Source organism: Nonomuraea montanisoli, from assembly GCF_013363975.1.
Lineage (GTDB): Bacteria > Actinomycetota > Actinomycetes > Streptosporangiales > Streptosporangiaceae > Nonomuraea > Nonomuraea montanisoli.
On the sequence record NZ_JABWGN010000005.1, the window covers coordinates 282,516 to 338,694 of the forward strand.

Annotated in this window: 55 protein-coding genes, 1 pseudogene and 2 riboswitches (1 of these 58 running past the window's edge); of the genes and pseudogenes, 21 read left to right on the forward strand and 35 right to left on the reverse strand. The window is 70.8% G+C overall.

The features are described from left to right. Positions 1-135: 135 nt before the first annotated feature. Positions 136-888 (forward strand): GntR family transcriptional regulator, encoded by a 753-nt coding sequence (locus tag HTZ77_RS13925; RefSeq protein ID WP_328808579.1) that lies wholly within the window; start codon positions 136-138, stop codon positions 886-888. Between the two features lie 122 nt (positions 889-1,010). Then, positions 1,011-1,271, forward strand: coding sequence for a hypothetical protein (locus tag HTZ77_RS13930; protein ID WP_175589973.1), 261 nt, complete (start codon positions 1,011-1,013; stop codon positions 1,269-1,271). Between the two features lie 193 nt (positions 1,272-1,464). Here the strand turns inward: HTZ77_RS13930 and HTZ77_RS13935 are convergent, their stop codons facing one another. Next, positions 1,465-2,838, reverse strand: coding sequence for a coiled-coil domain-containing protein (locus HTZ77_RS13935; RefSeq protein ID WP_175589974.1), 1,374 nt, complete (start codon positions 2,836-2,838; stop codon positions 1,465-1,467). Between the two features lie 146 nt (positions 2,839-2,984). Here HTZ77_RS13935 and HTZ77_RS13940 point away from each other — a divergent pair, with 146 nt between their 5' ends. Then, the gene (locus tag HTZ77_RS13940) at positions 2,985-3,506 is read left to right on the forward strand and encodes a gamma carbonic anhydrase family protein (RefSeq protein ID WP_328808580.1); all 522 of its coding nucleotides are present in this window, start codon (positions 2,985-2,987) and stop codon (positions 3,504-3,506) included. Here the strand turns inward: HTZ77_RS13940 and HTZ77_RS13945 are convergent. After that, a complete protein-coding gene (locus tag HTZ77_RS13945; RefSeq protein WP_175589976.1) occupies positions 3,478-4,380 on the reverse strand; it encodes a hypothetical protein in 903 nt (300 codons plus the stop codon). The two genes, HTZ77_RS13940 and HTZ77_RS13945, sit on opposite strands and share 29 nt — an antisense overlap. A 63-nt stretch (positions 4,381-4,443) precedes the next feature. Between HTZ77_RS13945 and HTZ77_RS13950 the strand changes: the two genes are divergently transcribed. Together HTZ77_RS13950 and HTZ77_RS13955 are read left to right on the forward strand one after the other, a co-directional pair. Continuing rightward, on the forward strand, positions 4,444-7,425 hold the full coding sequence (locus HTZ77_RS13950; RefSeq protein WP_175589977.1) for a hypothetical protein: 2,982 nt from the start codon (positions 4,444-4,446) through the stop codon (positions 7,423-7,425). Between the two features lie 213 nt (positions 7,426-7,638). Further along, complete coding sequence (locus tag HTZ77_RS13955) at positions 7,639-7,800, forward strand: hypothetical protein (RefSeq protein ID WP_175589978.1); 162 nt, start codon at positions 7,639-7,641, stop codon at positions 7,798-7,800. Positions 7,801-7,936: 136 nt separating this feature from the next. Here the strand turns inward: HTZ77_RS13955 and HTZ77_RS13960 are convergent, their stop codons facing one another. The 6 genes from HTZ77_RS13960 to HTZ77_RS13985 all read right to left on the reverse strand — a co-directional run bounded on the left by HTZ77_RS13960 (position 7,937) and on the right by HTZ77_RS13985 (position 13,914). Then, positions 7,937-8,218: a metal-sensitive transcriptional regulator gene (locus HTZ77_RS13960; RefSeq protein ID WP_175589979.1), complete on the reverse strand. Its 282-nt coding sequence runs from the start codon at positions 8,216-8,218 to the stop codon at positions 7,937-7,939. 30 nt (positions 8,219-8,248) lie between these two features. Beyond that, complete coding sequence (locus HTZ77_RS13965) at positions 8,249-9,322, reverse strand: glycosyltransferase (protein WP_175589980.1); 1,074 nt, start codon at positions 9,320-9,322, stop codon at positions 8,249-8,251. Further along, positions 9,319-10,116, reverse strand: coding sequence for a hypothetical protein (locus HTZ77_RS13970; RefSeq protein ID WP_175589981.1), 798 nt, complete (start codon positions 10,114-10,116; stop codon positions 9,319-9,321). The genes HTZ77_RS13965 and HTZ77_RS13970 overlap by 4 nt, the downstream gene beginning before the upstream one ends. 148 nt (positions 10,117-10,264) lie before the next feature. Next, positions 10,265-12,367 (reverse strand): (Fe-S)-binding protein, encoded by a 2,103-nt coding sequence (locus tag HTZ77_RS13975; RefSeq protein ID WP_175589982.1) that lies wholly within the window; start codon positions 12,365-12,367, stop codon positions 10,265-10,267. 159 nt (positions 12,368-12,526) lie between these two features. After that, positions 12,527-13,108, reverse strand: a complete 582-nt coding sequence (locus tag HTZ77_RS13980) for a TetR/AcrR family transcriptional regulator (RefSeq protein WP_175589983.1) — start codon at positions 13,106-13,108, stop codon at positions 12,527-12,529. Then, positions 13,105-13,914, reverse strand: a complete 810-nt coding sequence (locus HTZ77_RS13985) for a sugar phosphate isomerase/epimerase family protein (protein WP_175589984.1) — start codon at positions 13,912-13,914, stop codon at positions 13,105-13,107. The genes HTZ77_RS13980 and HTZ77_RS13985 overlap by 4 nt, the downstream gene beginning before the upstream one ends. A 55-nt stretch (positions 13,915-13,969) precedes the next feature. On the opposite strand from HTZ77_RS13985, the gene HTZ77_RS13990 reads away from it, so the two are divergent. The 5 genes from HTZ77_RS13990 to disA all read left to right on the forward strand — a co-directional run bounded on the left by HTZ77_RS13990 (position 13,970) and on the right by disA (position 18,011). Further along, positions 13,970-14,668, forward strand: a complete 699-nt coding sequence (locus tag HTZ77_RS13990; RefSeq protein WP_175589985.1) for a class I SAM-dependent methyltransferase — start codon at positions 13,970-13,972, stop codon at positions 14,666-14,668. Positions 14,669-14,711: 43 nt separating this feature from the next. After that, complete coding sequence (locus HTZ77_RS13995; protein ID WP_175589986.1) at positions 14,712-15,092, forward strand: MerR family transcriptional regulator; 381 nt, start codon at positions 14,712-14,714, stop codon at positions 15,090-15,092. Beyond that, positions 15,089-15,394: a thioredoxin gene (gene trxA / locus HTZ77_RS14000; protein WP_175589987.1), complete on the forward strand. Its 306-nt coding sequence runs from the start codon at positions 15,089-15,091 to the stop codon at positions 15,392-15,394. Before HTZ77_RS13995 ends, trxA begins: the two co-directional genes overlap by 4 nt. An 86-nt stretch (positions 15,395-15,480) precedes the next feature. Then, the gene (radA, locus tag HTZ77_RS14005; RefSeq protein ID WP_175589988.1) at positions 15,481-16,887 is read left to right on the forward strand and encodes a DNA repair protein RadA; all 1,407 of its coding nucleotides are present in this window, start codon (positions 15,481-15,483) and stop codon (positions 16,885-16,887) included. A 41-nt stretch (positions 16,888-16,928) separates the two neighbouring features. Beyond that, entirely contained in the window at positions 16,929-18,011 is a 1,083-nt protein-coding gene (gene disA / locus HTZ77_RS14010; protein ID WP_328808581.1) for a DNA integrity scanning diadenylate cyclase DisA, read from the forward strand. Positions 18,012-18,079: 68 nt separating this feature from the next. Here disA and HTZ77_RS14015 read toward each other — a convergent pair whose 3' ends face one another. Next, the gene (locus HTZ77_RS14015) at positions 18,080-18,784 is read right to left on the reverse strand and encodes a hypothetical protein (RefSeq protein ID WP_175589989.1); all 705 of its coding nucleotides are present in this window, start codon (positions 18,782-18,784) and stop codon (positions 18,080-18,082) included. A 78-nt stretch (positions 18,785-18,862) separates the two neighbouring features. On the opposite strand from HTZ77_RS14015, the gene HTZ77_RS14020 reads away from it, so the two are divergent. Beyond that, a complete protein-coding gene (locus HTZ77_RS14020; RefSeq protein WP_175589990.1) occupies positions 18,863-19,738 on the forward strand; it encodes an A/G-specific adenine glycosylase in 876 nt (291 codons plus the stop codon). Positions 19,739-19,781: 43 nt separating this feature from the next. Here the strand turns inward: HTZ77_RS14020 and HTZ77_RS14025 are convergent, their stop codons facing one another. Continuing rightward, positions 19,782-20,198 (reverse strand): cupin domain-containing protein, encoded by a 417-nt coding sequence (locus HTZ77_RS14025; RefSeq protein ID WP_175589991.1) that lies wholly within the window; start codon positions 20,196-20,198, stop codon positions 19,782-19,784. Between the two features lie 58 nt (positions 20,199-20,256). Here HTZ77_RS14025 and HTZ77_RS14030 point away from each other — a divergent pair, with 58 nt between their 5' ends. Beyond that, positions 20,257-20,721: a MarR family winged helix-turn-helix transcriptional regulator gene (locus HTZ77_RS14030; protein WP_175589992.1), complete on the forward strand. Its 465-nt coding sequence runs from the start codon at positions 20,257-20,259 to the stop codon at positions 20,719-20,721. Between the two features lie 407 nt (positions 20,722-21,128). Here the strand turns inward: HTZ77_RS14030 and HTZ77_RS14035 are convergent, their stop codons facing one another. From HTZ77_RS14035 to HTZ77_RS14065, 7 genes are all read right to left on the reverse strand, one after another. Further along, entirely contained in the window at positions 21,129-22,067 is a 939-nt protein-coding gene (locus HTZ77_RS14035) for a sugar phosphate isomerase/epimerase family protein (RefSeq protein WP_175589993.1), read from the reverse strand. Positions 22,068-22,476: 409 nt separating this feature from the next. Further along, a complete protein-coding gene (locus tag HTZ77_RS14040) occupies positions 22,477-24,981 on the reverse strand; it encodes an ATP-dependent Clp protease ATP-binding subunit (RefSeq protein WP_175589994.1) in 2,505 nt (834 codons plus the stop codon). Between the two features lie 804 nt (positions 24,982-25,785). Continuing rightward, positions 25,786-26,118: a histone-like nucleoid-structuring protein Lsr2 gene (locus tag HTZ77_RS14045; protein WP_175589995.1), complete on the reverse strand. Its 333-nt coding sequence runs from the start codon at positions 26,116-26,118 to the stop codon at positions 25,786-25,788. 115 nt (positions 26,119-26,233) lie between these two features. After that, entirely contained in the window at positions 26,234-26,380 is a 147-nt protein-coding gene (locus HTZ77_RS14050; protein WP_175589996.1) for a hypothetical protein, read from the reverse strand. Between the two features lie 261 nt (positions 26,381-26,641). Next, the gene (locus HTZ77_RS14055; RefSeq protein WP_175589997.1) at positions 26,642-27,124 is read right to left on the reverse strand and encodes an RDD family protein; all 483 of its coding nucleotides are present in this window, start codon (positions 27,122-27,124) and stop codon (positions 26,642-26,644) included. Positions 27,125-27,227: 103 nt separating this feature from the next. Then, complete coding sequence (locus tag HTZ77_RS48180) at positions 27,228-28,655, reverse strand: RDD family protein (protein WP_175589998.1); 1,428 nt, start codon at positions 28,653-28,655, stop codon at positions 27,228-27,230. Positions 28,656-28,740: 85 nt separating this feature from the next. Then, on the reverse strand, positions 28,741-29,310 hold the full coding sequence (locus tag HTZ77_RS14065; RefSeq protein ID WP_175589999.1) for an amino-acid N-acetyltransferase: 570 nt from the start codon (positions 29,308-29,310) through the stop codon (positions 28,741-28,743). A gap of 266 nt (positions 29,311-29,576) precedes the next feature. Next, positions 29,577-29,733, forward strand: a riboswitch (cyclic di-AMP (ydaO/yuaA leader). Positions 29,734-29,738: 5 nt separating this feature from the next. Between HTZ77_RS14065 and HTZ77_RS48185 the strand changes: the two genes are divergently transcribed. Next, the gene (locus tag HTZ77_RS48185) at positions 29,739-30,779 is read left to right on the forward strand and encodes a C40 family peptidase (protein WP_328808582.1); all 1,041 of its coding nucleotides are present in this window, start codon (positions 29,739-29,741) and stop codon (positions 30,777-30,779) included. Between the two features lie 27 nt (positions 30,780-30,806). Here the strand turns inward: HTZ77_RS48185 and HTZ77_RS14075 are convergent, their stop codons facing one another. Together HTZ77_RS14075 and lysX are read right to left on the reverse strand one after the other, a co-directional pair. Further along, positions 30,807-31,019: a LuxR C-terminal-related transcriptional regulator gene (locus HTZ77_RS14075; RefSeq protein WP_175590000.1), complete on the reverse strand. Its 213-nt coding sequence runs from the start codon at positions 31,017-31,019 to the stop codon at positions 30,807-30,809. 401 nt (positions 31,020-31,420) lie between these two features. Beyond that, complete coding sequence (gene lysX / locus HTZ77_RS14080; RefSeq protein WP_328808583.1) at positions 31,421-32,902, reverse strand: bifunctional lysylphosphatidylglycerol synthetase/lysine--tRNA ligase LysX; 1,482 nt, start codon at positions 32,900-32,902, stop codon at positions 31,421-31,423. 159 nt (positions 32,903-33,061) lie between these two features. On the opposite strand from lysX, the gene HTZ77_RS14085 reads away from it, so the two are divergent. Further along, positions 33,062-33,544, forward strand: coding sequence for a hypothetical protein (locus tag HTZ77_RS14085; RefSeq protein ID WP_175590001.1), 483 nt, complete (start codon positions 33,062-33,064; stop codon positions 33,542-33,544). Positions 33,545-33,640: 96 nt separating this feature from the next. Here the strand turns inward: HTZ77_RS14085 and HTZ77_RS14090 are convergent, their stop codons facing one another. From HTZ77_RS14090 to HTZ77_RS14105, 4 genes are all read right to left on the reverse strand, one after another. Next, positions 33,641-34,423 (reverse strand): type III pantothenate kinase, encoded by a 783-nt coding sequence (locus HTZ77_RS14090; RefSeq protein ID WP_175590002.1) that lies wholly within the window; start codon positions 34,421-34,423, stop codon positions 33,641-33,643. 4 nt (positions 34,424-34,427) lie between these two features. After that, positions 34,428-37,025, reverse strand: coding sequence for an L-aspartate oxidase (locus HTZ77_RS14095; RefSeq protein WP_175590003.1), 2,598 nt, complete (start codon positions 37,023-37,025; stop codon positions 34,428-34,430). A gap of 349 nt (positions 37,026-37,374) precedes the next feature. Then, positions 37,375-38,238 carry a pantoate--beta-alanine ligase gene (panC, locus tag HTZ77_RS14100; RefSeq protein WP_175590004.1) on the reverse strand — a complete coding sequence of 288 codons (864 nt, stop codon included), beginning with the start codon at positions 38,236-38,238 and terminating at the stop codon, positions 37,375-37,377. Further along, a complete protein-coding gene (locus HTZ77_RS14105) occupies positions 38,229-39,119 on the reverse strand; it encodes a Rossmann-like and DUF2520 domain-containing protein (protein ID WP_175590005.1) in 891 nt (296 codons plus the stop codon). The genes panC and HTZ77_RS14105 overlap by 10 nt, the downstream gene beginning before the upstream one ends. A gap of 634 nt (positions 39,120-39,753) precedes the next feature. On the opposite strand from HTZ77_RS14105, the pseudogene HTZ77_RS14110 reads away from it, so the two are divergent. Both HTZ77_RS14110 and HTZ77_RS14115 read left to right on the forward strand, forming a co-directional pair. Continuing rightward, positions 39,754-40,948 (forward strand): annotated as a pseudogene (locus HTZ77_RS14110) (RNA-guided endonuclease InsQ/TnpB family protein); the annotation flags it as partial. After that, complete coding sequence (locus HTZ77_RS14115; RefSeq protein ID WP_175590007.1) at positions 40,922-41,947, forward strand: SAM-dependent methyltransferase; 1,026 nt, start codon at positions 40,922-40,924, stop codon at positions 41,945-41,947. The pseudogene HTZ77_RS14110 and the gene HTZ77_RS14115, both read left to right, overlap by 27 nt. A 20-nt stretch (positions 41,948-41,967) precedes the next feature. Here HTZ77_RS14115 and HTZ77_RS14120 read toward each other — a convergent pair whose 3' ends face one another. Continuing rightward, positions 41,968-43,161: a cytochrome P450 gene (locus HTZ77_RS14120; RefSeq protein ID WP_175590008.1), complete on the reverse strand. Its 1,194-nt coding sequence runs from the start codon at positions 43,159-43,161 to the stop codon at positions 41,968-41,970. After that, positions 43,161-43,910: a TerC family protein gene (locus HTZ77_RS14125; RefSeq protein WP_175590009.1), complete on the reverse strand. Its 750-nt coding sequence runs from the start codon at positions 43,908-43,910 to the stop codon at positions 43,161-43,163. Before HTZ77_RS14125 ends, HTZ77_RS14120 begins: the two co-directional genes overlap by 1 nt. 119 nt (positions 43,911-44,029) lie before the next feature. Continuing rightward, positions 44,030-44,145, forward strand: a riboswitch (SAM riboswitch). Positions 44,146-44,189: 44 nt separating this feature from the next. Here HTZ77_RS14125 and HTZ77_RS14130 point away from each other — a divergent pair. Further along, complete coding sequence (locus HTZ77_RS14130) at positions 44,190-45,503, forward strand: aminotransferase class V-fold PLP-dependent enzyme (RefSeq protein ID WP_235994662.1); 1,314 nt, start codon at positions 44,190-44,192, stop codon at positions 45,501-45,503. Between the two features lie 28 nt (positions 45,504-45,531). Here HTZ77_RS14130 and HTZ77_RS45225 read toward each other — a convergent pair whose 3' ends face one another. Next, positions 45,532-46,338: a DoxX family protein gene (locus HTZ77_RS45225; RefSeq protein ID WP_205302611.1), complete on the reverse strand. Its 807-nt coding sequence runs from the start codon at positions 46,336-46,338 to the stop codon at positions 45,532-45,534. 145 nt (positions 46,339-46,483) lie between these two features. Between HTZ77_RS45225 and HTZ77_RS14140 the strand changes: the two genes are divergently transcribed. From HTZ77_RS14140 to HTZ77_RS14155, 4 genes are read left to right on the forward strand one after another with little or no spacing between them, the layout of a single operon-like run. Beyond that, on the forward strand, positions 46,484-47,629 hold the full coding sequence (locus HTZ77_RS14140; RefSeq protein WP_175590010.1) for an NADH-quinone oxidoreductase subunit D: 1,146 nt from the start codon (positions 46,484-46,486) through the stop codon (positions 47,627-47,629). Then, positions 47,626-48,750, forward strand: a complete 1,125-nt coding sequence (locus tag HTZ77_RS14145; protein ID WP_205302612.1) for an acyltransferase family protein — start codon at positions 47,626-47,628, stop codon at positions 48,748-48,750. The genes HTZ77_RS14140 and HTZ77_RS14145 overlap by 4 nt, the downstream gene beginning before the upstream one ends. Before the next feature lie 22 nt (positions 48,751-48,772). Then, positions 48,773-48,970, forward strand: coding sequence for a hypothetical protein (locus tag HTZ77_RS14150; RefSeq protein WP_175590011.1), 198 nt, complete (start codon positions 48,773-48,775; stop codon positions 48,968-48,970). Further along, positions 48,967-49,284 carry a type II toxin-antitoxin system PemK/MazF family toxin gene (locus HTZ77_RS14155; RefSeq protein ID WP_175590012.1) on the forward strand — a complete coding sequence of 106 codons (318 nt, stop codon included), beginning with the start codon at positions 48,967-48,969 and terminating at the stop codon, positions 49,282-49,284. The genes HTZ77_RS14150 and HTZ77_RS14155 overlap by 4 nt, the downstream gene beginning before the upstream one ends. A gap of 9 nt (positions 49,285-49,293) precedes the next feature. Here the strand turns inward: HTZ77_RS14155 and HTZ77_RS14160 are convergent, their stop codons facing one another. The 9 genes from HTZ77_RS14160 to tilS all read right to left on the reverse strand — a co-directional run. Continuing rightward, positions 49,294-49,728, reverse strand: coding sequence for a DUF3180 domain-containing protein (locus HTZ77_RS14160; RefSeq protein WP_328808584.1), 435 nt, complete (start codon positions 49,726-49,728; stop codon positions 49,294-49,296). 17 nt (positions 49,729-49,745) lie between these two features. Continuing rightward, entirely contained in the window at positions 49,746-50,249 is a 504-nt protein-coding gene (folK, locus tag HTZ77_RS14165) for a 2-amino-4-hydroxy-6-hydroxymethyldihydropteridine diphosphokinase (RefSeq protein ID WP_175590014.1), read from the reverse strand. Continuing rightward, complete coding sequence (gene folB, locus HTZ77_RS14170; RefSeq protein WP_175590015.1) at positions 50,246-50,611, reverse strand: dihydroneopterin aldolase; 366 nt, start codon at positions 50,609-50,611, stop codon at positions 50,246-50,248. Before folB ends, folK begins: the two co-directional genes overlap by 4 nt. Next, entirely contained in the window at positions 50,601-51,047 is a 447-nt protein-coding gene (locus HTZ77_RS14175) for a nuclear transport factor 2 family protein (protein ID WP_175590016.1), read from the reverse strand. Before HTZ77_RS14175 ends, folB begins: the two co-directional genes overlap by 11 nt. Then, a complete protein-coding gene (gene folP, locus HTZ77_RS14180; RefSeq protein ID WP_175590017.1) occupies positions 51,044-51,850 on the reverse strand; it encodes a dihydropteroate synthase in 807 nt (268 codons plus the stop codon). Before folP ends, HTZ77_RS14175 begins: the two co-directional genes overlap by 4 nt. 381 nt (positions 51,851-52,231) lie before the next feature. Then, positions 52,232-52,813, reverse strand: coding sequence for a GTP cyclohydrolase I FolE (gene folE / locus HTZ77_RS14185; protein ID WP_175590018.1), 582 nt, complete (start codon positions 52,811-52,813; stop codon positions 52,232-52,234). Then, on the reverse strand, positions 52,810-54,804 hold the full coding sequence (gene ftsH, locus HTZ77_RS14190) for an ATP-dependent zinc metalloprotease FtsH (RefSeq protein ID WP_175590019.1): 1,995 nt from the start codon (positions 54,802-54,804) through the stop codon (positions 52,810-52,812). The genes folE and ftsH overlap by 4 nt, the downstream gene beginning before the upstream one ends. Before the next feature lie 243 nt (positions 54,805-55,047). Then, positions 55,048-55,599, reverse strand: coding sequence for a hypoxanthine phosphoribosyltransferase (hpt, locus tag HTZ77_RS14195; RefSeq protein ID WP_328808585.1), 552 nt, complete (start codon positions 55,597-55,599; stop codon positions 55,048-55,050). Positions 55,600-55,609: 10 nt separating this feature from the next. Further along, on the reverse strand, positions 55,610-56,179 hold the 3' portion of the coding sequence (gene tilS, locus HTZ77_RS14200) for a tRNA lysidine(34) synthetase TilS (RefSeq protein ID WP_175590020.1). It continues 528 nt past the right edge of the window; only the last 570 of its 1,098 coding nucleotides appear in the window; the start codon falls outside the window, past its right edge; it ends in the stop codon at positions 55,610-55,612.

A 56,179-nucleotide genomic window follows, 5' to 3' on the forward strand; every position in this document is an offset into this window, starting at 1 on the left:
TTTCCGGTTCGCCACATGGGCACGTTTCGCTCAAAAGAAGCACGCGACCAACCTGCGTATCTGTGCGATCGTGGACAAGACGGGGCAAGTTCTCTGGAGACGCCAAACCCGGTTGGTGACAGAGGGTGGTCAAACGTGTTTGAATCCCCGGTACCCCACGATCCTCCGATCTATCGACGCATCGCCGACGGCCTCCGCGCCCGGATCCTGTCCGGCGAACTGCGCGACGGGGACCGGCTACCGGGCGAGAACGCGCTGATGGCCGACTACTCGATCGCCCGCGCCACGGCACGCCAGGCGCTGGCCGTCCTCATCAACGAAGGTCTTGCCGTCCCCAAACGAGGGTCGGGGGTCTACGTGCGCCTGTTCAAGCCGATACGCAGGCACGGCTCGCGCCGTCTGGCGCGGGACCAGTGGGGTGAGGGACGCGCCATCTGGGACGCCGACACGCGCGGCCGGCCGTTCACCGTGGACGAGGTGGAGGTGCTGCGCGAGGAGGTGCCCGAGGACGTGGCCGACATCCTGGACAGCCGCGAGGCGTGGATCAGGCGGCGGCGCTACTCCGTGGACGGGCGGCCGGTGCAGCTCGCCACCTCGTACTTCCCGGCGCGGGCGGTCGAGGGCAGCGCCATCACGTCGCCGGACACCGGGCCGGGCGGCGTCTACGCCAGGCTGCGCGACCTCGGGCTAGCGCCGGCGCACTTCACCGAGGAGATCCGGGCCCGCATGCCCGCGCCGAGGGAGACCGAGCTGCTGGGACTGCCGGGCGGCACACCGGTGATCGTGATCGCCCGCACCGCGTACACGGCGGGCGGCATGCCCGTCGAGTACAACGAGATGGTGCTGGACTCGGCGGCCTACGTACTTCAGTACGACTTCGACGCCTAGGTCAAGCGAGGTTGTCAAGCGGGTAGGTTGACCTGTCCTTTGCGATCATAGATTTCTCTAGAGAAGTCGCGCACCCTTCAAGGAGATGGAACCTCGCAGGGGGCCCCGGAAGGATGACCCGAATGTCCTTTGACCGGCACCTCGCCGACATCGCCCGGGAGTTTCCCCAGTGGACCATCTGGCGAAGCGACGCGGGCCGCTGGTGGGCGACACGTCACCAACCGCTCAGCGACGCGCAGCGCGACGCCGGATGCGCGATGACCATCGACGCGGACGACCCGGAGGATCTGCGCGAGCGGCTCCGGGAGCAGGAGATCAGGGCCGGCGATCCGGCCGCCGCGGCCGGGGACCCGGAGCGGCGCGCCGGGCCCGCGCCGTCCTAGCGCGCGCCACCGGCCGCACCAGGCCGACGGCGGGCGCGTACGAGCAGCCCGGTGCCGGGTCCAGCGTCTCGGCGGCCCCGGCACCGGGCCACCAACGGGGCCATGTGCGCGGAAGCCTCCGACCCGATCGGGGGCGGAGGCTTCCGCTCTGTGGGCCGCGTCCTCACGGCGGTCGAAGCCGTGGGCGGCGGCGTTACTGGTGCAGGTCCGACAGGCGGCCCAGGTTGACGTCGGTGTCGTCGGACACCCTGGGGGCGTTCGGCGTTCCCTGCCGCGGCGCGTCGTCCTGGACGATGATGCGGACGTCGTCCTGGTCCGCGGGCTCCTGCGGGGCGCCGGACGCCTCCCGGCCCTCGAAGGCCCGCTGGTCGAACGGCCGCTCGCCGTGCTCCTCCGCCTGGCCCTGAGCCCGCGGCGCGGCCTGGGCCTCCCGCGGGGCGTGGCCGACCGGCGCGGTGCGCGCCTCGCGCGCGACCCGCTCAGCGGGCGCGGCGGGCGCGGCGTGATCGGCAGGCGCGGCGTGATCGGCGGACGAGGCGTGGTCGTTGGGCGCGACGTGGTCGTTGGGCGCGGCGTGGTCGCCGGGGACGCCGTGGTCACCGGAGGCGGGCCGGCCGTCGGACGCCGGGTGGCCGTCGGACGCGGGCTGCTCGGACGGCGCAGCGGCTCCCTGGCCCCCCACGGCGCGCTCACCCGCGTGACCCTCGCGGACGTCACCGGCGGCCGGCTCGCGCGGTGACGTGGCCTGCTCCAGCACCAGCGGCCCGGCCGCGCTCTCGTTCCGCATCAGGTCGCCCAGCACCGAGCCGATCTCGCTGAGCCGGCGCACGACCTCGGTGTGGGTGTTGGTCAGGTACTCGACCCGGCGGCCGGCGTGCTCGTCCAGCGCGGCCACGCGCCGGTTGGCCTCCTCCAGCGCCGACTCGGCCTCGTTCCGGGCCGCGGTGAGGACGCGGTCGGCCTCGGCGCTCGCCGACTCCAGCAGCCGGGCCGACTCCTGCTCGGCCCCGGTGACCAGTCGCTCGGCCTCGGTGCGGGCGGCACGCAGTGTCTCGTCGGCCTCTGCGCGGGCGGTGGTGAGCTGCTCCTCGGCGTCGGAGCCCGCCTGCGCCAGCATGCCCTCGGCCGCCGCCGTGGCCTCGGCCACCCGGCGCTCGGCCTCGGCCTGCGCCGAGGTCAGGATCTCGTCGGCGGTCGCGCGGGCCGAGGACACGAGCCGCTCGGCCTCCGTCGAGGCCGCCTCGCGCAGCCGGGCGGCCTCGGTCTCGGCGTCGGCCCGTTTGGCCGCCGCCTCCTCCTCGCCGAGCTTGAGGATCTGCGCCAGCCTGGGGCTGAGGTCCTCGTAGTTCTGCGGCGCCTCGACCATGCGCCGCCGGGCCTCGGCCAGCTCGACCCGGCCCTGCTCGGCCTGCTCGATCGCCCTGGCCAGCCGTTCCTCGAGATCCCGTATCTGGTTGCGGGTCCGCGTCATGTAGTCGTGAACCTGACGGCGGTTGTAACCGCGCATCACGACTTCGAAGGTGTCCTCTTGCATCAGATCGGGGATGGACTCGTGCTGGTTTGTCATGGGGGTACCTAAAGGTTTGCGTGAGCCGGGGGATAACTGCGGGTTGTGAGGGTCTGGCAGCGAGACGTCAGGAAACGACTCTCCTGCCATCTGCCCACGTCCGCAAGCGGAACGCCTGACGTGGAGCGGGAATTACGATGGGCCGGGTGTACATCGCAGCGCTGGACGGCGGGGCCGTCCCCGACATTCACCCCGAGGCGTACATAGCGCCCGGCGCGGTCGTGGTCGGCAGGGTGCGCGTGGGACGCGCGTCCAGTATTTGGTACGGCTCGGTCCTCCGCGGCGACGACGAGCGGATCGAGATCGGCGAGGAGTGCAACGTCCAGGACCTGTGCTGCCTGCACGCCGACCCGGGTGAGCCGGCGATCCTGGAGCCACGGGTGAGCCTGGGCCACAAGGCCATGGTGCACGGCGCGTACGTGGAGCGCGGCGCGCTGATCGGCATCGGCGCGATCGTGCTCGGCGGCGCCCGCGTCGGCGCCGGCACCCTGGTGGCGGCGGGCGCCGTCATCGGGCCCGGCAAGCGCATCCCGGCCGGTGTGCTCGTCGCCGGCGTGCCGGGCCGGATCGTCCGCGAGCTCACCGACGACGACCGCGCCTCCTTCGCCCGCACGCCCGACAACTACATGGCCAAGGCGGTCAGGCACCGGCAGGCGTCAACGTCTTGATCAGCGCCGCGTCCGACACCGAGGCGGTGTTGAGCGGGTCGGCGTACTCCGGGAGCTCCGGGCGCAGGAAACGGACGAAGTCGACGGTCAGCTTGAGGTCGGGCAGCCCCTTGACCTGCTTGGCGTTGCCCTTCGTCGCGTCCTTCTTCAGCGTCGCGTAGCTGTCCCAGTCGGTGTACGCCGTGACGCCCCACTGGAGCACCTCGGGCAACTGCGACGGCCAGCGCTGGGCGACCTTCCAGGAGCCGCCCTGCTCCCGGTACAACGCCGCGACGAGCCGGCCGGCCCTGGCCAGCACGAGATCGACCCAGCCGCCCTTGACCGCGATCTCCAGCGGCTTGGAGCTGCCGTTCAGCGTGTACTTCGCCTCGACCTGGCCGCTCTTCTCGGCGGTGCCCGTGGTCACGGACACCCAGGTCGGCTTGCCGTACGAGGCCGGCACCCGGGCCATCAGCCCGCCGAGCGAGAACTTCCGCCTCGGCTTGGCGCCCTTCTTGCCCTCGACCTTCACCCGGGCGTACATCACGATGTCGCCGGCCAGTTCCTGGTACACGAACGGCCCGCGGAAGCCGTCGAACCACGTCGACGTCCGGGGCTCCAGGTAGAGCGAGCCCTTCGCCGTGGTGTTCACGTCGAGCTTGGCGATGCGGTCGACGTCCTTCTCGGTGTCGCTCAGCTTGGCCCAGGCGGCCAGATCGGTGGCCGCGGCGAACTCGGTGGACGCCCCGCCGACCTCGCCGCCGGGGGTCGGCGGTAAGGCTCTGGCCACGTCCAGCACGCCCGCGGCGGTCGGCGAGGGCTGCGCCGCGGTGGTCGACCCGCACCCGGCGAGCCCGATCGCCACCGCCACCATTCCTGCCACTTTCGCCTTCATAGTCGGACATTCTGCCGTGTAAAGGCGGTTGTTGATCCCCAAGCGGCAAGTACGATGGCCGCCGTGCGCCCCTGGGATGCGTTCGCCGCCGTCGAAGCGGACGTCCGCGCGATGGTCGCTGACCCGCGCTGGCAGGACCTTCCCGTACCCGTACGCGCCCAGGCGATCGCGTCGCGGACGCTGGTGACGCCCGACGGCGACCGGTGGCTGTTCGGCGCGCACGCGCGCTGGCACCTGCACGATCCGGCCGACGGCCGCTGGCACCCGGCCCCGCCGCCCAGGGGCGCGCGGGTGCGGCCGGCCGAGCACGCCGCCGCGGTGCTGCCCGCCCGGGTGATCCCCCGCGGGCCGGACTTCGCCGCCGAGCCGGGCTCGACGCAGGCGTTCGTCGGCCCGGACGTGCCCGACCACCTCACGGAGCAGATCCGGGTGCTCGTACGGGCCGCGGGGCGCCGCTCGGAGCTGGACTTCCCGCTGACGGCGTTCGGCGAGATCTTCGCCGGCGACGTGCCGAGCACGGTCGCGGCCGTGTGGGGGGTGGTGATGTGGTGCGCGTACGCGCCGGCCTTCGACGGCAACGAGCGGCTGCTGACCATCTTCGGCGAGTACCTGCGCCGCCCCCTGCCCGGCGACGAGTGGGTGCGCTGGCTGCCCGCGCCGCCGCTGCTGGACCTCGTCCGGCTCGTCGCCGAGCGGCAACGGGCCGGCCGCCCCCGCGAGTCGCTCCGGCTGACGGCGATCATGGCCGACGCGGCGCACATCCTGCTGTCCGACACGCGCTTCCGGCCGCGCGCGCTGGCGCTGCTCACGATGGTCGAGCCGGCGCTGTCGCAGCCGGGGCTCGACGAGCGGGCCGCGCGGCGCGACGACGAGTCCGTACGGCAGGCGTGGCTCGAACGCTGCCCCGCCCGGCTGGCCCGGGCCCTCCTGCCCGAGACCGACCCGGAGACGCACTTCGCGCACACGGTGTACGACCTGATGGACGCGCTCTCCTTCACCCGCGACCCGGCACGGGCCGCCGCCACGCTGCTGGCCGACCTGTCCGACTCGCGCGGGCTGCTGCCGGGACGGCTGGACCACCGGCTGCGGCACGCGTACGAGGAGTTGGCCCGCGCGGGGCTGACGGGCACGTCGGCGGCCGAGACGACGCATCCCGGCGGGTTCGAGGTGCTGGGGCCGTCCCAGCCGCTTCCGGGGCCTCCGGGGGCTCTGGGCGCGCGCACGGGGGCCTGGGCCCCACCGCGCCCGCCGGACGCCACGGGAGCCTGGGCCCCGCCACGCCCGCCGGACGCCACGGGCGCCTGGTCGCAGGGCGGCCCCACGGGCTCGCCGGGCGCTCCCATCGGGTCGCCGGACGGTCCGACAGGGTCACCGGACGGTCCGACAGGCGCGTGGTCCCCGGCCGACTCCACGGGCGCCTGGACACCCCCGGACACGACAGGCTCCCGGAGGGCAGGCGACTCCCAGAGCGGAGAAGGCGGCCGCGGAGCGGGCGATGGCCGCGGCACGGTCTCGCCAGCGGAACCAGGTGAGGCCACGGGCGTCTGGACGCCCCCGGACGCGACGGGAGTCCGGGCGGCGGGAGGCGGCCGGGGTGAGGCGCCTGCTGTGCCTGGTGAGGCGCCTGCGAGGCCCGGTGCGGCGCCTGCGGGGCTCGATGAGGCTACGGGCGCCTGGACGTCGGCGGACGACGCCGACAGCACCGGCGCGTGGACCCCGGGCGGGCCCGCGGCGACTCCCGGGCTTCCCGGCGGGCCCGCTGCGACTCCCGGGCTCCCCGGCGGGCCCGCGTCAGATTCCGGGCTCCCCGGCACAGGCGCCCGGGAGCGTCACACGGAGCCCCCGAGGCATCGCCCCGGATCCCCCGAGCCCTACACGGGCTTCCCCGGACCGCAAACGGGCACCTCCCAGCGCCACTCCGGCTCTCCCGAGCGCCACCCCGGCTCTCCCGAGCGCCACACGGGATCTCCCGAGCGCCACACGGGCTCCTCCGGGCCGCGCACGGGCCCCGGCCCCGGGTTCCCTGCGCCCTACATGGGCTCCACCGAGCGCCACCCCGAGCCGCACACCGGCTCCTCCGAGCCCCACGTGGGTTCCTCCTGGCGTCACATGGGCGGGCCGGAGCCTGCGGGCGGGCCGGGTCAGGGGGGCGGGCTCGTGCACACAGGGCCGGACGCCCTCGACCGGTCGGGCCACCCGGCTCATCCTGGCGCGGACGACCGCGGCGCCCGGCACACCGGCGACCGCGACGCCCAAGAGGCCGGTGAGCGCGGCATCGAGAAGGCCCACGAGAGCGACGCCCGGGAGAGCCGTGAGCGCGCCCTCCGGCAGGACCGTGAGCACGCCTTCCGGCAGGACCACGACCGCGCCCCCCGGGAAGACCATGAGCACGCCCTCCGGGAGGACCGTGAGCGTGTCTCCCGGGAGGACCGTGAGCGTGGTGGGTCCGGTCTCTTCCGGCGCTCCGGCGAGCACGGGCGTTCCGGCGTCCCCCAGACCGAGAACACCGGCCGGACGGGAAACGGCGACGCGGGAGGACTCGCCGTCCCCGGAAGCACCGGCCAAGGAAGCACGGGCCAAGGAAGCACCGGCCAAGGAAGCACCGGCCAGGGAAGCGCTGCCCCCGGAAGCGCCGGCCCAAAACAGGGCGCCGGCGCACCGAACACCGACTCACGGAACACCGACGCACCGAACACCGGCGCACGGAACAGCGAGACCGGCGGGATCGGGCGGGCGCGGAGCGCGGCCGGGCGCCTCCCCCAGATCGTGAGGGGCGCCCCCGACGGCGAGGGGACGCGGTCAGGGCGGCTGGCGGCGGCGGTGGCGAGGCGGGTGCTGTCGCGGAGGCCGCGACAGCCCGTCACGTCCGGCTTCGAGATCGAGCCGCCCGACCGGGCGACGGCGGCGGCCGTGCTGGGCGCCGCGTACGCCGCCGGGCTGGCGTGGCAGGCCGTGTCGGGGGCGAGGGTGCCGGAGCGGGGGTTCGCGGGCCAGGCCGCGCTGGTGCGAAGGATCGTCCACGAGCGCGACGATCTTCCCTCCTAACCCACTAATACCGTTATTTCACTCTTACCCCGCCTATATCGTTCCAAGACCCCAAGTCCCCCCATTTAGCTGAATTGTGATCTCTGATTGGGGAAATGACCCCCGTGGGGCCCCGGCGGCGCGCAAAGGAATGACTCCGATGGGCCATGTCGCCCGAAGGGCCCCGGCCGTAACCTCTTAGAGGGTGTGGGCTGCGGAAGGAAGGACGACGCGGTGGGGCACGACGACCTGGACTCTCGGGTCCACGACCGTGTCGCGTTGGACGAGATTGCGCTCTACGCCGAGGTGCTTACCGCTGTTGCCATCAGCGAGCGGCGGCTGACCTTGGACGAGCTCGACGACGCGCTCGGATTGCGGACTTCAGCGAGTCGCTGAAGAACCATCACCATGACGTGGTCCCGGACTCCTGAGGGGTCCGGGACGGTGGTGTGGAGGGTGGCTCACCTCCCACGACATGACTAGTCAGTTCGCCGGCCGCCCTCCTACCAACGGACGACCACCCAACGATCGACTACGACTTCACGAGGCGGGCGATCGCCGCCGACGCCTCCTTGACCTTCGCCTCGGCCTCCGGACCGCCGCTGTTGATCGCCTCGGTCACGCAGTGCGCCAGATGGTCCTCCAGGAGGCCCAGCGCGACCGCCTGCAGCGCGCGCGTCGCCGCCGAGACCTGGGTGAGCACGTCGATGCAGTACGCGTCGTCGTCCACCATCCGCTGCAGGCCCCTGATCTGCCCCTCGATGCGCCGGAGCCGCGTCAGATAGGCCTGCTTGTCACCGGTGTAGCCGTGCATGGTCACCACGATACCCGCATCCGGTATGAGTCATCTGAGGTCCGCGATCAGCTTCTCCCACTGCGGCCCGACCTCGACGGCCGAGTGGCGCAGCGCGGTGTCGAGCGCCCCGGCGGCCAGCGACCGCCGCCTGCGCTCGTCGTCGATGAGCGCGAGCAGCGCCGCCGAGAACATCTCCAGTTCGACGTCGCCGTCGCCCTCCGGCACCAGCACCCCGTTGTAGCCCGTGGCCACGAACTCCGTGGGCCCCCGCGAGCCCTCGAAGGCCACCACGGGAACCCCGCACCCCATGGCCTCCAGCACGGTCATGCCGAGGTCGCCGTTGCGCGCGGTGTTGACCACGATCGACGCCTTGGCGAACTCCCCCGCGAGATCGGGGGTCATGCCCATGAAGTAGACGTGGTTGTGCAGGTCGAGGTCGCGCACCAGCGCGCGCAGCCGCCGCTCCTCGGCGCCGCCGCCGTACAGCCGCAGCCGCCAGTCGGGCCGCTTGTCGGCCACGGTGGCGAACGCCCTGATCAGCCGGTCGTACCCCTTGACCGGGATCCACCGGCCGCCGGCGGCGACGATGCGGTTGTCCATCCGCGAGCGCGGCCACGGGCCGGCCGGCAGCGCGTCGGGCACCGTGTGGACGGCGGACGATCCGTCGAGGAGCCTGGTCCACTCCTCGGCGGCCGCGTCGGTGGCGGTGGCGACCGCCTGCAGCCGCGGGTAGAAGCGCTTGACCGGCGCGGGCACGGCCGGACGTCCCCATTCGCGGGCGATCTTGAGCAGGTCGCGCGGGGCGTGGCGGGCGGCCTGGACGCCGAGCGCCGGCCTGGTGGTGATGAGGACGTCGGACTTGAGGTTGCGCAGCAGCCGCCACAGGGCGACCTCCGCACGCACCTGCCCGCGCGGCAGCAGGCGCCGGCTCCCGGGCCTGGCGTCGATGATCGAGCGCATGGTCACGTCCGGCCCGACGGGGAAGAACGGCCGGTCCTTGTGCCTCCTGACGCTGATCACCTCGACGTCGTGCCGCTCCGACAGCGCGGTGGCGAGGTTGAGCGTGGAGCGCACGTCGCCGCGCATGCCGTACGCGGAGGAGAGCAGCAGGGTGATCTTCACCCGCCCACCTCGATCCGCAGTTCGTCGTCGGCGGTGTAGCAGGGCCGGATGGGCACCCCGTCGATCCGGGCCGACGGATAGTGCAGGCGGCGGCGCTTGCCGTCGACGTCGTCGAGCCGCGAGCCGAGCTTCAGCGGCGTGGCCACGCCCTCGACCTCCAGCGCCGCCTCCCAGGTGCCGGCCTGGTCGGGGTCGGCGGCGAGCACGTCCACCAGGGAGAACGCGGCATGGAAGCGCACGCCCTGCACGGTCGCCCAGGTGCGCCGCATGAGGTCGCCGGACTGCCTGCGGTGCAGGGCGAGCCTGGCCTCGTGGCGGGCGTCGTCGTCCTCGAGGCCGGTGAAGGCCAGCAGGCCCATCACCTCCAGGCGGCCCTCCCTGAACCAGATCGAGCGCACCTCCGCGACCGGCTCGGCGTCGGCGATCTTCAGCGCGAGGTAGCCGTTGCGGGTGCGGTAGGAGCGGTAGGCGAGGGTGCGCTTGCACAGCGCGTACGCGTCGAGGTGGTCGAGGGAGAAGCCCGGATCGACGCTGCGCAGCCGCACGCGCTTGCCGTCGCGCCGCAGGTAGGCGTCCCAGCGCCCGGCCGTCAGCATGAGCGGGGCCAGCGAGACGGCCAGCGTGGCCTCGCCCGCGCGGGCACCCGGGGTGCCCAGCAGCACCTCCCGTTCGACCCCCGTCGTCCGGTGCCTGAGCACGAGTTCCGTTCCGTCACTCAGGGGCTCCTCCATGGCCAGCCTGAGGGAGAGCACATCGGCGAGCGTGACTTCCGCGTCTGTGACCACGACGCGCATCGCGAGCCCCCTCCCCGTCGAATGAAGCCATGCGACGTTGAGGTTACCGTGATTTTCCCGTTATGTGGATGGCGGATTTCTTGCGGGTGCCTGTCCTGACATGCGGAACTCCTCCACTTTACCTGTGGAGGAGTTCCGACTTCCCGTGTCAGGTAGGGGTTTTCACGGATTTGATCAGGAGCTGCGCGACGTCCACGACCTCCAGAGACTCCTTGGCCTCTCCGTTGTTCTTCTTCTCGTTGATCGCGTCCCCGAGCATCACCATGCAGAACGGGCACGCGGTGGAGACGGTGTCGGGATTCGTCGTCAGCGCCTCGTCCACGCGCTCGGTGTTGATGCGCTTGCCGATGCGCTCCTCCATCCACATGCGCGCGCCACCGGCGCCGCAGCAGAAGCCGCGGTCCTTGTGGCGGTGCATCTCCTGGGTCTGCACGCCGGGCACCTTGGACATGATGTCGCGCGGCTGCGAGTAGACCTTGTTGTGGCGGCCGAGGAAGCACGGGTCGTGGTAGGTGATCTTCTCCTCGATCGGGGTGATCGGGGTGAGCTTGCCCTCGTCGACCAGCTTGGCCAGGAGCTGGGTGTGGTGCACGACCTCGTACGTGCCGCCGAGCTGCGGGTACTCGTTGGCGAGCGTGTTGAAGCAGTGCGGGCAGGTGGCGACGATCTTCTTGACGCCGGCCTCGTTGAGGGTCTCGATGTTCTGCTGCGCGAGCATGTTGAACAGGTACTCCATGCCCAGGCGGCGAGCCGGGTCGCCGGTGCACGCCTCCATGGGGCCGAGCACGGCGAACTTGACGCCCGCGATGTGCAGCAGTTCGGCGACCGCCTTCGTGGTCTTCTTGGCCCGGTCCTCCAGGGCTCCGGCGCAGCCGACCCAGAAGAGGTACTCGGTGTCCTCGGGCATCTTCTCGTCGACGAGCTCGACCTCGAAGTCCAACTCCTCGATCCAGTCGGCCCGCTTCATCTCGGACATGCCCCACGGGTTGCCCTTGTTCTCCAGGTTCTTGACCATCACCCCCGCCTCGGACGGGAACGACGACTCGACCATCACCTGGTAGCGGCGCATGTCGAGGATGTGGTCGATGTGCTCGATGTCCACCGGGCACTGCTCGACGCAGGCGCCGCAGTTGGTGCACGACCACAGCACGTCGGGGTGGATCACGCCGTCCTCGCCGACCAGCGGCTTCTCCAGCAGCGCCAGCACGTCGGTGTCGGCGTGGCTGGTGTCGGCCCCGGCCAGCAGGTACGGGGCCACCTTGAAGGCGTGGTCGCGCTGGTCGAGGACGAGCATCTTCGGCGACAGCGGCTTGTCGGTGTTCCACGCCGGGCACTGCGACTGGCAGCGTCCGCACTCGGTGCAGGAGTAGAAGTCGAGGAAGCCCTTCCACGTGGTGTCGCCGATCTTGCCGCGACCCAGCCGTTCCGCGTCGAGGTCCTCGTCCTCGAAGTCGACCGGCTTGCCGTCCACGCGCAGCTCGGGCGCGCCGCCCAGACCGTCCGGGCGGCGGGAGAACAGCACGTTCAGCGGCGCGGTGAAGATGTGCAGGTGCTTGGAGTTGACCACGATCACCAGGAACACCAGCATGAAGCCGATGTGCAGCAGCAGCGCGATCTCCTCCAGCAGCGAGCTGCGCGGCAGCACGTCGCCGAGGGCGAGCGAGACGAACGCGCCCGAGGAGTAGGGAGAGTTGCCGTTGGCGGCCGCGGCGCCGCGGGCCAGGAACAACGTCCAGATGATGTTGAAGATCATGAACAGGACGAGCCACGCGCCGCCCAGGTGGGAGCCGCTGAAGCGCGAGCCGCGGCCCAGCGTCTTGGGCGAGTTCTTGATCCGGATGGCCGCGAACGCGACGAGGCCCAGCAGACACGCGACCGCGATGAAGTCCTGCAGGAATCCCAGCACGGCCCACTGGCCGACGATCGGGATGTGGAAGTCGGGGCGGCCGGTGATCGCGCCCTGCACGATCGCGCCGTACGCCTCGACGTAGACGGTCAGCAGGATGAAGAACGCCCACATGACGAAGAAGTGGGCGACGCCGGACGGCGTCCACTTCAGCAGCTTCTTCTGGCCGAACACCTCGACGAGCTGCGCCTTGATCTCCTCGCCGGCGTGCGTCCTGGCGTACTCCAGACGTTCGGGCGCGGGTGGCCCGACGGTGGCGAGCTTGTAGAGGAACTGCGCCCGACGGCCCGCCACGGCCACCGCCAGGACGGTCATGACGAGTCCGATGATGGCTACCCAGAGCACGGGCCCTCCCACAGACGACGTTGGCTGCCAGCGTACGAGCGCCGGTCCGCCACGCAACGACCAGGTCTCCCCAGAATCCTACCCGTCGGTAACATAACTGGGATAACGCGACCCACCCTACGGCCACGGGCCGTTACCGAACAATGCTCTATGGGGGCGCTACGGCGTGAAATAGCGCTGGATCGTCGGCGCCAGCAGCTCCACCAGCTCCTCCGGCTCGGCCCCCGCCATCGGCTCCAGCCTGAGCACGTAGCGGGCCATCAGCACGCCGAACATCTGGGCGAACGCCGCCTCGATCCGCAGGTGCGGCACCCCGATCGTGTCGGCCACCCTGAACAGCAGCGCGTTGGAGACGAACTCCCGGAACATCGACGCGGCGTACTCGTGCGTCATCGCCGAACGGATGAGCGCGATCATCGGCTCGCGCGTCTCGGGCGTGGCGGTCACCTTGAGGAGCAGCCGGACCAGCCGCTCCCCGATCTCCTCCTGCGGGCCGTCGAGGAGGGCCGGCACGACCTGCTCGGGCGTCAGCGGCAGCCGCATCGCCGCCGCGAACATCCCCTCCTTGGTGTCGAAGTAGTGGTGCACGAGCGCCGGGTCGACCTGCGCCTCCCGGGCGATGCCCCGGACGGTCGCCTTGTCGAACCCCTTCTCGGCGAACACCCGCCGGGCCGCCGCCAGGATCTCCCCTCTGGTGTCGGCCGATCCCGGCCTGCGCCCGGGCCCCCTCTTGACCGTCATGCGGACGCCGCGAGGTGCAGGCGGGCGAACGCGAGCGCCTCGGCGAGGTCGTCGATCCGCTCGGTACGACTGGCCGCCTTGCGCGTGTTGATCTCCAGCACGACCAGCCCGCCGTAGCCGGAGTTCGCCAGGCGCTCCAGGATCGGCGCGCACGGCTGGCTGCCACGCCCGGGCACCAGGTGCTCGTCCTTGTTCGTCACGCCCAGACCGTCGGCCAGGTGCAGGTGCGCCAGGCGGTCGCCGAGCTTGGTGGCCATCTCCATGGCGTCGGAGCCCGACACGGCCGTGTGCGACAGGTCCAGCGTGACGTGGGGGAAGTCGTAGTCGATCGGGTTCCAGTCGGGAGAGTACGGAACGACGTCGTTGCTCCTCGCGCGCAGCGGGAACATGTTCTCCACCGCGAAGATCACGTCGGTCTCGTCACTCATGCGGGCGATCCCGGCCTCGAAGTCGCGGGCGTACTCGCGCTGCCAGCGGAACGGCGGGTGGACCACGACCGCGGACGCGCCGAGCCGCTCGGCCGCCTGCCGGGCCCTGACCAGCTTGGCCCACGGATCGCGCCCCCAGACCCGCTGCGTGACGAGCAGGCACGGGGCGTGGATGGCCAGCACGGGCACCTGGTAGTGATCGGACAGGCGCTCGATCACGTCGATGTCCTGGCTCACGGGATCGGCGCCGACCATGATCTCGACACCGTCGTAGCCCAGGCGAGCGGCGAGCTCGAACGCGTCAGGGGTGCGTTCCGGATATACCGAGGCGGTGGACAATGCGATCTTCGCATTGGGCACACGGATGACGTCAGCCACCTTGCCAGCCTAAGCCGGTGACAGGGTTCTGGCGCGCGACGCCTACGGTTGGGTCATGCCCCGGATCGCAAAAGGCGCCATCCCCAGCCCCAACATCTGGAACACCCCGCAGCTGTACGAGCTGGAGAACCGCGCCGTCGACCCCGACGGCGCGGCCGAGGCGGCCATGCGGGCGATCCGGCCGTGGGACGGCGCCACCGTGCTCGACATCGGCTGCGGCACCGGCTACCACCTGCCGGGCCTGTCGGCCGCCGCGGCGCGGGTGATCGGGGTCGAGCCGCACGGCGACCTGGTGACGCTGGCCCGCCGCCGCTGCGCCGGGCTGCCCAACGTGGAGGTCCACGCCGCCGCGGCGCAGGACCTCCCACTGCCCGACATGTCGGTGGACGTCGCCGTCGCGCGCTGGGCGTACTTCTTCGGCCCCGGCAGCGAGCCGGGGCTGCGCGAGCTGTCCCGGGTCGTGCGGCGCGGCGGCGTCGCCTTCGTCGTCGACCTCGACGCGGGCCGCGGGGCGTTCGGCCGCTGGTTCTCGCGCACGGTGCCCACGTACTCGGCGCGCGAGGTCGAGGCGTTCTGGACGCGGCAGGGCTGGCAGCGGCAGGAGCTCGACCTGCGGATGGTGTTCGAGCGGCGGGCCGACCTGGAGGCCGTGCTGCGCATCGAGTTCGCGCCGGACGTGGCCCGGCAGGCCATCGCGGAGACGCCCGGCCTGGAGCTGGACTACCCCAACGTGCTGCGCTGGCGGCTGTTCTGACCCCCTTGACCTTGACATTGGCGTCAACGTCTACCGTGGGGCCATGCGCATCGGAGAGCTGGCCGGACGTACGGGGGCGAGCACCCGTTCCCTCCGTTACTACGAACAGCACGGGCTGATCACCTCACGGCGGGGCGCCAACGGCTACCGCGAGTACGCCGAGGACGACGTCCGTCTCGTGGAGGAGATCCGCACGCTGCTGTCGGTGGGCTTCACGCTGGAGGACACCCGGCCGTTCGTGAACTGCCTGCGGGCCGGCCACGAGAAGGGCGGGGCGTGCCGCGACTCGGCGGAGGTCTACCGGCGCAAGCTGGTCGAGATCGACGACGAGATCCGCACCCTGCTCGCCCGCCGCGCCGAGGTCTCGGCCCAGCTCGACGAGTCCTGCTCCGGCTGCATGTTTTCCATCCGAGGAGAGAAATGATCACGCTCACCACCGAGAACTTCGACGAGCAGGTCCTGCGCGCCGGCAAGCCCGTCCTGGTCGACTTCTGGGCCGAGTGGTGCGGGCCGTGCCGCATGGTCGCGCCCGTGCTCCAGCAGATCGAGAGCGAGTACGGCCTGACCATCGGCAAGCTCAACACCGACGAGAACCCCGAGATCATGTCCCGGTACGGCGTGCTCAGCCTCCCCACGCTTCTGCTGTTCGAGAACGGCGAGCCCGTGCGTCAGGTCGTCGGCGCCAAGCCCAAGCGCATGCTGGTCTCCGACCTCGGCCTGGGATGACACCGGCGGCGACCTCCCGCCTCGCCGCGATTGTCGGTCGGGCTGCCTGAGCGCGATTGTCGGTCGGGGCCGCTAGCCTGCTCGGCATGGCCAAGACTGCCCCCAAACCCGGTTACCGCTGCGCCGAGTGCGGCTGGCGCAGCCCCAAATGGGTGGGCCGGTGCGGCGAGTGCCAGGCATGGGGCACGGTCGACGAGGAAGGCGCCCGCGCCGGCGTCAACGTCGTCCAGGCCGGCGCCACCACCTCCCCCGCCCTGCCGATCGGCAACGTCAAGGCCGAGGTGGCGATCGCCCGCACCACCGGGGTGAGCGAGCTCGACCGGGTCCTCGGCGGCGGCCTGGTGCCCGGCGCGGTCGTCCTGCTGGCCGGCGAGCCCGGCATCGGCAAGTCCACGCTGCTGCTGGAGGCCGCCGCCCGCATCGCCGAGCGCGACACCGTCCTCTACGTCACCGGCGAGGAGTCCGCCGCGCAGGTCCGCCTGCGCGGCGACCGCATCGGCGCCATCCGCGACCGCCTCTACCTCGCCGCCGAGACCGAGCTGTCGGCCCTGGTGGCCCACGTCGAGAAGGTCCAGCCCCAGTTGCTCGTGGTCGACTCCGTGCAGACGATCGGCTCGGCCCAGGCCACCGGCGTGCCCGGCGGGGTCACCCAGGTCCGCGAGGTCGCCGCCAACCTCGTGCGCCTGGCCAAGGAGCGCAACATGGCGACCGTCCTGGTGGGGCACGTCACCAAGGAGGGCTCCATCGCCGGCCCCCGCACCCTGGAGCACCTGGTCGACGTCGTGCTCAACTTCGAGGGCGACCGCCACTCCCGGCTGCGCATGGTCCGCGCGATCAAGAACCGGTTCGGCCCCACCGACGAGGTCGGCTGCTTCGACCTGCACGAGCGCGGCATCGAGGGCATCACCGACCCGAGCGGGCTGTTCGTCTCCCGGCGCAGCAGTCCGGTGCCCGGCACCTGCGTGACCGTGACCGTCGAGGGCACCCGGCCGCTCCCGGCCGAGGTGCAGGCCCTGGTCGCCCGCACCGAGGCGCAGCAGCCCCGGCGCACCTCCTCCGGCCTCGACACCTACCGGGTGCAGATGATCCTGGCCGTGCTGGAGCGGCGGCTCAACGCCAAGCTCGGCGGCTGCGACGTGTTCACCGCGACGGTGGGCGGCATCAAGCTGGCCGACCCGGCGGTCGACCTCTCCGTCATGCTCGCCGTCGCCAGCGCCGCCGGCGACAAGCCGCTCCCGGCCGGGCTCGTCGCCCTCGGCGAGGTGGGCCTCGCGGGCGAGCTGCGGCCGGTCAAGGACGTGCGGCGGCGGCTCAGCGAGGCCGCCAGACTGGGCTTCCGCCGGGGTCTGGTGCCCGCCGGCTCCCTCGACGAGGGCACGCGCAAACGTGACGGGCAGCGCTCCCTGGTGCCGGTGGGATCGGTCACGTTCGCCCCCGGATTCGAGGTGGTGGAGGCGGAGAACGTCTGGGACGCTCTCACACACGTCACATAGCGCCGCTAAGCTGGGCTTGACTATTTCGACACGGGGGTCTGGTGCCAAACGACAGGAGTCTGGACGACCGCCGTCGCGAAGCCCTGGCCGCGGTGGCCCCGGGCACACCTCTGCGCGACGGCCTGGAGCGGATCCTGCGCGGGCAGACCGGCGGGCTTCTCGTGCTCGGCTACAACAGCGAGGTCGAGCAGCTCTGCAGCGGCGGCTTCGAGCTCGACGTCGACTTCTCGGCCACCCGGCTGCGCGAGCTGGCCAAGATGGACGGCGCGATCGTGGTCAGCGACGACCAGAAGATCGTGCGCGCCGCGGTCCACCTCGTCCCCGACCCGGCCATCCCCACCGACGAGTCCGGCACCCGCCACCGCACCGCCCAGCGGGTCGCCCGGCAGACCGGCCTGCCGATCATCGCGATCAGCAAGTCGATGCGGATCATCGCCCTCTACCTCGACGGCATCCGCTACGTTCTGGAGGAGTCGGCGGCCATCCTGTCCAAGGCCAACCAGGCTCTGGCCACCCTGGAGCGCTACAAGCACCGCCTCGACGAGGTGTCCGGCACGCTGTCGGCCCTGGAGATCGAGGACCTGGTGACCGTTCGCGACGTGGCGGCCGTCGCCCAGCGGCTGGAGATGGTGCGGCGCATCTCCGACGAGATCAAGGGCTACGTGGTCGAGCTCGGCACCGACGGCCGGCTGCTGTCGCTCCAGCTCGACGAGCTGGTGGCGGGCGTCGACTCCGAGCGGGAGCTGGTGGTGCGCGACTACCTCCCGGCGCCGTCGGGCCGGCGCGCCCGGCGCCTGTCGGAGGCCATGCACGACCTCGACGAACTGTCCGGCAGCGCCCTGCTCGACCTGACGGCGGTGGCCCACCTCCTCGGCCACGACGGCGGCGAGACCCTCGACACCCCGGTCAGCCCGCGCGGCTTCCGCCTGCTGGCCAAGGTCCCCCGGCTGCCGGCCACGGTGGTGGATCGCCTGGTCAACCACTTCGGCGGGCTGCAGAAGCTGCTCGCGGCCAGCATCGACGATCTACAGGCGGTCGGCGGGGTCGGCGAGTCGCGCGCCCGCAGCGTCCGCGAGGGCCTGTCACGCCTGGCCGAGTCCTCCATCCTCGAACGCTACGTCTGACCGCGTCTCGGTCACCGGACGGGGCCGGCGGCCGGCGGGACTGGGACGGTCGTGACGGAACGGTCGGGTCACCTGAGGTGGAAGACCCCCTTGGGGCTCTTCAGCTTGCCCATGCGGGCCACCGCCACGTACGTGCCCGGCAGGGCCGAGGCCGGCGTGGTGCGGCAGTCGGCGCTGGAGCGGCGCCGGTCCCAGTCGAGCGTGCGGACGTACGGGATGCCGCGCTCCAGCTCCCGCTGCTCGCCGGCGGGCCCGCTCACGCAGTCGGCGGTGGACCAGATGCGGTCCTCGCCCGAGGTGATGCGGACCTCCAGGGCCCGCGGCCCCACGTCGGCCCGGCACATGACGGGCCCGGTGTTGACCAGCGTGACGAGGAAGTTGGGCCACGCGCCACCGGTGTAGACGTCCTGCTTGCCCTGCAGGCTCAGCACCAGGTCGTCCTCGGCGCACGGTTGTCCGGGACGGTCCGGCCCGGCGCCGGCCGCTGCCGCCGCCGCTGCCGGGGTGGCGTCCCTGTTGGGACTCGGCTGGGGCGTCGGGGTGGCCGTGCCGAGGGCGAGGGTGCGCAGACCCGCCAGCAACGGGTCGGCGGAGGGCGACTCACCGGCGGAGGACTCGGCGCTGGAGGAGCGCTGCGGCCCGTCGGCGCCGCTGGAGCACGCCCACGCCACCACGGCCACGACCACCAGCACCGCGATGAGCACGCTCATCCGCCGCCGCCAGTAGACGTCACCGCCACCGTCGCCGTCGCCACGTATCGTATCCGGGTCCATACTCACAGCATGGTAATGGTACGGCTACTTAGCGTGACGACACGCCGATGCCGTCGGTCTCGGCATACGCTGGGGCGCGTGGTTGAGCCGAACCTCCTGCACGTACCCATTCTGGAGTGGTACGAGTCCAACGCCCGGGATCTCCCGTGGCGCGCCGCCGACGCGACCCCGTGGGGCGTGCTCGTGAGCGAGATCATGCTCCAGCAGACCCCCGTCGCGCGCGTGCTGCCCGTCTGGCTCGAGTGGATGGAGCGCTGGCCCACTCCCAAGGCGCTGGCGGCCGAGCAGCCGGGCGAGGCCGTGCGCCACTGGGGGCGGCTCGGCTACCCGCGCCGCGCCCTGCGACTGCACGCCTGCGCCCGCGCCATCGCCGAGGAGCACGGCGACGAGGTGCCGTCCGACCACGCCACGCTGCTGTCGCTGCCGGGCATCGGCGAGTACACCGCGGCGGCGGTCGCCAGCTTCGCGTACGGCGGCCGGCACGCGGTGCTGGACACGAACGTGCGCCGGGTGTTCGCGCGGGCGGTGCGGGGCGAGGAGTACCCGCCGGTCGCCACGTCTGCGGCCGAGCGGCGGCTGGCCGAGACCCTGCTGCCCGAGCTGGGCGCGGCCCGGTGGGGAGTGGCGGTCATGGAGCTGGGGGCGCTGGTGTGCACGGCCCGCGCCCCGCGCTGCGCCGACTGTCCCGTCACCCACGCCTGCGCCTGGCGGCTGGCCGGCAAGCCGCCGCACGAGGGGCCGGCCCGCAAGGGGCAGACGTACGCGGGCACCGACCGGCAGTGCCGTGGCCGCCTGCTCGCGGTGCTGCGGGCGGCGCACGGCCCGGTGCCGAAGGAGGCGCTGGACGCCGTGTGGGACGACGCGGTGCAGCGGGAGCGCGCCCTGGACGGCCTGGTCGCCGACGGTCTGGCCGAGGCCCTGGACGACGGCACCTACCGCCTGCCGCACGCCTGACCACCCGCGGCCGCCTCGCACCGCACCGTGTGCCGCCCTCCGGCTACCTGGCCCAGAGCGGCACGATGCGCTCCGAAGCCTTGGGGGCCAGGTCGCACGCGTCCGGCTCGGACTCTCCTCCCGGGTTGTACACCTGGGTCCCGGCGGGGGCGACCACGATGGACACGAACCCGCGCTCCGCGTCCGCGCACATCTGGCGGCTGACGTCCGCGGGCAGCACCATGGTGTCCCCCGCGCCGACCTCGAACCGCTCACCGCCCAGCTCGACGACGGCCGAGCCGTCGATCCAGGTCCACACCAGCTCGGCGTCGAACGCGTGCACCGGGCCGACCATGCCCGGCTTGGCGTCCACCCGCCACATGGCCTGGGCGGCGCCGCCCTGTGTCGGGGAGGCGAGCGTGGTCATGACGGCGTTCGGGGTCTCGGTCTTCCGGGTGTCGGCGGACAGGACAACTGACATCTTCAATCCCCTAAGATAGGCAACTACGTTGTCTATATAGTGAACCAGGTTGTCTATCATGTCAAGCCAAGGCTTCGAGCTTCCGCTGCGCCTGCTGCTCGCGTTCCGGATGCTGATCGACGAACTCCACACCGAGCTCGCCCGGCAGGGTCATCCGGACATACGGCCCATGCACGGGTTCGTCATGCAGGCCATCGGACCGGCGGGCACCACGGCCGTCGAGCTGGGCCGCACGCTCGGGGTGTCCAAGCAGGCCGCGGGCAAGACCATCGACACCCTGGAGCGCATCGGCTACGTGGAGCGGAGCACCGACCCCCACGACACGAGACGCAGGGTCGCCCGGCTCACGCCGTACGGGGAGGACGCGCTCGACCGGTCGGCGCGCATCTTCGACGCCCTCCGCGCCCGCTGGGCCGGCGAACTGGGCGAGGAACGGCTCCAGGCCCTGGAGTCGGACCTGCGCAGGATGACCCCGGACAACCTGTGGCGCCTCGACATCCCCGGCTGGTTCGGGACCCTGTGACCCACTCGGCCTCCAGGGGGCAGCTCTCCGCACCCTCAGCGCCTCGGCCCACTCCCCCTCCGCAGGAGGCAGCCCTCCGAGTCCTCGGCCCCTCGGCCCGCTCCCCCTCCGCAGGAGGCAGCTCCCCGTGCTCTTTGCCGCTCGGCCCACTCCGGCCTCCCGGGAGGCAGCCCCGCGCCCTCAGGGGCTCGCCGCTCCTGAGAGCCGCGGGAGAATCAAGGCGCCGCACCCTCAGGGTGATCGCCGGGCCCGGCGGCCCGCAGAAGGACTCGCCACACACGGAACCGTGTCAGAGGACTCGACGAGCACGCCACTCCCAGAACCCGGCCCGGGCCGACCTCATCGAGCACGTGCCGGCCGCCCGCGACCGCCAGGGCGGCCGGGCCCCGCGGCTGCTCGGAACCCGCTCAGGCGGCGAGCTGGAGGCCGAGGCCCGTGAGGTTGGTACGGGCCCAGTCGAGCTCCTGCGCCAGCATGGACACCAGGGCGCCCGGCCCCTTGGCGCGGCCGGGGACCGCGAGGTTGTGCGTCTCCACCTCGATGTGCGCGCTGCCGCTGACCGCGCCGGACAGCATGGCTGTGAGCGTGTCGTGCAGCACCGCGCCCGTGCTGGGCGTCTCGCCCGTGTGGTTGTGGACGTGGCCGAGCTTGACCACAGGGGCGCCGGCGGCGGCCAGGCCGCGCAGCGCCGCGCCGGGCTCCTCGGAGCCGCAGGCGAGGTGGCAGGCGTCCAGGCACACGCCCAGGTGCTCGGAGTCGATGCCGCACACCCGCTCCAGCGCCTGCTCGGTGGTCTCCAGGACGCAGCCGGGCCACGGCTCGAAGCCGACGCGGATCGTCTTGCCGGTGACGCTGTAGATGCCGCGCAGCTCGCGGGCCAGCCGCTCCAGGCGGCGCGTGGCGATGGAGTGCAGGTCGGCCGGCCAGTCGCGGCGCCAGCCGATGGGGATGGTGGAGATGCTGCCGAACCTGACGTCGTCGGGCAGCAGGAACGCCAGGATCTTGGCCAGGGCCATCGTGTAGCGGTAGCGCTCGGGCTTGGCCCAGTCGGGGCCCGGGACCTCCTGGTTGCGCCCGCCCGTGCCGTTCAGGCTCACGACCTCCAGGCCGCGCTCCTCCAGGGAGCGGCGCAGCCGTACGAGCTCGATGCGGTCGGCCGTGAGGTGGTCGGCCACGCTCGGCGAGAGCCACAGACCGATGCCCATCCGCTCGACCCCCAGCCGCTTGCGCACCGGCACCGCGTAGCGGGTCAGGTGGGCGATCAGGTTCTCGAGGTCCTCGGCGGGGTGGACGCCCGCGTTGTAGGCGAGGTGCACGAGCGTTCCGTCGTCGTGACGCAGGCGCATCGGTTTCCTCCACGGCTTCGCTTTGATCGTTGGCATCACCCGGTCGGGGATCGCGTGGACGCTGCCGAGCATGCCCGTTCGGGGAGGCGTACGCGTCCGCCCTGGGTTGACTGCCTCGTACTCCCCAGGGAGCAGTCCCACCCTAGGTAAACGATCTTGCGGCTTACTTGGGGAAGACTTGGTGGTGCTCTACACAGAGTAGTACTACTCGCCGTCGCAGGCACACTTTTCCGCGCCAACAATTCCGCAACGACCCTGTGAGTCGTCCCACGCCGCTGCTCACGCCGGGAGTGCCTGAGCGGCCGCACCGGGAAATCGGCAGCGGGCGTCCCCGCGAGAACTCCCCGGAAAAAGGCGAGGCCCCCGTGTGAGCGAGTCACACGGGGGCCTCGGTGCGCCCTCGCGGGCGTCAGTGCTGGATCGAACCGGCGATCGCGGCGGCCGAGTCGGGCACCTGGGACGACGCGTTCTCACCGGTGAAGATGAACTTCGCGTTGTCGCCCTCGCCCTCGATGGTCACCTTGATGACCTGCCCCGGGCGGAGCTCGCCGTACAGGATCTTCTCCGACAGCGAGTCCTCCAGCTCGCGCTGGATGGTGCGCCGCAGCGGACGGGCGCCCATGACCGGGTCGTAGCCGCGGTCGGCCAGTAGCTGCTTGGCCTCGGGCGAGACCTCGAGCCCCATGTCGCGGTCCTTCAGACGCGCCTCGACCTGCGAGAGCATCAGATCCACGATCTGGATGATCTCGACCGGCGTCAGCTGGTGGAAGACCACGATGTCGTCGACACGGTTGAGGAACTCCGGCCGGAAGTGCTGCTTGAGCTCCTCCTGGACCTTCGCCTTCATCCGCTCGTAGTTGGACTCGGTGTCGTTGGACTTGGCGAACCCGACCCCGATGCCCTTGGAGATGTCGCGGGTGCCGAGGTTGGTGGTCATGATGATGACCGTGTTCTTGAAGTCCACCACGCGGCCCTGGGCGTCGGTCAGGCGACCGTCCTCCAGGATCTGCAGCAGCGAGTTGAAGATGTCGGGGTGGGCCTTCTCGATCTCGTCGAACAGGACCACGGAGAACGGCTTGCGCCGCACCTTCTCGGTGAGCTGGCCGCCCTCCTCGTACCCGACGTAGCCGGGCGGGGAGCCGAACAGCCGCGAGACGGTGTGCTTCTCCATGAACTCCGACATGTCCAGGCTGATCAGCGCGTCCTCGTCGCCGAACAGGAACTCCGCCAGAGCCTTGGACAGCTCGGTCTTACCGACGCCGGACGGGCCGGCGAAGATGAACGAGCCGCCGGGACGCCGCGGGTCCTTCAGGCCGGCGCGGGTGCGCCGGATGGACCGCGACAGGCCCTTGATGGCGTCGTCCTGGCCGATGATCCGCTTGTGGAGCTCGTCCTCCATGCGGAGCAGGCGCTGCGACTCCTCCTCGGTCAGCTTGAAGACCGGGATGCCGGTGGCCGTGGCGAGGACCTCGGCGATGAGCTCCTCGGTGACCTCGGCGACGACGTCCATGTCGCCGGCCTTCCACTCCTTCTCGCGCCGCTCGCGCTTGAGCTGGAGCTGCTTCTCCTGGTCGCGCAGGGCCGCGGCCTTCTCGAAGTCCTGCGCGTCGATCGCGGACTCCTTGTCGCGCCGGACGTTGGCGATCTTCTCGTCGTACTCGCGCAGGTCCGGCGGAGCGGTCATCCGGCGGATGCGCATCCGCGAACCGGCCTCGTCGATGAGGTCGATCGCCTTGTCGGGAAGGTAGCGGTCGCTGATGTAGCGGTCGGCCAGCTGCGCGGCGGCCACCAGAGCGCCGTCGGTGATGGACACCCGGTGGTGCGCCTCGTAGCGGTCGCGCAGACCCTTGAGGATCTCGATCGTGTGGCTGAGCGAGGGCTCGGCCACCTGGATCGGCTGGAAGCGCCGCTCCAGCGCCGCGTCCTTCTCGAGGTACTTGCGGTACTCGTCGAGGGTCGTGGCACCGATGGTCTGCAGCTCGCCGCGGGCCAGCATCGGCTTGAGGATGCTGGCGGCGTCGATCGCGCCCTCGGCGGCACCCGCACCCACGAGCGTGTGCAGCTCGTCGATGAACAGGATGATGTCGCCACGCGTGCGGATCTCCTTGAGCACCTTCTTCAGGCGCTCTTCGAAGTCGCCGCGGTAGCGGGAGCCGGCGACCAGGGCGCCGAGGTCAAGCGTGTAGAGCTGCTTGTCCTTCAGCGTCTCGGGCACCTCGCCCCTGACGATCTTCTGCGACAGGCCCTCGACGACGGCGGTCTTGCCGACGCCGGGCTCGCCGATGAGAACGGGGTTGTTCTTGGTCCTCCGGGAGAGGACCTGCATGACCCGCTCGATCTCCTTCTCGCGGCCGATGACCGGATCCAGCTTGCCCTCGCGGGCGGCCTGGGTCAGGTTGCGGCCGAACTGGTCGAGCACCAGGGACGTCGACGGGGCCGACTCCTGAGGGCCGCCCGCGGCGGCCGGCTCCTTGCCCTGGTAGCCGTGGAGCAACTGGATGACCTGCTGCCTGACACGGTTGAGATCGGCTCCAAGCTTGACCAGCACCTGGGCCGCCACACCTTCACCCTCGCGGATGAGCCCGAGCAGGATGTGCTCGGTGCCGATGTAGTTGTGGCCCAGCTGCAGAGCCTCACGGAGCGACAGCTCAAGAACCTTCTTGGCCCGCGGGGTGAACGGAATGTGCCCCGACGGAGCCGACTGGCCCTGGCCGATGATCTCCTCGACCTGCTGGCGCACTCCTTCAAGGCTGATGCCGAGGCTCTCCAGAGCCTTGGCGGCTACGCCCTCTCCTTCGTGGATCAAACCAAGAAGAATGTGCTCAGTGCCGATGTAGTTGTGGTTGAGCATCCTGGCTTCTTCCTGCGCCAGGACAACAACCCGCCTCGCTCGGTCGGTGAACCTCTCGAACATCTCGTCGCTCCTCACAGAGCGGTCAGTCAGGCCGGTTTAGTCCGGTCCCGTCATCCCGCATGCTAGCCCTGGCTCGGCGAACCGTGCCCACTGCCGCTGACACGCTCTATAGCAGAGACGTTCCCCGAGAGCAGGGCGTTCACCCTCTATCCAACTACCGTTCGGGGGTGGCGTGTTCCCGATACGCCGCAAGCGAACGATGTTTAGGGGACTCGGGGAAGCGACTCCAATTCGCCGCTCCAGCAGGGGTGGATCGTGTGTCCGAACGTGGGATCACCTTGTCATCGGACACCGGCGCCGGACACCGCCGGGACGCCTGAGAGAACGGTCTCGGGTGTGACCGCAGCCCGCACATGACGCGTAACCATGTCCGAAACCCCTGCGCCCACATCCTACGTGCCGTCTCAAAGGGCCGCCAATCGTTCATGAAGGGGTTCACGACCGGCGAAATCCGCAGTCTGGTCAGCCCGGTTACCGGAGGCCGGAGGACCGCCCGCCGGGCCTGTCAGCAGGCGACGGGGCGGGCGGCCGGGATTGCGCGGGGCGACGGGCCCGCGGGGGTGGAACGGGCCATGGCGAAGAAACGGTGTCCGGGGGGCCGGCGGGCAAAACGCCTTACGGCGGCGGCATTCGGCGACGGACGGGAGAACGGACGTCAGGCCCCAAATACCCGCCCATGCGGCGAAACCAAGATCAATAACTCGCCCTGGGCGTCCAGCATTTGAGAAGGATTAAAATGATCATGCGCTTATGGCGTTCGCCGGGGTCCTAGGCGAGCGCCATAAGCGCATGGTCCGCAGTCGCTCAGTGGGCGGCTTCGTACTTCTCGACGACGGTGGAGGCGATGCGGCCACGCTCGCTGACCGGCAGGCCATGAGCCTTCGCCCACTGACGGATCTCCGAGCTCTTCTCGCGGCTCATCGCCCGCTGGCTGCCGCGCCCACGCCGCCGCGTCGACACGGCGCCTGCCCGGCGCGCGTGCTGAACGAAAGGCGAGAGGGCGTCGCGGAGCTTCTTGGCGTTAAGGTCGCTGAGGTCAATCTCATACGAGGAGCCGTCAATGGCGAAGCTGACCGTCTCATTGGCCTCGCCCCCATCGAGGTCATCGATGAGAATCTCCTGGATCTGCTTGGCCATCTACGCAATCCTTTCCCGGAGCATTGTTTCATTCGCTGGCCCAAACATATACCCGGAAAGGCGCGGAGACAATTCAGCGCCGCCGCGAATCGGCTGACTGACCGGTCAGTGCCGATCAGTTGCGGTTCTCGGCCTCATCCTGCCGGTTTGACCTGCGCCCGGCGGCCTCGGAGCGCCACAACTTCACCACGCCAAAGATGAAGGCGCCGCCGACCACCACCGGGGGGATGAGCGCCGACAATACGTCCGTAACGGCTTGCATTCGTCCTCGCCTCCACAGCGGACGGGGTTTCAGGGGACTCCCTTTATGCACGACGGGCGCGGGGAGCATGAGCGGGGCTCATGCCGCTCGGGGTCGCAGGCTTCGGCTCCGGACCATGGCGGCACGTGAGCGCTCCGCGCCAGACCGGGGCGCCGACTTGGGCCGCCCTGGTTGCCCCATAGCCTAATGCCAGTCTCTCCAGGCTCCTTACCGGATCAAGCGAAAATTTTGCTGAATGGCATCGCCGCAGGTACACCCACCTCAACGAAGATCTTTGACCACCCGCGTTCCGGCCAGCCGGTCATGCGGACCACGCTGCGCCGGCCTGTCGATCAAGATGAGCATCCCCACGGCGAAGAGGAAGATTCCGGCCAGCAGATTGACCAGCGGAATGCCCAACAGCATGACGGGTCCCGGATACAGCAGAGCGCGTTTCAGCAGAGCCCGCCGCGGAAGGTCGTCCGGCGTCACCTGAATCTTCATGATCGCCTTGCCGAACGTGCGGCCGGCGCCGCAAAGAGCCTCCCACTCATAGGCGGTATATGCCAGGCCCGCCGTGAACCAGGCCACCGCCCCGGCCAAGCGACCGGCCGACAACTCGGGCGCCCCGACAGTTCGGAAGGACACCCATAGGGCGATGAACAGAATGTAATAGAACACCCCGAAGGCAACACCCTCAATGAGCCGCGCGGCAAGGCGTTCCCACCATTCAGCGGGTCTCACGCCCGTCCGCGTCGCCTCCATAACGCACCTCGGCTCGGCACCGGACCAGTGACCTTCATATTGACACGGCCCGGGCACAAAACAGAGGCCGGCGCGGAGCCGGCCTCTGCTTCGGGTGCGCGGATTACTTGATCTTGACCACCACGGTCTTCGCCACCTTGTCGGCGAACGTCTGCTGCAGCGGCTTGTCCCAGAGCTGGGAGGCGCCGTTGAGAGCCACCACCAGTCCGCCGAGCGTCGTCGAGAGCGGGATCGGCAGCGCGGCCAGGACGTAACCGCCCCAGGTCACGGCGGCCCGCTTGAGAGCGACGTCCGTGGTCAGGCCGGCCGGCGGCACGGGGCCGCCGACCGGAGCGATCTTGATGCCCATGACCATCTTGCCGAGGGTCTGCCCCTTCATCTTGGTCATGAGGAACTCGTAGCCGACGTACAGGAGGGTGAGCACGAGGCCGACCAGGAACCCGACGGCGCCCGGGCCCAGCCCGCCGGGGTCCCCACCGGCGTTCCAGTCGTAGGTCGACAGGAGGACCGCCGCGAAGATCCCGCCGATGATCAGGTTCAGCACGCCGAAGATCACGCCGTCGATGACCCTGGCCAACAGGCGCTGCCACCACTCGGCGAGCGGGGCCGGGGCGCCCGGCGGCTGCAGGCCGATCGGCTGGCCGAAGGGCTGACCGTAGCCGGGCTGCTGACCGTAGGGCTGGCCGAACTGCTGCGGCTGCCCGTACTGGCTCTGACCGTAGTCCTGCTGCTGCCCGTACTGCTGCTGGCCGTAGTCCTGCTGCGCGTACTGGCCCTGGCCGTAGTCCTGCTGGCCGTACTGCTGGCCCTGGCCCTGCCCGTAGCCGGGCTGGGACTGGCCCTGCTGACCGTAGCCCTGCTGGCCGTACTGCTGCTGGCCCTGGTCGTAGCCCTGCTGCGGCTGGCCGTAGCCGGGCTGGGAGGGCGGCTGCTGGCCGTACTGCTGCTGGCCGTAGCCGGGCTGCGACTGGCCCTGCTGACCGTAGCCCTGCTGACCGTAGCCCTGCTGCGGCGGGGGCGCGTAGCCGGGCTGGCCGTACTGCTGGCCGGAGGGCGGCTGCTGGCCGTACTCCGGCTGGGAGGGGGGCTGCTGGCCGTACGCGGGGTTCTGCCCGTACTGCTGGCCGGAGGGCTGCCCGTACTGCTGCTGCCCGTACTGCTGGCCCGAGGGGGGCTGCTGGCCGTAGCCGGGCTGGGACTGGCCCTGCTGGCCATAGCCCTGCTGCTGCCCGTACTGCGACTGGCCGTGGCCCTGCTGCTGGCCGTAGCCGGGCTGCGGCTGGCCCTGCTGGCCGTAGCCGGGCTGCTGACCGTAGCCGGGCTGCTGACCGTAGCCGGGCTGCTGCCCGTACTGCTGGCCGGAGGGCTGCCCGTAGCCGGGCTGGCCGTAGTCCTCGGCGCGGTAGCCCACGACCGTCGCGTCGGGGTCGGCCTCACCGTGGGGGCGGTTCGGGGGTTGTCCGTACTGGGGATTCCCGGCAGCGTTCTCGCCGGATTCGTCCTGTGGATACGGCGGCTGTCCGGTGCTCACCGTGTCACCTCGCTTCGAGAGTGCATGTAGCACATGTCAGGACACATGCCTGTGCTGCCCAACGTATCGACATAGGTATCAACAATCACCTTTCTCGTCGGTCAAGGTCGGCGTCACCGGATGTCAGATGGAGCAGCATGCGGGTGTTGCCCAGGGTGTTGGGCTTGACGTGCTCAAGGTCAAGGAACTCCGCCACGCCCTCGTCGTACGAGGTCAGAAGCTCGGCGTAGACCTCCGGGGAGACCGGGGTGCCCTGGATCTTCCGAAAGCCGTGGCGGGCGAAGAAATCGACCTCGAAGGTCAGGCAGAACACCCGGCTGAGCCCGAGCTCCCTCGCGGTACGGATCAGCGCGGAGACGATCCGGTGGCCGATGCCCAGCCCGCGGAAGGCGGGATCCACGGCGACCGTCCTGATCTCGGCCAGGTCCTCCCAGAGCACGTGCAGGGCGCCGCAGCCGACAACCGCGCCTCCCCGCTCGGCGACCCAGAACTCCTGAACGTCCTCGTACAGCGTGACGGTGGCCTTCTCCAGGAGACGTGGACCGGCACCGGCATAGGTGTCGACCAGGCGCCTGATCGTCCTGACGTCCGACGTGCGGGCACGGCGCACCACGATGTCGGTGTCAGACACGGTGACCTCGGCGACCTGTTCCATGGGCATCCAGAGTACAGATCCCATTACGGCTCGTACCAAAATCCTCGCTGCCTCCGGCATCCGACATGTCACTCCAGGGTGCTGCGCCCGGGCAACGTGCGGCTCAACTCATGGCAAAGTAGACATAAAGTCGGACAGGCAGCACGGGACTCGTTGTCACCTGGTGACCCTTCGGTAGCGATACCTCTACAGACTTGGCAGTTCTGGTTGAGCAGGAACCCGAGGTGCACTAATGTCCAGCGACGATGTCACCCGCGCGACCCCCGCGTGGAGACGCGCCCAATCCCCGCACGGGGAGCCGGGGACCCGCCGGTGGCGAGCTCTCGAGTGCTACCACCTGGGGTGAATCCGAGCATCGCGCTCGGTAGGGCTGCTCCGGCCCGAACCCGTCAGCTAACCCGGTAGGCGTCGATGAGAGGAGCTGGTCGGTGAAGCGCACGCGCGGTCGCGGAAGGACGAGGGCGGGCCGGCATGCCCGCCCCCCGAAACAGGCGCTCCTGCGCCGTTTCGCCGTCCTGAGCGCCGCCGTGGTGGCGCTCTCCTTCGTGATCCCGGCCGGAGCCGCCACCGCCGAGCCCAAGCCCTCCCTGGAGGAGCTGTCCAAGCGGGTCGAGGCGATGCACACCGAGATCGAGACCCTCAGCGAGCAGTACAACGGCCAGCGCGAGAAGCTGAAGAACGCCCGCAAGTCGGCGGAGCAGGCCAAGAAGGTGCTGGCCACCAGCGAGGCCGACCTCGACTCCAAGCGGTCGAGGACCCGGCAGCTCGCCCAGCAGGAGTACATGACGGGCGGCCTCGGCCACGCCCTCGCCATGATGGGCACCGACGACCCCGACGGCTTCCTCGACCGGGCCGCCACCAGCTACGCACTGCAGCAGGAGGCGGGCGCCGAGGTCAACCAGGTCGTCCAGGCCATGGAAGAGGCCAGGAAGGCCAAGGACGAGGCCAAGGCCCACATCGACGAGGTCGAGAAGCTCGTCAGCGACCTCGACACCAGGCGGGACAAGATCGTCAAGCTGGTGGCCAAGGTGGAGAGCAACCTGTTCAGGCGGGCGATCGGCGAGGCCGGGCGTCCCGGCACGCGCGCCCAGCGCGTCGCCCTGCCGATCGCGGGCGAGGGCAAGGCCGCCGCGGCGGCCCGGTGGGCCCTCTCGCAGCAGCTCAAGCCGTACGTGTGGGGCGCCGAGGGGCCCAGCTCGTACGACTGCTCAGGTCTGGTCATGGCCGCCTACCAGCGGGTCGGCATCTCGCTGCCGCACTACACCGGCAGCCAGTGGACCGCCGGCCGGCACATCTCCAGGGACCAGCTCCGCCCCGGCGACCTGGTCTTCTTCTACGGCGACCTGCACCACGTCGGCATCTACATCGGCGGCAACATGATGGTCCACGCGCCGCGCACGGGTGACGTCGTCAGGGTGGCGTCGCTGGTCAACCGGCCGTTCGTGGGAGCCGTCCGCGTCGCCGACTGAGCCGTCGAGATGGCGGGCCGGGCGGCGTCAGATGAGCTGGCGGCGGGCGGCCCACGCCACGGCCTCGATGGCCGTGGCGACGCCTATGCGGTCGCAGATGCCGCGCAGCCGCCGGCGTACGGTGCGCCCGCTGATGTCGAGACGTCTGCCCACCCGATCGACGGTGACTCCCTTGGCAAGCTCCGCCAGCAAGGCTAGATCGGCGTGGCTAAGCTCAACCTGCTCGGTGAGCACATCCATCGGGAGCCCTCCCCCCAACAGCAGTCTCGGAGTCATCGTCGGCCCGTGCAAAGCTGTTCGCTCCGCAGACGTTAAACGCATACGGGAAAGGCCGTCAAGCGCGATAATCGTGGCACTTGACGGCCGCCATTGACTTGATCCGTTGTATGTGGGGGACTCGGCGGATGTCGGCACTTCGGGGCACGCTGCGCGATCACAGCAGCCCTTACAGGGCCTCACAAAGGTTCCTGACGCGGTCGCGGGGCGCCGCATTTCGTCCGGCACGATCCCGCAATTGCGCGCGACCCGTACTCCGGCCGGCCTTTCCGCGGCCACCGCGGCACGGCGGCCCGGGGCGATCACAGGCACGGTCGCCCCCCCGTCGTCCCGCCACCAGGTGCGGCGGGACGACGGGAAGGCCGTCAGCGGTTGGGCTTGACCAGCGGGAAGAGGATGGTCTCGCGGATGTTCTTGCCGGTGAACGCCATGACCATCCGGTCGATGCCGGCGCCCATGCCACCGGTCGGCGGCATCGCGTACTCCAGGGCCTGCAGGAAGTCCTCGTCGAGCTGCATGGCCTCCAGGTCGCCGCCCGCCGCCAGCAGCGACTGCTCGACCAGGCGGCGGCGCTGCTCGACCGGGTCGATGAGCTCGGAGTAGGCGGTGCCCAGCTCGGTGCCGAACCCGATGAGGTCCCACTTCTCGGTCAGCAGCGGGTTGTCGCGGTGCTGACGGGTCAGCGGCGAGGTCTCCAGCGGGTAGTCCATGACGAACGTCGGCTGGATGAGCGTGTGCTCCACCAGCGCCTCGAACAGCTCCTGGACCAGCTTGCCCGGCCCCCACTTGGGGTCGTGGTGGACGTCGTGCTTGTCGGCCAGCTCGCGCAGGCGACCGATCGGCGTCTCGGTGGTGATCTCCTCGCCCACCGCCTCCGACACGGCGCCGTACAGGGTGATGCGCGGCCACTCGGGGATGCCGAGGTCGACCTCGACGCCGTCGTGCACGACCACCGAGGTGCCCAGCGCCGCGACCACGGCCTTCTGGTACATCCGCTGGGTCAGGTCGGCCATGTCGTTGTAGTCGAGGTAGGTGCCGTACGCCTCGAGCATGGTGAACTCGGGGTTGTGCGTGGAGTCGGCGCCCTCGTTGCGGAAGTTGCGGTTGACCTCGAAGACCTTCTCGATGCCGCCGACGACCAGCCGCTTGAGGTAGAGCTCGATCGCGATGCGAAGGTAGAGCTCCATGTCGTAGGCGTTGATGTGGGTCTTGAACGGCCGGGCCGCCGCGCCGCCGTGGATCGGCTGCAGCATGGGCGTCTCGACCTCGAGGTAGCCCTCCTCGTGCCAGAAGTCGCGCACCGCGCGCACGGTGGCGCTGCGGATGCGGGCCATCTCGCGCGCCTCGTCGTTGACGATGAGGTCGACGTAGCGCTGACGGACCCGCGCCTCCGGGTCGGTGAGGCCGACGTGCTTCTCCGGCAGCGGGCGCAGGCACTTCGAGGTGATCTGCCAGCTCTCGACCATGATCGACAGCTCGCCGCGGCGGGAGGTGATCACCTCGCCGATCACGCCCACGTGGTCGCCCAGGTCGACGTCGCGCTTCCAGGCGGCCAGCGACTCCTCGCCGGCGCGGTCCAGCGAGATCATCACCTGGAGGTCGCCGCTGCCGTCGCGGAGCGTGGCGAAGCAGAGTTTCCCGCCGATCCGGTTGAGCATGACGCGGCCCGCGACCGCGACCTGCTCACCGGTCGCGGTGTCGGGCTCCAGGCCCTCGTGTGTCGCCCTGACCTCGGCGTTGGTCGCCGTGCGCGGGAAGCTCACCGGATAGGGGTCGACGCCTTCGCTGCGAAGGCGGTCGAGCTTCTCCCTCCGGATGCGCATCTGCTCGGGAAGTTCGTCGCTCACAGCATCAAAGAGTAGGGGATATGGCGAACTGCAAGGGCTCGTCGGTTCGTTGCAGTTCCACTGCAACAGCTCTGCAAGACCTCCGCGTTACCCATGACCCAAGAGCTCAGGGGGGGCCAGGCAGGGAGCCGGCCCGGGGAGAGAGCTCAGGGAGAGATCATGATCAAGCAGATCGCGACCGGTGTCCTGGCCGCCGCGGCGACCGCCGCCCTGGCGCTGTCGATGTCGACGGCGGCGAGCGCCACCACCGCCTCCGCGGCGCACCGCGACAGCGACTCCTGGGGCCCGGTGTTCTCGCGCAACCACCTCGCCAAGGCCGACGGCTGGATCAACGTCGACTGGGACGAGGACCAGGAGTCCAACACCGTGGACGTCAGGGGCCGGCTCTTCGACCTGGACGACCGTGACTCCGACGAGGGCGGCAAGTGCGCGTACGTGAAGTTCGAGTCCAGCGACTTCGACCACGACTGGTCGCCGGCCTACAGCAAGAAGTACTGCGGCTTCCCCGGCTTCAAGCGGTTCAGCTTCCACACCGAGGACTCCACCGGCGTGCGGGTGAAGGTCTGCCAGATCGAGGAGCACGGCTCGTCCCCGACCAAGTGCAGCCGCTGGGAGTACATCTACACCGCCGAGGACGAGTAACCGGCGCCCGGTGCACCACACGCTCAAGCGGCCCCCTTCCCGAGCGGGGGGCCGCTTGTTCACGTGGCCGGCCGGCCTGCGGGTGCGCGCCCGTCGTCAGCCGGCGTTGCGGTTGTAGATGAGCCGCAGGCCGATGAGGGTCAGCCACGGCTCGTGCACGTCGATGGAGCGCGACTCGCTGACCACGAGCGCCGCGTGCCCGCCGGTGGCGACCACGGTCACGTCGTCGGGGTCGTCGGCCAGCTCGGCCGCCATCCGCTCGACGATGCCGTCCACCTGGCCGGCGAAGCCGTAGATGATGCCCGCCTGGAGCGCCTCGACGGTGTTCTTGGCGATGACCGAGCGGGGACGGACCAGCTCGACCTTGTGGAGCTGGGCGCCGGCCGCCGCCAGCGCGTCGACGGAGATCTCGATGCCGGGCGCGGTGACGGCCCCGACGTACTCGCCCTTGGCCGACACCGCGTCGAACGAGGTCGCGGTGCCGAAGTCGACGATGATGCAGGGGCCGCCGTACTGGTCGATGGCGGCGAGCGCGTTGACGATGCGGTCGCTGCCGACCTCCTTGGGGTTGTCCATGCGCACCGGCACGCCCGTGCGCACCCCGGGCTCCACGATCACGGCCGTCACGTCGCCGTAGTAGCGCCGGCACATCTCGCGCATCTCGTTGAGCACGCTGGGGACCGTGGAGCAGATCGCGATGCCGCTGATGTCGGCGCCCTTGAGCAGGGGCGACTGCGTGAGCAGCCCCTGCAGGACGACCGCGATCTCGTCGGCGGTGCGGCGCGCGTCGGTGGCGAGCCGCCAGTGCTCGATCACGTCCTCACCCTCGAACAGACCGAGCACCGTGTGCGTGTTGCCGACGTCGATCGTGAGCAGCATCCGTTTACCCCCGTAGGTCCAGTGCGATGTCCAGGGCCGGCGCCGAATGGGTGAGCGCTCCCACCGCAAGGTAGTCCACGCCAGTTTCGGCCACGTGCCGCGCCGATTCCAACGTCAGGCCGCCGCTAGCCTCCAGCTTCACCTGACCGCTCTCCGTCGTTCGATCCGTGCTCGCCTGAATACTCGGCTCGCTCGTGTTACTCGTCTGATTTTGAACTATTTGTACGGCTTTGGCGATCTCCTCGACGGTGAAGTTGTCGAGCAGGATCTCCCGGGCGCCCTCCCGCAGCACGGGCCCGATCTGGTCCAGGCGGTCCACCTCCACCTCGATCGGCAGGTCCGGGTACCGCTCGCGGACCGCGCGGAACGCCTCGGCCACGCCGCCCGCGGCCACCACGTGGTTGTCCTTGATCAGGGCGGCGTCCGACAGGGACATCCGGTGGTTGACGCCTCCGCCACAGCGCACCGCGTACTTCTCCAGCGCCCGCAGGCCCGGCAGCGTCTTGCGGCTGTCGCGCACGCGCGCCCGGGTGCCGCTGACCGCCTCCACCCACCGGGCGGTGAGCGTGGCGATCCCGGACAGGTGGGTGAGCAGGTTCAGCGCGGTGCGCTCGGCCGTCAGCAGGCCGCGCGTCGGGCCCTCCACGGTCATCAGCACGTCGCCCCGCCGCACGCGCTCGCCGTCCTTGGCCCGCCGTTCCGTACGGGTGGCGCCCAGCCGCGCGAACACGGCCTCGGCGGCGGCCAGGCCGGCCACGACGCCGTCGGCGCGGGCCACCACGTCGGCGACGGCGCGGGCGTCCGCCGGGATGGTGGCCAGGCTCGTCACGTCGCCGGCCTCCTGGAGGTCCTCGACGAGCGCGCGGTCCACCAGGGCGTCGAGCTCGTCAGGGTCGAGCCCGGCGGCGGCCAGCTCCTGCGCCAGGCGCGGCGGCAGCCCGTCGGCGTGCGGGGTGTAGGTCATCCTCGGGCCCTCCTCGGTCAGGGTCACGTCCAGGTGGCCCAGCCATTCGTCGTCGTCGCTGTCGGGGAAGTCCTCGCGCCAGTGGGATCCGCGCGTCTCCAGCCGGGCGGCGGCCGCGGCGGTGAGCACGGTGGCGACCGTGAGCAGGTTCGTCGCCTCCCACGACTCGGTGCAGGGGGCCACCTCGACCGGGGTCCAGCGGGCGTCGCGCAGCGCGCGGGCCGTGGCGGCCACGGCCTCGCGCTCCCGCAGGACGCCGGAGCCGCGGCTCATGTGCGCCTGGACCCGCGCCCGCACCCGGGGATCCACCAGCCCGGACGGCACCGCGCTGTCGGAGTCGGCCGGCGGGGTCGCGTGGGCGCGGCGGGCGGCGGCCGTCGCGTGGATGTCCGCGGCGATCCGCTCGGCGAACACCAGGCCCTCCAGCAGCGAGTTGGAGGCCAGCCGGTTCGCGCCGTGGACGCCCGTGCAGGCCACCTCGCCGCACGCGTACAACCCCTCCACGGACGTACGACCGGACAGGTCCGTGCGGACGCCGCCGCTGGCGTAGTGCGCGGCCGGTGCGACCGGGATCGGCTCGGTGACCGGGTCGATGCCGTGCTCGCGGCAGGCCGCGAGGATGGTGGGGAAGCGCGTGGCCCACATGTCGGCCCCGAAGTGCCGGCCGTCCAGGTGGACGTGGTCGCGGCCCGTCCGGATCATCGTCCGGGTGATGGCCTTGGCGACGATGTCGCGCGGCGCCAGGTCGGCCAGCTCGTGGACGCCCCGCATGAACGCGTCGCCCTCGTGGTCCACCAGGAACGCGCCCTCCCCGCGTACCGCCTCGGAGATGAGCGGCTGCTGGCCCGTGGAGTCCGGGCCCAGCCAGAGCACCGTGGGGTGGAACTGGACGAACTCCAGGTCGCGCACCACGGCGCCGGCCCGCAGCGCCAAGGCCACGCCGTCGCCCGTGGAGACGACGGGGTTGGTCGTGGCCGCGTACACCTGTCCCATGCCGCCGGTGGCGAGCACCACGGCGCCGGCCCGGACCGCGCCCACGCCGTCGCGCGCGCCCTCGCCCATGACGTGCAGCGTCACGCCGGCCGCCCGACCCCGCGCATCCTTGAGCAGGTCGAGGACCAGGGCGTGCTCGATGACCTCGATCGAGGAGGAGGCGCGGACCGCCTCGGCCAGGGCGCGCTGCACCTCGGCGCCGGTGGCGTCGCCGCCCGCGTGGACGATGCGGTCGCGCCGGTGACCGCCCTCGCGGCCGAGCTGGAGCTCGCCGTCGGGGGTCCGGTCGAAGCGCGCGCCGCGCGCCATCAGCCGCCGCAGCGCGCCGGGGCCCTCGGTCACGAGCGTCCGGACGGCCTTGACGTCGCACAGGCCGACACCGGCGACGAGGGTGTCGCTCAGGTGCTCCTCCGGGGTGTCGGCGGGGTCGAGCACGGCCGCGATGCCGCCCTGCGCCCAGCGGGTGGAGCCGGAGGACAAAACGTCCTTGGTGACGACGAGGACCTTGGCGGCGGGGTCGAGCTCGGCGTGGCGGAGCGCCACCGTGAGGCCGGCGACGCCGGAGCCGACGACGACCACGTCCGCCTCGACCTCCCAACCGGGAGCCGGCGCCGTGAGCCGCAGGGGGATCGGCGGAGTACTCATGGGATCTCCTCGCACTGGGCGATTTCGTCAGAATGACGATAACGCCTCCGCGGAGATGCGCCGCCCGCGGGGTGCCACGAACGCCGGGGCTCGCGACAACCCGGCCCCGGCCACGGAAGGGCGTCGCGGGGCGCGGCTGCACGGAAAGACCGGAAAGGTGCGCGACGGCTCAGAGAGGCGAACCCGACGCGTCCCGGGGCGCCGCAAGCTCGGGGGCCCGGCAAGCTCGGGGCGCGGCAGCTCGGGGCGCGGGAGGCTCGGGGCGCGGGAGGCGAAGGCGGAAGGCAGGGCGGCGGGGCGGTGGGCGCGGGCCTCCTGGTCGTCATGAGGCGACGACGCGAACTGCTCCTCAGCCGACGTGATCCTCGCGGCCGCCCAGCGTGAGAACCATGTTGTCGATCAGGCGGGTGTTCCCCACCTTGGCGGCGACGGCGAGCACGGCCTCCCCCGTGTACGCCTCGTCCACGGGGGTGAACGTGGCCGGGTCGACCAGCACGACGTAGTCGAGCGCGATCCGCGCGGCCGCCGCGTCGAGCACGGCCCGCGCCGCGGCGAGGATCCGCGACGGCGCGCTCTCGGCCGCCCCCGCCCGCAGCGACCGCGACAGCGCCAGGGCGGAGCCGCGCTCGGCCTCGGACAGGTAGCGGTTGCGGCTCGACAGGGCCAGGCCGTCGGGCTCGCGGACCGTCGGCGCGCCGACGATCTCGACCGGCACGTCGAGGTCGCGCACCATGCGCCGGATCAGGGCGAGCTGCTGCGCGTCCTTCTGCCCGAAGACGGCCACGTGCGGCTGGACGAGGTTGAACAGCTTGAGCACGACGGTCAGCACGCCGTCGAAGTGGCCGGGACGGCTGGCGCCCTCGACGACCTCGCCCATCGCGCCGGAGGACACGCTCACCTGCCGGTCGGGGCCGTACATGGCCTCGGCGGACGGCGCGAACACCACGTCGACGCCCTCGGCCCGGCACACCTCCAGGTCGGCGTCGAACGTACGGGGATAGCGCGAGAAGTCCTCGCCCGGCCCGAACTGGAGAGGATTGACGAAGATGCTCACCATGACCCGGTCGGCCCGCGCCCGCGCCTCACGCATGAGCGAGCGGTGCCCCTCGTGCAGCGCGCCCATGGTCGGCACCAGGGCCACGCGCTCGCCGGCGGGCCATTCGCCGCGGGCCTTGGCCAGGTCGATGCGGTCACCGGCGACGGTCACGTCCATATGTTCCCTCCGAGCGCGTCGAGCAGGCGCTCGGCCTCCTCGGGTTTGAGCAGTCCGGCGGCGAGGGCGCGGTCGGCGGTCAGCCGGGCCAGCGCGACGTAGGCGTCGGCGGCCTCGGGCGCCGCCAGGATGAGCGCGTCGACGTGGCGGCGCACGGTGCCCGCGTCGCCGCGCACGACCGGCCCGGTCAGGCCGGAGATGCCGAGCCGGAGCACGTTGTCGAGGGCCGCCCCGAGCAGCGGACCGAGCATCCGGCCCGGGTGCTCGACGCCGATGCGCTGGAGCAGTTCGGACGACTCGGCGATGAGCGTGACCATGTGGTTGGCGGCCCCGGCCAGGGCCGCGTGGTAGAGGGCGCGGTCGGCGTCGGCGATCCAGACCGGCTCGCCGCCCATCTCGATCACCAGCGCCTCGGCGATGGGCCGCAGCGTGTCGGGGGACGTCACGCCGAACGAGCAGCCGGTGATGCGGTTGAGGTCGTCGTCACGGCCCGTGAACGTCATCACGGGGTGCAGCGCGAGCGGCAGCGCCCCGGCCCGCGACGCCGGCTCCAGCACCGACAGCCCGTACGCGCCGCTGGTGTGGACGAGCAGCTTGCCCCGCAGGTCGACGCCCGCCTGGGCGAGACCGGCGACCAGGTCGGGCAGCGTGTCGTCGGGCACGGTGAGCAGGATCAGCTCACCCGCGGCGACGACCTCGTCGGGCGGCGAGGGCGTGACGCCCAGCCGCTCGGCGGCCCAGCGCTGCGAGGCGTCGGAGACCCCGCTGGCGGCGACGATCCGGTGTCCGGCCTGTGCCAGCGCGGCGCCGAGCGCGGAGCCCACCTTGCCTGCTCCCAGCACGCCCACGGCCAGCCGTGCCGGGCGCTCGCCTGCGTCCATGCGTTCCCACCCCTGTCGACCTGATGGCCTGCCGACCAGCGTAACGGCCGGGCGTCACTGCCGACGTGACCGGGGTTTTGCCGCATGTTGAGTTAGCGACAATTGGGACAAGGGAAGACAAATGTGAGCGTATCTCCTGTCGGAAGAGATGAGGAGAGGGTCCACCCGCACGGTCACGGCCACCGGGTCGCCGACCCGACCCGGTGACCGCGCCGGTGTGCGAGCCCCTTGGAGGTGCGCGCTCCTGGCCGTCCATCCGCCGACTGGCCGGCCGGGAACCGGAGCTCGGGCAGGCCGCCATTGGCCGCCCGAGCTCCGCACGCCTGGCGTCACCAGGCGCGTCCGGCCCCTCCTCCGTGCCGGCCGCGCCCGGCGGCGCACCGTGGGCCCGCGAAGATGTGTGCTCAACCGCGCTGGGCCCGCGGCGGCGTAGGGCAAAGAGTAGCGCAAGACGATGACAAAGGGTAGTGTCGCAATGACGGTGCGTGTCATCTCTCGATCCTGAGATGGTCCGCTCATCGGTTACCTCTGGGGGGATTCGCGCTTTCAGGAGGAGAAATCGGGCCCCTCCGGAGCAGGGCGGAGACAGTCGATCTCGCCATTACTTAACTGATCACGAGATAGAATGTGAAGCATGGCGCAGATCGTGAAGCGTGCTTACAAGTATCGCTTCTGCCCGACCCGCGCGCAGGCCGAAGAGCTTGCCCGGACGTTCGGCTGCGTGCGCCTGGTCTACAACAAGGCCCTGGAAGAACGGAGCCGCGCTTACACTTTGCACGGGCGGCGTGTCTCCTACGTGGAGAGCTCTGCGGCGCTCACCCAGTGGAAGAAGTCGCCGGAGCTGGCGTTCTTGGGCGAAGTGTCGTCGGTGCCGTTGCAGCAGGCGCTGCGCCACCTTCAGGCGGCATTCGCGAGCTTCTTCGCGCGTCGCGCCCGGTACCCCACCTTCAAGTCGCGCAAGAAGTCCCGCGCGAGCGCGGAGTACACCCGCAGCGCGTTCCGCTTCCGCGACGGTCAGCTCACTCTGGCGAGGATGAACGCGCCGCTGGACATCGTGTGGTCGCGCCCCCTGCCGCAGGGTGCGCAGCCGTCCACGGTCACCGTGTCGAAGGACGCGGCCGGGCGCTGGTTCGTGTCCATCCTGGTCGAGGAAAAGATCGCGCCGTTGCCACCGGTCGAGCGATCGGTGGGAGTGGATGCGGGTCTCACGGCGCTGGCCACGCTCTCGACCGGCGAGAAGATCGCCAACCTTACGTGCGAGCGGGCCGACCGGCGCAAGCTGGCTCGTGCTCAGCGGGTGGTTGCTCGCAAGGAGAAGGGATCGAACAACCGGGCCAAGGCCCGGCTGCGGGTGGCGAAGGTGTACGCCCGCATCGCCGATCGGCGCCGAGACCTTCTGCACAAGGTCACCACACGGCTTGTTCGCGAGAATCAAGTGATCGCCGTGGAAGACCTGACCGTCCGCAACATGGTCAAGAACCGCTCGCCGGCCCGCGCCATCTCGGATGCGGCCTGGCGGGATCTGCGGATGATGCTGGAGTACAAGGCGGCCTGGTACGGGCGAACGCTGGTGGCGGTGGACCGCTGGTTCCCCTCCTCCCAACTGTGCTCGACCTGCGGGACCATGCACGACAAGATGCCGCTGAACATCCGCGAGTGGACCTGCCCCGCCTGCGGCGAGGTCCACGACCGGGACGTCAACGCGGCACGCAACGTGCTCGCCGCCGGGCTGGCGGAGAGTTGAAACGCCTGTGGAGCTGGTGTAAGACCTCGACGAGAGTCCTCTCGGAGGGCGACCGGCGATGAAGCAGGAAGACCATCCGGCGACGGTTGGAATCCCCTCCCTCCGGGGAGAGGATGAGGTCAAGTGGCTCACCTGGCGCGCCGCGATGGAGCGCGCGCTCTACGGCGAGGGCGGCTTCTACCTCCTCCAACGTCCTTCAGGCCACTTCCGCACCTCGGTCAGCGCCAGCTCCGCCTTCGCCGACGCGGTGCTCGCGCTGCTGACCGAGGTGGACGCCGAGCTGGGCCGTCCGGAGACCCTCGACCTCGTCGACATCGGGGCCGGCGAGGGGCTGCTGGTACGGCACGTGCTGGAGGCGGCCGGGCCGGCGCTGCGCCGGCGGCTGCGCGTCACGGCCGTCGACCTCTCCCCCAGGCCGCTCGGGCTGCCGCTCACGATCACCTGGGCGGCCGAGCCGCCGCCCGCGATCACCGGCCTGGCGATCGCCAACGAGTGGCTCGACAACGTGCCGATGGACGTCGCCGAGCAGACCTCGGAGGGGCCGCGGCTGGTCCTGGTCGACACCCGCACCGGCGAGGAGCGGCTCGGCGACCCCGTGAGCCCCGAGGACCGGGCCTGGCTCGACCGCTGGTGGCCGCCGCCGTGCGTGGGCTCGCGCGCCGAGATCGGACGGCCTCGCGACGCCGCCTGGGCGTCGGTCGTCGGACGGCTCGCGGGCGGGCTCGCGGTCGCGGTGGATTATGCACACCCTGTGGATAACCGTCCGGCCCGCGGCACTCTGACCGGGTACCGCGACGGGGGCGTCGTGGCGCCGATCCCCGACGGTACCTGCGACATCACGGCGCACGTCGCGCTCGACGCGTGCGCCGAGGCCGGTGTGCGCGCCGGCGCGATATCCACAACCTTGTCCACACAACGCGCCGCGCTGCGGTCCCTGGGCATCACCGGGACCCGGCCGCCGCTGGAGCTCGCGCGCAGCGATCCGCGGGCCTACCTCCGGGCGCTGGCGCGCGCCTCGGAGGAGGCCGAGCTGATCGACCCGCACGGGCTGGGCGGCTTCGGCTGGCTCGCCCAGCGCCGCTGAGCCCCCCGGTCGGTTCGGGGTCAGGCCGCGGCGCGCAGGTCCAGCGAGTGCAGCCCGCGGATCACGTACCCCGGCTTCCAGGACGGCTCGCTGACGAGCTCCAGCTCGCTCGTCCGGTCCAGCAGCGCGCCGAACGACTCGACCATCTCGATGCGGGCCAGCGGGGCGCCCAGGCAGAAGTGGATGCCCGCGCCGAACGAGATGTGCGGGTTGTCGGCCCGGCCCACGTCGAGCCGGTCCGGGTCGGCGAACACCTCGGGGTCGCGGTTGGCCGAGCCGAACAGCAGCGCCACCTCCGACCCGCGCGGGATGCGCACGCCGTGGACCTCGATGTCCTCCAGCACCCACCGCTCGAAGAGCTGGAGCGGCGTGTCGTAGCGCAGCACCTCCTCGACCGCCGTGGGCAGCAGCGACCGGTCGGCGCGCAGCCGGGCCAGCTCCTCCGGGTGCCTGAACAGCGACCACCAGCCGTTGCCCGTGCCGTTGACCGTGGCCTCGTGGCCGGCGTTGAGCAGCAGCACGCAGGTGCCTGCCAGCTCGTCCTCGGTCAGCTCCTCGATGCCGGCCAGCGCGCTGATCAGGTCGTCGCCGGGGGCGGCGGCGCGCTCGCGGGCCAGCGCCTTCAGGTACGCCTCGAACTCCTCGGCCGCGCGCACCGCCGCCTGCTGCGCCTGCGGCGAGGGGTTCAGCTCGTACATGCCGCACATGTCGGCCGACCAGGGCCGCAGCAGGTGCCGGTCGGACTCGGGGATGCCCAGCATCTCCGCGATGACCGTCACCGGCAGCGGCTCGGCGACCTCGGCGATGAGGTCGCCGCCGCCCTTCTCCACGAACGCGTCCACCAGATCGCCGGCGATCGCCCGCACGCGGGGGCGCAGCGACTCGACCATGCGCGGCGTGAACGCCTTGGACACGAGCCGCCGCAGCCGCGTGTGCAGCGGCGGCTCGACCTCCAGCATGCCGTTCCTGCTGACCCGCCAGAACGGCTCCTGGAAGTCCGGCTCGGGCCGCCGGCCGAACTCCTCGTGGGTGGCCACGTGCAGGTAGGTCCGGCCCAGGCGGCGGTCCCTGAGCAGGGCGTTCACGTCGGCGTGCCGGGAGATGAGCCATTGGTCGGTGGGCTCGAAGTAGGTCACCGGCGCCGTACGGCGCAGCTCGTCGTAGACGTCGTACGGGTGGGCGACGAAAACCGGATTCTGGGGGTCAAAGCGCACTACTGCATCTTAGGAGGCTCCTCCGAGGTCCCGAGCTGCCTGGCGTGACGGCTGCGCATCCTGATGTTCAGGAGCTCCACGATGACGGAGAAAGCCATGGCGAAGTAGATGTAGCCCTTGGAGATGTGCTGGCCGAGCCCCTCGGCGATGAGCACCACGCCGATCAGCACGAGGAACGCCAGGGCCAGCATCTTGATGCTCGGGTGCCGGTCCACGAACCGGCTGATCGGCCCCGAGGCGAACAGCATCACCAGCACGGCCACGATCACCGCGGCGATCATCACGCCCAGCTCGTCCACCATGCCCACGGCGGTGATCACCGAGTCGAGCGAGAAGACCACGTCGAGCACCATGATCTGCAGGATGACCGAGACGAACGAGGTCGCCGCGCGCTTCTTGCCGTCCTCCTCCTTCAGCTCCATGCTGTGACCGATCTCGGTGACGCTCTTGGCGAGCAGGAACAGCCCGCCCAGCAGCAGGATCAGGTCGCGTCCGGAGATCTCGTGGCCGAACACCTCGAACAGCGGAGCCGTCAGCCTCACCACCCACGACAGCGCCAGCAGCAGGAGCAGCCGGCTGACCAGCGCCGCCGCGAGACCCATCACGCGGGCCCGGTCGCGCTGCTCGGGCGGGAGCTTGCCGGCGAGGATGGAGATGAAGATGATGTTGTCTATGCCCAGGACGATCTCCAGGGCGACAAGGGTGAAGAACCCTATCCAGATCTGAGGGTCGGTCACCCAGTCCAGCATCTGCTTACCTCCACGTTCGCGCCGGGGTCTGCGGGTTTCCCCGGACCAACGACTCAGGGGCCGGGGAAGTTCGCGAGCTTGCGATCCGGCCGGGGGCGTCGGTTATAGTTCGGGACGTAGGTCATGAGTGCCAGCGTCAAGCCCCGGCTAGCTGGCCGGCAACCCTCGCGTCCGCGGCGGGGTGCCCCGGGTGAAGACCTGGTCCGTCACGAGGTGTGGCGGGCAAGCGCGGGCTCCGAGGCTGCTCCAGGGGTCCGATGGCCCTCCAGGAGGTTCGCCTTGTCCACGTTGAGCATCTTCGGCACCGTCCCCGCCCAGTCCGCCGCCGCGCCGGCGCAGCCGCGCGACCGCCGCCCGATCCCCGCCGTGCTCGGCGCCGACCTGGAGGTGCCGGTCAAGGGCGGGCGCCTCGTCGGGTACGCCAACCTGGACTACGCGGCCAGCGCTCCCTGTCTGGAGCCGGTCAGCGCCGCGGTCACCGCCGCGCTCCCGGCCTACTCCAGCGTCCACCGCGGCGCCGGCTACGCCTCCCAGCTCACCACCGCCCGGTACGAGCAGGCCAGGCACACGGTCCGCGCCTTCGTCGGCGCCCGCCCCGACGACGCCGTGCTCTTCACGCGCAACACCACCGACGCCACGAACCTGCTGGCCGGCTGCCTGCCCGCCGGCGCCACGGCCGTCGTGTTCGACACCGAGCACCACGCCTCGCTCCTGCCGTGGGAGCGGGTGGTGCGGCTCGCCCCGCCCGCCTTCCCCGGCGAGGCCGTCCGCGCGGCCGACGAGGCGCTGGCCGCCCTCGACGGGCCCAAGCTGCTCGTCGTCACGGCCGCCTCGAACGTCACCGGCGAGCTGTGGCCGATCGCGGCGCTGGCCCACATCGCGCACCGCCACGGGGCCCGCATCCTCGTGGACGCCGCCCAGCTCGTGCCGCACCGGCCGCTCAACCTGACGGCGCTCGACCTCGACTACGTGGCGTTCTCGGGCCACAAGCTGTACGCGCCGTTCGGCGCCGGGGTGCTGGTCGGCCGCCGCGACTGGCTGGCGGCGGGCGAGCCGTACCTGAAGGGCGGCGGAGCGGTCCGCTCGGTCGCCCCGGCCGGCTCCGGCGACACCGAGTGGCACGAGGACCCGGAGCCGCGCCACGAGGCCGGCACGCCGAACGTGCTGGGCGCCATCGCGCTGGCCGCCGCCTGCGACGCGCTCACCGCCACGGGCTGGAGCGCGCTGGTGCGCGAGGAGGAGCGGCTGATCGCGCGGCTGCGCGCCGGGCTCGCCTCGATCGAGGGCGTACGGGAGCTGTCGCTGTGGGGGCCGGACCACCCGCGCGTGGGCATCGTGTCGTTCACCGTGGACGGGCTCGCGGCGCGCGAGGTCGCCGAGGCGCTGTCGGGCGAGTACGGGATCGGGGTGCGCGACGGGAAGTTCTGCGCGCACCCGTTCGTCCGGCACCTGCTGGGTTCGGCCGACGGCGGCTGTGAGGACGGCACGGCTTCGGCGGTGCGGGCCTCGATCGGGATCGGGACGACGGAGGAGCACGTGGACCGCCTCGTCGCGGCCCTTCGCGACCTGACCGCCCGCACCGCCTCGTCCTGAGCCGGGCGCCTTCCTCCGCCCTGCGCGGTCAGCGGTTGGGCGGCTTGCGGGTGGGGTGGTCCTCGGAGAAGAGGGCGTCGATGTCGCTCATGTCCTCCTCGTTGAGGTCCCCGGGACGGCGCCCCTGGTCACCGTAGGGATGCCGGGGCGTCGTGTCGCCCGTCTCTTCTGGAGTCGCGCTCCTGTGCATGGGCGTCGTCTGCTCGCCCGGAGGTGTCGCAGGCTCGGCCCGGGGCGTCGCGGGCTCGGCCCGGGGCGTCGTGGGCTCGGCCCGAGGTGTCGTGGGCTCGGCCGGAGCCGCGCGCTCCGCCGGTGGTGCCTTCGGCACGGCCGGGATCGGCCCCCGGTACATGGGCTCCGTCGGGGCCGCCTTCGGGGCCGCTGCCTTGCCCGCGGGGGCGACGGCCGCCTGCTTCTGGGCGCGACGGCGCCGGTACCAGGCGGACAGCACTCCGTCGACGCCGATCCGCCCGCCTCCCAGCGCGAGCAGCAGCAGACATCCCGCCGCCAGGGCGCCCACGAACTCCCAGCCGCCGGTCTTGCTGGAGATCCCGTGCCCCATGTGGACATAGGCGAAGGCGCCTCCGAGCACGCCGAGCAGCGCCAGCGCCCCCAGCCGCACCGCGAGCCCGATGATCAGCAGGACGCCCCCCAGGGTCTCCGCCGTCATCGCGTACGCGGCGGCGAGCTGGGGCAGCGGCACCCCGCTCTGGGCGAACATCTTGGACGTGGCGCCCAGACCGGCCTGCCACTTCTCCAATCCGGTAGCCACGAAGATGACGCCGATCAGGACGCGTGAGATCAACGCGGCTACATCGAACACGATTCTCTTCATGGAAATACCTCCCCCCGATACCGCTTTATCTCCCCTAGTCCAGTTTTAACGATGCGCCTCCATACCGTTCCTTGACCGTGCTCAAGGGACGACGGCCCGCCACCCCGCGCTGGATCACCACGGCGGCCGGTGGCAGCATGGCCCTATGACGGAACGCGTGGTCGGCATCGGCGCGGGCGCGAAGGAGCTGGCGACCGAGGACATGATCCTCAACATCGGCCCGCAGCACCCGTCCACCCACGGCGTCCTGCGGCTGCGCCTCACGCTCGACGGCGAGCGCATCGCCGCCGCCGAGCCGATCATCGGCTACATGCACCGGGGCGCCGAGAAGCTGTTCGAGGTGCGCGACTTCCGGCAGATCATCATGCTGGCCAACCGGCACGACTGGCTGTCCGGCTTCGCCAACGAGCTGGGCGTGGTCCTCGCCGCCGAGCGCCTGCTCGGCATGGAGCCGCCCGTCCGCGCCGTCTGGGCCCGTACGCTGCTGGCCGAGCTCAACCGGGTCCTCAGCCACCTGATGTTCCTCGGCTCCTACCCCCTGGAGCTCGGCGCGATCACCCCGGTCTTCTACGCCTTCAACGAGCGCGAGCGCATCCAGGCCGTCATGGAGGAGATCTCCGGCGGCCGCATGCACTACATGTTCAACCGGGTCGGCGGGCTGAAGGAGGAGCTTCCGTACGGCTGGCTCGACCGGGTGTCGGAGGCGGTCGCCGAGACCCGCCGCCGCGTCCCCGACATCGAGGACCTCATCCTCCACAACGAGATCTTCCTGGCCCGCACCAAGGGCGTGGGCGTGCTCCGGCAGGAGCAGATCATGCAGTACGGCGTCAGCGGCCCCCTCGCCCGCGCCTCCGGCGTGGACTTCGACCTGCGGCGCGACCAGCCGTACCTCGCCTATCCCGAGCTGCCCGTGAAGGTCGTCACGCGCGAGGCGGGCGACTGCCATGCCCGCTTCGAGGTGCTGCTGGAACAGCTCAAGGTCTCCCTCGACCTGGCCGACGTCTGCGTGGAGCGGCTCCGCTCGCTGCCGCCCGGCCCCGTCAACCAGCGCCTGCCCAAGGTGCTGAAGGTCCCCGAGGGCCACACGTACGCCTGGACCGAGAACCCTCTCGGCATCAACGGCTACTACCTCGTCTCCAAGGGCGACAAGACGCCGTGGCGGCTCAAGCTCCGCTCGGCCTCCTACAACAACATCCAGGTGCTGCGCGAGATGCTGCCCGGCCACCTGGTGGCCGACATGGTGGCGATCCTCGGCTCCATGTTCTTCGTCGTGGGTGACATCGACAAGTGACCACCCCTGAACCTCAGGCGCCCCCCGCCGTCGCCCGTGACAAGTACGTCGACTGGCTGCGCGCCCTCAGCCTCATCGTCGTCGTGGTGTGGCACTGGGCGTTCACGATCCTGCAGTGGGAGCCCGGCGGGCCCGAGCCGACCAGCCCGCTCGGGTTCACCTCGGGGCTGTGGATCCTCACCTGGCTGCTCCAGGTGCTGCCGCTGTTCTTCTACGTCGGCGGGCACGTCCACCTGCTGTCGTGGGAGCGGGCCAAGGGGCGCGGCGTCGGCATCGGCGCGTTCGTGTGGCGGCGCATCCGCGCGCTGGCCGTCCCGGCGCTCTTCCTGTCGGGCGCGTGGACGGTCGTCGGCGCGGTCGTGACCTTGGTGTTCAAGGTCGACTGGATGTGGCGGGTGGTGCTGCTCGTGCTGAGCCCGCTGTGGTTCCTCGGCGTCTACCTCGTGCTCATCGCGCTGCTGCCGGTGGCGCTGTGGCTGCACCGCCGCTACGACGTGCTGGCGCTCATCTGGCTCGGCGGCGCGGCGCTGGTCGTGGACGTGGTGCGCTTCCGCTACGGCATGGAGTGGGCGGGCTGGCTCAACATGATCGTGGTCTGGGGCCTCGCCCACCAGGCCGGCTTCTTCTACGACCGGATCGTCATCCTGCCCCGCCGCTACGACGTGGGCGTGCTGTGGACGGGACTGTTCGCGCTGTTCGGCCTGGTCTACTCCGGCATCTACCCGGGATCCATGGTGGGCGTGCCGGGCGACAAGTGGTCGAACATGGCGCCGCCCACGTTCGTCATCGTCGCCCTGCTGATCTTCCAGATCGGGCTGGTCGAGGTGCTGCGGCCGTCGATGGAGCGGGTCCTGGAGCGGCCGGGCTGGCGGCGCGTCAACGACACGATCAACCGCTTCGCGCTGCCGCTGTTCCTCTTCCACACCACGGGGATGGCGATCGCGCTGGGGGTGTCGTGGTGGCTGTTCGGCACGCTGGGCGGGAAGGTGCCGCCGGACCTCAAGTGGTGGCTGGAGCGCCCGATCGCCGTCCTGGGGCCGCTGATCTGCACGCTCCCGGTCCTCTACCTCTTCGGCCGTCCCCGCCCCGCCCGCGCCGAACAATTGCCTGACAAAAGTTGAACCCGAGGGCCATCCTTGAGGCATGACGAACATCGGCTTCCGGGCTACCCCTGAGGACGAGCGCATCATCAAGGCCGCCATGGAAGAGGGCGAGAAGACCAGCGACGTGATCCGTCGCGCGCTCCGGCTCCTGGAGCGTGAGGTCTGGCTCAAGCAGGCCCGCGCCGACGCGCAACGGCTCGCCGACGAGGACCTGTCCACCGAAGAAGACGCCTGGTGATCCGCGGCGCGATCTACCGGGTAGATCTGGGTCAGGCCGAGCGGGGCCATGAGCAGCGAGGTAGACGTTTCGGTCTCGTCGTGAGCCCTTCAGACATGTCATGGACCGTCGCCACCATCATCCCGACCTCCGGCAGCGCGCAGCCCACCGTCTTCAGGCCTGAGATCGAGTTCGGTGGGCGACGGACCCGACTCCTCGTCGATCAGATCCGCACGATCGACACGTCCTTCGTCCACGGCGAGCCGGTCTACTACCTCGGTAGAGACGAGATGGCCGAGGTGGAGCGCGCGGTCATGCTCTACCTCGGCCTATGAGCCCCGGCGCTAACGGAGGTCGGTGTCCTCGGGGCCCTCGGGGATGCGGCAGGAGTGCTCCAGGAACAGCGCGGCGCAGATGAGCGCCATGAACGCCAGGAACGAGCCCGTCGCGACGAAGAACTCCGCGCGCGGCGTCTCCCGCGTGAGGAGCTGGACCGTGTGCAGCGCGAACCCGGCGAACATCCCGCCGAACACCGCCCCCACGTACGACGACGCCTTGGCCAGGGCGGCCAGCCGCGCCACCGCCAGCGGCTCCACCGGCTTGGTGCCCGGCTTGCGGTCGAGGCGGGCCTTGGTCATCCAGGCGCTGTACGCCTCGCCGAGGGCCAGCAGCAGCACGGTCGGGATCGCGGTCCACGGAACGATGGGCAACTCGGCGTAGAACTGCCGCACCACCATCCAGGTGAGCAGGGCCACGACGACGACGAGACCGACGAGCACGCCGGGACGGGTCGGCCTCAATCGGGCCTCTGCAGCTTGAGGTCGTCGCGCAGCCGCACACCCCGCTGGTCCAGGCCCGCCAGCACGTCGGCCACCCGGCCGTGACCGGGCAGCTCGGCCTCGGGGTCGGCCCGCCACCACGGCACCAGCACGAACGCCCGCTCGTGGGCTCGCGGGTGCGGCAGCGTCAGGTCGGGGTCGTCGCACACCGTGTCGCCCACGACCACGAGGTCGACGTCGAGCGTGCGCGGGCCCCACCGCTCCAGCCGCTCCCGGCCGAACGCGTTCTCGACGCTCTGCGCCCGCTCCAGCAGCGTGCGGGGCGGCAACGAGGTCTCGGCGATCACGATCGCGTTGAGGTAGGGCCGCTGCCCGGCGGGACCGCCCACCGGGTCGGTCTCGTAGACGGGCGACGCCGCGACGAACTCCATGCCCGGAGCGTCGAACAGCGTGTCGACGGCCCCCTGCAACGTGTCGAAGCGCCGGCCGAGGTTGCTGCCGAGGGACAGGACGCATCTCATGGGCGGCTCCGCTGGATCGTCACGATCACATCGTCGAACGGCAAGGGGATCGGTGCGGCCGGCTTGTGCACGCTGATCTCGGCCGCGCGGACCCGGTCGTCGGCCAGGCACACGTCGGCCAGGCGCTGCGCCAGGGTCTCGATCAGCTCGACCGGCTCGCCCTCCACGACCTTGACCAGCGCCTGGGCCAGCTCGCCGTAGTGGACGGTGAGCGTGAGGTCGTCGGCCGCAGCGGCGGGCGCCAGGTCGAGGAACAGCGTCGCGTCGACCACGAACTCCTGTCCCAGCTCCCGCTCGGCGGGCAGCACCCCGTGCCGCCCCCTGGCGCGCAGGCCCTTCAGCGTGATCCGGTCAGTGCTCAAGCTCGCCGTCCTCCTCCTCGTCGTCGTCGCCCTGGAGCACCGGTGAGCCGTGATGCATCCACAGCCGCCACCCCTGCGGGGTGCGGACGTAGACGTTGCTCGCCACGACCTTGCCCGCGGCGAAGCTCGACTCACCCTCGTCGCCGGCGGTGAGGATGTTCTCGACGCAGGTGAGGACCGCCACGTCGCCCAGCACGGTCGTGCTCACGTCGGTCAGCACGAACTGGATGTAGGTGGTGTTGGCCATGATGAGCGCCCAGGAACGCAGCACCTCGGAGCGCCCGGTCAGCAGGGACCAGCCCGGGTGGACACAGGTCACCTGCTCGTCGGCGGCGTCCTCGGCCCAGATCTCGGTCATCCGGTCGAGGTCGCCGGCCTCGATCGCGGTGTAGAAGTCCTGGTTGACCGTCTCGATGGCGGCAGTGTCGACGCTCATGTATCGGCTCCTGCTCTCTCCCACGCGGCGGCCACGCGGACGGCGTCGGCGTTGGGCGCCACCTTGTGAACCCTGACGCACCAGGCGCCGGCGCGTGCGGCCAGCGCCGTCACGGCCACGGTGGCGTCGTCACTACGGCTGAACGGGCGGGGCGCGCCGTCGTCGCCGGCCAGCAGCCGCCCCAGGAACCTCTTGCGGGAGGCGCCGACGAGCAGCGGGTAGCCCAGCTCGGTCAGGCGGGGCAGGCCCGCCAGCAGCGCCCAGTTGTGGGCGGCGGTCTTCGCGAAGCCGAGGCCCGGGTCGAGCACGATCTGCTCCTCGGACACGCCCTCGGCCAGCACCAGATCGACCCGCTTGGCCAGCTCCTCGCGCACCTCGGTCACCACGTCGGCGTAGACGGCCCGGGAGTCCATGTCGGCGCTGTGGCCGCGCCAGTGCATCACCACGTAGGGGACGCCGGTGTCGGCGACCACGCGCGGCATCTCGGGGTCCGCCAGGCCGCCGCTCACGTCGTTGACCAGACGCGCTCCGGCCTCCACGGCCGCCCTGGCGACCTCGGCGCGCATCGTGTCGACGCTGACCGCCACGCCGCGCGAGCTGAGCTCCCTGATGACCGGCACCACGCGGGCCAGCTCCTCCTCCAGGGACACCCTCGCCGCTCCGGGCCGGGTGGACTCTCCTCCCACATCGACGATGTCGGCTCCCTCATCGACCAGCTCCAGCCCATGCCGGACCGCGGCCTCCTCACCGAACCACAGACCACCGTCGGAGAAGGAGTCGGGCGTCACATTGATCACGCCCATGACGAGGCACCGCTCTTCGGCTGCCAGTCCTGGCACGCTTGTCGGCCCGCTTGTCATGGCCCAAGCCTAGGCGCTTGCCCAGACCTGTTGATGTCATGGGTACCCCATTGTGGATAACGAATCCCACGCAGGACCGCTTGCCTCCGGTCCGGATGTCTTGGGCGCCTTTTTACACCCCACCCGGCAAGCCCCCACCCCCCACGACACACCCCGACAGCGGAGGGTGTACGGCTCCGGTCGACGAATGAGGGAAGCCATGGCCGGCGTCGCGCGCGTAGCGGCGGCCGGCCATGTGCGGGTTCAGCGACCGTCTCCCTGGAGGCCCTCAGCCCGGTACGGCGACTGGCGCCATGTCGGCTGTGCCGTAACAGAAGCCAGGACTCACAGACGACCGAGAATGAGCGCCATCGCCTCGGCGCGGGTTTTGTCGCTGGTGCGGAAGTCGCCGCGGACGGCGGAGGTGACGGTCTTGGCGCCCGGCTTGCGAACCCCGCGCATGGTCATGCACAGGTGCTCGCACTCCAGCACCACGATCGCCCCGCGCGGCTCCAGCACGTGCATGAGCGCGTCGGCGATCTGCGACGTCATCCGCTCCTGCACCTGCGGGCGCCGGGCGTAGACGTCGACCAGCCGGGCCAGCTTGGACAGGCCCGTCACCTGGCCGCGGTCGTTGGGGATGTAGCCCACGTGCGCGAAGCCGTGGAACGGCACCAGGTGGTGCTCGCAGGTGGAGTAGACCTCGATGTCCTTGACCAGCACCATCTCGTCGTGGTCGACGTCGAAGACCTTGTTCAGCACGTCCTCGGGGTTCTGGCCGAGGCCGGAGAACTGCTCGGCATAGGCGCGGGCGACCCGGGCCGGGGTGTCGAGCAGGCCGTCACGGTCGGGATCCTCGCCGATGGCGTAGAGGATCTCGCGGACGGCCTTCTCGATCCGGCCCAGGTCTACGTCGTGCGAACTCACGCACCGTCTCCGGAGGGAAGCGCGTCCTGGTGGCCCGAGGTGAGCGAGCCGTTGGCCGACTGCTCCTTCGGGGTCAGGATCGGCGGACGGTCGGACGGGAGCCGCTTGCCGTAGCCGGCGTAGGACGGGCGGTGCTCCTTGACCACGACCGGAGCGAAGATCTGGAGGACCTGCTCGCGGGAGAGCGTCTCCTTCTCCATGAGCTCCAGGACGAGGTTGTCGAGGACGTCGCGGTACTGGACCAGGATGTCCCACGCCTGGTCGTGAGCCGTCTCGATCATGCGGCGGACCTCTTCGTCGATCGTGGAGGCGATCTTCTCGGAGTAGTCGCGCTCGTGGCCCATCTCGCGACCGAGGAACACCTCGGCCTGGCCGGTGCCGAACTTGCGGGCGCCGAGCTGCTCGCTCATGCCGTACTCGGTGACCATGCGCCGGGCGACGGCCGTGGCCTTCTCGATGTCGTTGGAGGCGCCGGTGGTGGGCTCGTGGAAGACGAGCTCCTCCGCCGCGCGGCCGCCGAGCAGCATCGCGAGCTGGTCCATCATCTCCGACCGCGTGGCGAGGAACTTGTCCTCCATCGGCAGCGTCATCGTGTAGCCGAGCGCGCGGCCCCGGGACAGGATCGTGATCTTGTGGACCGGGTCGGAGTTCGGCAGCGCGTGCGCCACCAGCGCGTGACCGCCCTCGTGGTAGGCGATCATCTTCTTTTCCTTGTCGGACATGACCCGGGTCTTGCGCTCGGGCCCTGCCATGACGCGGTCGATCGACTCCTCGAGGACGTCCATCGTGATCAGCTTCTGGTCGGCGCGCGCGGTCAGCAGCGCCGCCTCGTTGATCACGTTGGCCAGGTCGGCGCCGGTGAAGCCCGGCGTGCGGCGGGCGATGACGTCGAGGTCGACCTCCGGCGAGAACGGCTTGCCGCGGCCGTGGACGCGCAGGATGCCCTTGCGGCCCTCCAGGTCGGGCCGGTCGACGGTGACCTGGCGGTCGAAGCGGCCGGGACGCAGCAGCGCCGGGTCGAGGATGTCGGGCCGGTTGGTCGCGGCGATGAGGATCACGCCGCCCTTGACGTCGAAGCCGTCCATCTCGACGAGGAGCTGGTTGAGGGTCTGCTCGCGCTCGTCGTGACCGCCGCCCAGGCCGGCGCCGCGGTGGCGGCCGACGGCGTCGATCTCGTCGATGAAGATGATCGACGGGGCGTTGGCCTTGGCCTGCTCGAACAGGTCACGGACGCGGGAGGCGCCGACGCCGACGAACATCTCGACGAAGTCGGAACCGGAGATCGAGTAGAAGGGGACGCCGGCCTCGCCCGCGACCGCGCGGGCCAGCAGGGTCTTGCCGGTGCCGGGCGGGCCGTACAGCAGCACACCCTTGGGGATCTTGGCGCCGATCGCCTGGAACTTGGCCGGGGCCTGCAGGAACTCCTTGATCTCCTGGAGCTCCTCGATGGCCTCGTCGGCTCCCGCGACGTCGGCGAAGGTGGTCTTCGGAGTGTCCTTGGTGATCAGCTTGGCCTTGGACTTGCCGAAGCTCATCACCCGCGAGCCGCCGCCCTGCATCTGGTTCATGACGAACAGGAAGATGAGGACGATGATGACGAGCGGCAGGAAGCTCACCAGGATGCTGACGAGGAAGTTCTCCTGCGGCACCTCGGTGGTGAAGCTCTTGGTCTTCTTGGCGTCGACCTGGGCCTGCAGCTCCTCGGTCAGCTTGGTGCCGTAGCCGCCCACCCAGTCAGACTGGATCGTCTTGGTCGGGGTGTCGCCCGCCCGGACCACGATCGGGCTGTTGAGCGTCAGCTCGATCCGCTGATCCTTGTCGACAATCTTCGCGTTGTTGACGTTTCCATTGCGAATCTGCTGAAGGACCGTGGACGTGTCGGCCTGCTTGAAGTTTCCGCCGCCGCTCCAGAGCTGGGTGACGAGCAGGAGCAGCACGACGATGCCCAGGATCCACAGCAGTGGCCCACGTGTAAATCGCTTGAGATCCATCCGATGCGGAACCCCTTGCGGGCCCGTCCCTTCCTGACCATGGCCTTGAACCCCGGGACTCGTCCCGGGGGCCGCGGCATCCGATACCGCGAGATCTTCCGACTACCCGAAGAGGACGCGCGGTCACCCTTCAGGAGTCAGAAGGTACACCGGCAGAGCGCGCGGAGGGACCGCCCGCTACACCGGTCTTGCCCTACCAACGTACGTCAGGTCTGGTAGTGTTCCCGGCTCCTCTTCGGATTGCTACTCGTAAACGTGGGGCGCGAGGGTTCCGATGAACGGAAGGTTCCGGTAGCGCTCCGCGTAGTCCAGTCCATATCCGATGACGAATTCGTTGGGAATGTCGAATCCCACGTACTTCACGTCGATCGGCACCTTGACCGCGTCGGGCTTGCGCAGCGCGGTGCAGATCTCCAGCGACGCGGGATCGCGCGACTTCAGGTTCTCCAGAAGCCAGTGCAAGGTCAGGCCGGAGTCGATGATGTCCTCGACGATCAGCACGTGGCGGCCCATGATGTCGGTGTCCAGGTCCTTCAGCACCCGCACCACGCCGGACGACCTGGTGCCGGCGCCGTACGACGACACCGCCATCCAGTCCATCTGCACCGGCACGTGCAACGCCCTGGCCAGGTCGGCCATCACCATGACCGCGCCCTTCAGCACGCCCACGAGCAGGACGTCCTTGCCCGCGTAATCCTGGTCGATCCGCTCGGCGAGCTCCTTGATCTTCGCCTGGAGCTCGTCCTCGGGAATGAGGACTTTCTCCAGGTCCTGGCCCATGTCGGCAGCGTCCACCTGTGGTTCCTTACGGGATGGGACTGATGGCGACTATCAGGGTGCCATACCGCCTGACGGCCGCCCGCCCCCCGGGCAGGTCAACGGGCTTCTGCCCGCGCCAGTGCGTGACCAGGCGGTCTACGGCGCGTACATGCGTGGCCGACAGCGACCCCGGGGGCGCCCCCGCCGTGACGGCCGCACGCCGCAGGACCCGCCTGCGCACCGCCCCGGGCAGGGCTTCGAGCGCCGGTACGGACAGCGTCACTGATCCGCCGATATCGCTTAGAGCGCAATCCTGGTAGGCCCGATCCGCCCACTCGTCGAGCGCGTCGGCGTCCTCCCGGGCCAGCGCGGCGGTCCGGGCGAGCGCCTCGGCCACCCCCGGCCCGAGCTCCGACTCCAGCAGCGGCAGGATCCGCGTGCGCACCCGGACCCGGGTGAAGCGCGGATCCTCGTTGTGCGGGTCGTCCCACGGGCTCAGGCCGAGCGCGCGGCACGCCGCCACCGTCGTGGCCCTCGGGATGTCGAGGAACGGCCTGAGATAGCGTCCGCTCCGCGCGGCCATCCCCGAGATCGAGCGCGGCCCGCTGCCCCTGGC

Bases quoted from the DNA above. Each gene is read 5' to 3' on its own strand.
- HTZ77_RS14150 (WP_175590011.1), top strand. From the start codon at position 48,773: ATGACGAACATCGGCTTCCGGGCTACCCCTGAGGACGAGCGCATCATC.
- HTZ77_RS14125 (WP_175590009.1), bottom strand. From the start codon at position 43,910: ATGCTGGACTGGGTGACCGACCCTCAGATCTGGATAGGGTTCTTCACC.
- HTZ77_RS45225 (WP_205302611.1), bottom strand. From the start codon at position 46,338: ATGAAGAGAATCGTGTTCGATGTAGCCGCGTTGATCTCACGCGTCCTG.
- HTZ77_RS14055 (WP_175589997.1), bottom strand. From the start codon at position 27,124: ATGGAGGCGACGCGGACGGGCGTGAGACCCGCTGAATGGTGGGAACGC.
- ftsH (WP_175590019.1), bottom strand. From the start codon at position 54,804: ATGGATCTCAAGCGATTTACACGTGGGCCACTGCTGTGGATCCTGGGC.
- HTZ77_RS14045 (WP_175589995.1), bottom strand. From the start codon at position 26,118: ATGGCCAAGCAGATCCAGGAGATTCTCATCGATGACCTCGATGGGGGC.
- HTZ77_RS14015 (WP_175589989.1), bottom strand. From the start codon at position 18,784: ATGGACCCGGATACGATACGTGGCGACGGCGACGGTGGCGGTGACGTC.
- HTZ77_RS13995 (WP_175589986.1), top strand. From the start codon at position 14,712: ATGCGCATCGGAGAGCTGGCCGGACGTACGGGGGCGAGCACCCGTTCC.
- HTZ77_RS13990 (WP_175589985.1), top strand. From the start codon at position 13,970: ATGCCCCGGATCGCAAAAGGCGCCATCCCCAGCCCCAACATCTGGAAC.
- HTZ77_RS14075 (WP_175590000.1), bottom strand. From the start codon at position 31,019: ATGGATGTGCTCACCGAGCAGGTTGAGCTTAGCCACGCCGATCTAGCC.
- HTZ77_RS14095 (WP_175590003.1), bottom strand. From the start codon at position 37,025: ATGAGTACTCCGCCGATCCCCCTGCGGCTCACGGCGCCGGCTCCCGGT.
- HTZ77_RS14175 (WP_175590016.1), bottom strand. From the start codon at position 51,047: ATGAGCGTCGACACTGCCGCCATCGAGACGGTCAACCAGGACTTCTAC.
- radA (WP_175589988.1), top strand. From the start codon at position 15,481: ATGGCCAAGACTGCCCCCAAACCCGGTTACCGCTGCGCCGAGTGCGGC.
- HTZ77_RS14050 (WP_175589996.1), bottom strand. From the start codon at position 26,380: ATGCAAGCCGTTACGGACGTATTGTCGGCGCTCATCCCCCCGGTGGTG.
- HTZ77_RS13960 (WP_175589979.1), bottom strand. From the start codon at position 8,218: ATGCACGGCTACACCGGTGACAAGCAGGCCTATCTGACGCGGCTCCGG.
- HTZ77_RS14035 (WP_175589993.1), bottom strand. From the start codon at position 22,067: ATGCGCCTGCGTCACGACGACGGAACGCTCGTGCACCTCGCCTACAAC.
- HTZ77_RS14025 (WP_175589991.1), bottom strand. From the start codon at position 20,198: ATGTCAGTTGTCCTGTCCGCCGACACCCGGAAGACCGAGACCCCGAAC.
- folP (WP_175590017.1), bottom strand. From the start codon at position 51,850: ATGGGCGTGATCAATGTGACGCCCGACTCCTTCTCCGACGGTGGTCTG.
- HTZ77_RS13970 (WP_175589981.1), bottom strand. From the start codon at position 10,116: ATGCGCGTCGTGGTCACAGACGCGGAAGTCACGCTCGCCGATGTGCTC.
- folK (WP_175590014.1), bottom strand. From the start codon at position 50,249: ATGAGATGCGTCCTGTCCCTCGGCAGCAACCTCGGCCGGCGCTTCGAC.
- HTZ77_RS13980 (WP_175589983.1), bottom strand. From the start codon at position 13,108: ATGACGGTCAAGAGGGGGCCCGGGCGCAGGCCGGGATCGGCCGACACC.
- panC (WP_175590004.1), bottom strand. From the start codon at position 38,238: ATGGACGTGACCGTCGCCGGTGACCGCATCGACCTGGCCAAGGCCCGC.
- HTZ77_RS14140 (WP_175590010.1), top strand. From the start codon at position 46,484: ATGACGGAACGCGTGGTCGGCATCGGCGCGGGCGCGAAGGAGCTGGCG.
- HTZ77_RS14090 (WP_175590002.1), bottom strand. From the start codon at position 34,423: ATGCTGCTCACGATCGACGTCGGCAACACGCACACGGTGCTCGGTCTG.
- HTZ77_RS14115 (WP_175590007.1), top strand. From the start codon at position 40,922: ATGAAGCAGGAAGACCATCCGGCGACGGTTGGAATCCCCTCCCTCCGG.
- HTZ77_RS13930 (WP_175589973.1), top strand. From the start codon at position 1,011: ATGTCCTTTGACCGGCACCTCGCCGACATCGCCCGGGAGTTTCCCCAG.
- HTZ77_RS13935 (WP_175589974.1), bottom strand. From the start codon at position 2,838: ATGACAAACCAGCACGAGTCCATCCCCGATCTGATGCAAGAGGACACC.
- HTZ77_RS14040 (WP_175589994.1), bottom strand. From the start codon at position 24,981: ATGTTCGAGAGGTTCACCGACCGAGCGAGGCGGGTTGTTGTCCTGGCG.
- HTZ77_RS14030 (WP_175589992.1), top strand. From the start codon at position 20,257: ATGTCAAGCCAAGGCTTCGAGCTTCCGCTGCGCCTGCTGCTCGCGTTC.
- trxA (WP_175589987.1), top strand. From the start codon at position 15,089: ATGATCACGCTCACCACCGAGAACTTCGACGAGCAGGTCCTGCGCGCC.
- HTZ77_RS14085 (WP_175590001.1), top strand. From the start codon at position 33,062: ATGATCAAGCAGATCGCGACCGGTGTCCTGGCCGCCGCGGCGACCGCC.
- HTZ77_RS13945 (WP_175589976.1), bottom strand. From the start codon at position 4,380: ATGAAGGCGAAAGTGGCAGGAATGGTGGCGGTGGCGATCGGGCTCGCC.
- HTZ77_RS14105 (WP_175590005.1), bottom strand. From the start codon at position 39,119: ATGGACGCAGGCGAGCGCCCGGCACGGCTGGCCGTGGGCGTGCTGGGA.
- HTZ77_RS14065 (WP_175589999.1), bottom strand. From the start codon at position 29,310: ATGGAACAGGTCGCCGAGGTCACCGTGTCTGACACCGACATCGTGGTG.